Origin of the sequence: Pseudomaricurvus hydrocarbonicus, assembly GCF_011602365.1 — a bacterium.
In the GTDB taxonomy this organism is placed as follows: Bacteria; Pseudomonadota; Gammaproteobacteria; order Pseudomonadales; family Cellvibrionaceae; genus Pseudomaricurvus; species Pseudomaricurvus hydrocarbonicus.
This window is the reverse complement of record NZ_JAAONZ010000008.1, coordinates 115343-173013: the sequence shown is the minus strand read 5'-3', so window position 1 is coordinate 173013 and position 57671 is coordinate 115343. Positions and strand designations below refer to the sequence as shown.

The 57671-nt window shown below is 54.9% G+C and carries 21 protein-coding genes (2 of these 21 running past the window's edge); all 21 read right to left on the bottom strand.

Annotated features, from left to right (window positions below; all coding sequences use genetic code 11):
* On the bottom strand, positions 1-480 hold the 5' portion of the coding sequence (rplB, locus tag G8770_RS12330) for a 50S ribosomal protein L2 (protein ID WP_167186906.1). The gene continues 348 nt to the left of window position 1, outside the view; 480 of the gene's 828 nt are visible here — the first part of the coding sequence; it begins with the start codon at positions 478-480; its stop codon lies off the left edge, out of view.
* Positions 481-493: 13 nt separating this feature from the next.
* Entirely contained in the window at positions 494-790 is a 297-nt protein-coding gene (gene rplW, locus G8770_RS12325; RefSeq protein WP_167186904.1) for a 50S ribosomal protein L23, read from the bottom strand.
* Positions 787-1401: a 50S ribosomal protein L4 gene (rplD, locus tag G8770_RS12320; RefSeq protein WP_167186901.1), complete on the bottom strand. Its 615-nt coding sequence runs from the start codon at positions 1399-1401 to the stop codon at positions 787-789. Before rplD ends, rplW begins: the two co-directional genes overlap by 4 nt.
* A gap of 18 nt (positions 1402-1419) precedes the next feature.
* Entirely contained in the window at positions 1420-2061 is a 642-nt protein-coding gene (gene rplC / locus G8770_RS12315; RefSeq protein ID WP_167186898.1) for a 50S ribosomal protein L3, read from the bottom strand.
* A 133-nt stretch (positions 2062-2194) separates the two neighbouring features.
* The gene (gene rpsJ, locus G8770_RS12310; protein ID WP_167000055.1) at positions 2195-2506 is read right to left on the bottom strand and encodes a 30S ribosomal protein S10; all 312 of its coding nucleotides are present in this window, start codon (positions 2504-2506) and stop codon (positions 2195-2197) included.
* Positions 2507-2856: 350 nt separating this feature from the next.
* Entirely contained in the window at positions 2857-3618 is a 762-nt protein-coding gene (locus G8770_RS12305; protein WP_167186895.1) for an efflux RND transporter periplasmic adaptor subunit, read from the bottom strand.
* Positions 3619-3667: 49 nt separating this feature from the next.
* The gene (locus tag G8770_RS12300) at positions 3668-5725 is read right to left on the bottom strand and encodes a preprotein translocase subunit SecA (RefSeq protein WP_167186892.1); all 2058 of its coding nucleotides are present in this window, start codon (positions 5723-5725) and stop codon (positions 3668-3670) included.
* Entirely contained in the window at positions 5718-7856 is a 2139-nt protein-coding gene (locus G8770_RS12295; protein WP_167186889.1) for a site-2 protease family protein, read from the bottom strand. Before G8770_RS12295 ends, G8770_RS12300 begins: the two co-directional genes overlap by 8 nt.
* 41 nt (positions 7857-7897) lie before the next feature.
* Positions 7898-9778, bottom strand: coding sequence for an efflux RND transporter periplasmic adaptor subunit (locus G8770_RS24555; protein ID WP_167186886.1), 1881 nt, complete (start codon positions 9776-9778; stop codon positions 7898-7900).
* Positions 9779-9783: 5 nt separating this feature from the next.
* Positions 9784-10101 carry a DUF3467 domain-containing protein gene (locus G8770_RS12285; RefSeq protein WP_167186883.1) on the bottom strand — a complete coding sequence of 106 codons (318 nt, stop codon included), beginning with the start codon at positions 10099-10101 and terminating at the stop codon, positions 9784-9786.
* A gap of 59 nt (positions 10102-10160) precedes the next feature.
* A complete protein-coding gene (locus G8770_RS12280; protein WP_167186880.1) occupies positions 10161-38900 on the bottom strand; it encodes a DUF4347 domain-containing protein in 28740 nt (9579 codons plus the stop codon).
* Between the two features lie 133 nt (positions 38901-39033).
* Positions 39034-40365, bottom strand: a complete 1332-nt coding sequence (locus G8770_RS12275; protein ID WP_167186877.1) for a TolC family outer membrane protein — start codon at positions 40363-40365, stop codon at positions 39034-39036.
* Positions 40366-40945: 580 nt separating this feature from the next.
* The gene (locus G8770_RS12270; protein ID WP_167186874.1) at positions 40946-42265 is read right to left on the bottom strand and encodes a serine hydrolase domain-containing protein; all 1320 of its coding nucleotides are present in this window, start codon (positions 42263-42265) and stop codon (positions 40946-40948) included.
* Between the two features lie 214 nt (positions 42266-42479).
* Entirely contained in the window at positions 42480-44753 is a 2274-nt protein-coding gene (locus G8770_RS12265; protein ID WP_167186871.1) for a TonB-dependent receptor domain-containing protein, read from the bottom strand.
* Positions 44754-45107: 354 nt separating this feature from the next.
* A complete protein-coding gene (locus G8770_RS12260) occupies positions 45108-45806 on the bottom strand; it encodes a Crp/Fnr family transcriptional regulator (protein ID WP_167186868.1) in 699 nt (232 codons plus the stop codon).
* Between the two features lie 203 nt (positions 45807-46009).
* Positions 46010-47233, bottom strand: coding sequence for an elongation factor Tu (gene tuf / locus G8770_RS12255; RefSeq protein WP_167186866.1), 1224 nt, complete (start codon positions 47231-47233; stop codon positions 46010-46012).
* Between the two features lie 48 nt (positions 47234-47281).
* Positions 47282-49393: an elongation factor G gene (fusA, locus tag G8770_RS12250; RefSeq protein WP_167186865.1), complete on the bottom strand. Its 2112-nt coding sequence runs from the start codon at positions 49391-49393 to the stop codon at positions 47282-47284.
* A 135-nt stretch (positions 49394-49528) separates the two neighbouring features.
* Positions 49529-49999 carry a 30S ribosomal protein S7 gene (gene rpsG, locus G8770_RS12245; RefSeq protein ID WP_167186864.1) on the bottom strand — a complete coding sequence of 157 codons (471 nt, stop codon included), beginning with the start codon at positions 49997-49999 and terminating at the stop codon, positions 49529-49531.
* A 216-nt stretch (positions 50000-50215) separates the two neighbouring features.
* Positions 50216-50587, bottom strand: coding sequence for a 30S ribosomal protein S12 (gene rpsL, locus G8770_RS12240; protein WP_167186863.1), 372 nt, complete (start codon positions 50585-50587; stop codon positions 50216-50218).
* A gap of 334 nt (positions 50588-50921) precedes the next feature.
* Positions 50922-55148, bottom strand: coding sequence for a DNA-directed RNA polymerase subunit beta' (gene rpoC, locus G8770_RS12235; RefSeq protein ID WP_167186862.1), 4227 nt, complete (start codon positions 55146-55148; stop codon positions 50922-50924).
* A gap of 188 nt (positions 55149-55336) precedes the next feature.
* On the bottom strand, positions 55337-57671 hold the 3' portion of the coding sequence (gene rpoB, locus G8770_RS12230; protein WP_167186861.1) for a DNA-directed RNA polymerase subunit beta. The gene runs 1751 nt beyond the window's last position; the window shows 2335 of its 4086 coding nt (coding positions 1752-4086); its start codon lies beyond the right edge, outside the window; its stop codon occupies positions 55337-55339.

Sequence of the window (57671 nt, the reverse complement as noted above, 5' to 3'; positions counted from 1 at the left end):
AGTACCGGCGGAACGTGCTACTTGAGCACCTTTACCTGGCTTCAGTTCAATACAGTGAATCACACTACCCACAGGGATGTTGCGGATCGGCAGGGTGTTACCAGGCTTAATAGAAGCGGCTTCACCAGACTCGACCATATCACCAGCTTTTACACCTTTAGGTGCAATAATGTAGCGACGCTCACCGTCCAAGTAGCAAACCAGAGCAATGTTAGCGCTGCGGTTTGGATCGTATTCCAGACGCTCAACCTTTGCAGGAATACCGTCCTTATTACGTTTAAAATCGATTACTCGATAATGCTGCTTATGACCACCGCCAACGTGACGAGTGGTAATACGACCGTTGTTATTACGACCGCCGCTCTTGCTCTTCTTTTCCAGAAGAGGAGCGTAAGGAGCACCTTTATGAAGATCCGGATTGACAACACTTACAACGAAGCGGCGACCCGGAGATGTTGGTTTACGTTTTACAATAGGCATCGCAACTATCCCCTTATTCCGCTACGGCGAAGTCAATTTCTTGACCTTCGGCCAGACGTACGTACGCTTTTTTCCAGTCACTGCGCTTGCCCAAACCGTGTTTGGTGCGCTTGGTTTTACCCTTGACCAGAAGAGTACGAACCTCTTCAACTTTAACGTCAAACAGTTTTTCAACTGCGGCTTTTACTTCCTGCTTGGTGCCAGTGCGAAGTACTTTGAAAACTACCTGGTTGCTAGCATCGCCAGCATTTGCAGCTTTCTCAGAAATCACAGGACCCAGCAATACTTTGTAGAGGCGTTCTTGACTCATCCCAGGATCTCCTCAAACTTTTTCAGAGCTGAAACAGTCATAACAACCTTGTCAAAGCGAATCAGGCTAACCGGATCCACACCCTGAACATCGCGAACGTCAACCTTGTGCAGGTTGCGTGATGCCAGATACAGATTCTCGCTAACTTGTTCAGACACAATCAGTGCGTCTTTCAGGTCGTACTGAGCCAATTGCTGAACCAGAGACTTGGTCTTGGGAGCATCGATATCGAAAGACTCAACAACAACCAAACGCTCCTGGCGGTTCAACTCAGAAAGAATGCAGCGCAAAGCAGCGCGGTACATTTTCTTATTCAGCTTCTGAGCATGATCACGTGGCTGAGCAGCGAAAGTTACGCCACCAGAACGCCACAGTGGGCTACGGATAGTACCAGCACGTGCACGGCCAGTACCTTTCTGACGCCATGGCTTTTTGCCACCGCCAGATACCGCAGAACGGTTCTTCTGTGCCTTAGTTCCCTGACGGGCGCCTGCCAAGTAAGCAGTTACCGCCTGGTGAACCAGGTCTTGATTAAACTCTTTACCGAATGCAACTTCAGATACAGTTACTGTACCTTTGGCGCCTTCGGGAGTAGCAATATTCAAATCCATCGTCGAAACCCTCGGAACTTAGCCGTTGCGCTGCTTGACAGCCGGACGCACGATCACATCACCACCGGGAGCACCGGGGATCGCACCTTTAACCAGCAACAGATTACGTTCAGCGTCGACACGAACAATTTCAAGGTTTTGAACGGTTACGCGTTCAGCACCCATATGTCCGGCCATTTTCTTGCCTTTGAAAACACGACCTGGCGTTTGGCATTGGCCAATTGAACCAGGAGCACGGTGAGAAAGAGAGTTACCGTGAGTCGCGTCTTGCATATGGAAGTTCCAACGCTTAACGCCACCAGCAAAACCTTTACCTTTGGAGTTACCAGTAACATCTACAAGCTGACCAGCCTCGAATGCAGCAACAGTAATTTCACCACCAACTTCGAAAGCTTCGCCTTCGTCGTTGCGCAATTCAAAAACGCCGCGACCGGCTTCTTGAGATGCTTTGGCAAAATGACCTGCCTGAGACTTGGTCACACGGGAGGCACGACGAGACCCTAAGGTTACTTGTACAGCACTGTAACCGTCGGTATCTACGCTCTTAACCTGGGTGATGCGATTGGGATCAACCTCAATCACAGATACAGGAAGGGAAACACCTTCTTCGGTGAAAACGCGGGTCATACCGCTTTTACGACCGATTATTCCAATCGTCATTACATTAACCTCTCAGTGTACGGGGCTTTTACCCGCTATGGCCGCCCATTTCAGAGCGTTACACAACCTGACGGAATGTCAGGTATCGGCACAAATTGTATTTAAACTTGAGTTTTTCTTTTACCTACACAGATCAGCCTAAACTGATCTGAACCTCAACACCTGCAGCCAAATCCAGCTTCATCAGTGCATCAACGGTTTTTTCAGTTGGCTCTACGATATCAAGCAAACGCTTATGTGTGCGGATTTCGTACTGGTCACGCGCATCTTTGTTGACGTGCGGAGAAACCAGAACGGTGAAACGCTCTTTGCGAGTCGGCAGCGGAATTGGGCCGCGCACCTGGGCACCTGTACGCTTAGCGGTCTCAACGATCTCCTGGGTAGAAGTATCGATTAATTTGTGATCGAAAGCCTTAAGGCGAATCCGAATGCGTTGATTCTGCATGTGAACCAAACTCCAAAAATCTATAAAGAACAAGAACCGCGTTTGATGGCGATTCCACACACTTTCCTCTTTTAGACAGAGTCAAAAAAGGAAGCCGAATTCTATAGACGGGAGATTGGTGAGTCAACACCTATTTTGCATATATTTTGAGCATTGGCAGCCAACCGTTCTTTCTTCTTTATATATATGTTTCTTATGGCTGCCCCCCGGTAAGGACCCACTAAGGGTCCATAAGGATCTACCATGGATCTACTAAGAATCTACTAAGGATCTAAGACGAGAAGCCTGCCGCTGCCTGGCCGAACAGGCTACAGACTTTAGCCAGAATTAACCAGCCCTCCCCCCGACCATCAGCCTTTCCCGACCTTGCATTCGACCCCGGCCGGCAACCGGCGCCTGGGGTTATCAATCAGCGCTCGAATACGGTATGTGCCACTGGCGGCGTCAATGACCGGGTCAATCAACGTCACTGCGGCGCGGTATTCGCCGCCAACAGGCTCCACCGGAAACACGGTCAGTACATCTGTTGGCCCCACACTGCCCAGCGAACTGTAGGGCATCACCACCTCCACCTCCAGCGGGTCGAGGGTGGCCAAAGCCATGACCGGCTCGGTGGTGACAAACTCACCGGATTCAACAAAATAATCCACCACCACCCCATCGATGGTGCTGACCACGGAACGCAACCCGAGGATCGCCTCAGACTGCTGCAGCTCTTTCAGAGTGACCTGATAATCGGTCTGGAACTCATCGCGCTCGTGCACCGAGATCAACTCATCCTGATAAAGGTCGTCGTTGCGCTGATAGTGGCGCAGGGCAAATTCTGCCCGTATCCGAGCCAACTCGACCGAGGCTTTTTCCACGTCCGAGCGCAGGGAAAACAGCAACTGGCCTTTTTTCACGTCCTCACCCAGCTTGATCGGCCGCTGCTCCAGCACGCCCTCTACCGGGCTGGACACTTCAATCCGCACGCTGGGCTCGATAATACACCCCACGGAGGGCAGATAGGACGGTGTCTCGGCCGGTTCAGCGGCCATCACCGACATGGCCGACATGGCCAGCGTCAACGTCGCCGCGATCGACCGCGTCGCAAGTCTCTGTCGCCCTTTCATCCCTTCCCCTCAATTACTGTCACTGTCTTCAAAATCATTATCTCTGCTTCTATCCCCACTTGCCATCCCCCAGGAACGCCAGCGTTTTCTTTTCCTGCTCATCGTTTTTTTGGGTCATTCGGCGCTCACGGGCGTGCTTGCGCTCCAGCTGCCACTGGCAATACCGCTGCAGGCGTCGCCCACACCAGTGACCTATATAAGGCAGGAAGAACAGCGGCTGGAGCAAACGATACAGCTTGCGTCCATACACCTGCACCAGCGGGTCGTCGAAAGACAACAGGTACTCCACGCTGCCGGGGTCGCCCTGACGGGCTCCGCGACCTTCCAGTTGCCGGTCGATACGACTGGCATCCTGCAATTCGCAAATGATGACGTGCAGGCCACCGGCCTCGCGCGTTTGCGCTGTGAGCTTGATGTCCGTACCGCGCCCGGCCATGGAGGTGGCCAGGGTTACCCGTCCGCTCTGACCCGCCCGCGCCACCACGCCAGCCTCATCGGCATCCTGCTTGGCGGTGAGAAGCTCGAACTCAATCTCTGCCGCCTGCAGCTGCTGCGCCAGACGTTCTGACTGGTCCACGGTGGCGGTGCCGACCAGCACCGCCTGCCCGGCGGCAATTTTTTTCTGCACCGCAGCGATGATGGCCTGCTCCTTGGCCGCCATGGTGGGGTAGACCCGATAGCGCAGCAACCGGCGGCGGCTTTTGCGCAACAGCGGCACCTTGTACACCAGCAGCCCATAGACGCTGTAGAACTCGTCCTTGACCTCTCTGGCGGTACCGGTCATGCCGGACAGATAAAAGTATTTACGGAAAAATTGCTGATAACTGATTTTGGCCAGCGTTTTTTGCGGCTGGGTCAGCTCACAGTCTTCCTTAATTTCGATCAACTGGTGCAGCCCGCCCTCCCAGGAACGATCTGCCGCCAGGCGACCGGTATAGTCATCGACAATCATCACCTTGGCCGCAGACTCATCGTCGTCGGACCCGGGTTCGACGCCAACAATGTAGTGCTTGTCGCGTTGAAAGAGGTGCAACGCCGTTAAGGCCTGGACCAGCAGCTCCTCGCTGCGGGCACGCTGCAGCCAGCTCATCCCAGCCTCTGCGGATTCCGCCAGAGTCTCTATGCCTTGCCGACCGGCCGGCAACAGGATAATGCGCCGCTGCTGCCAGGCAATCTCGTACTGTCGTCCCTCTTCCAGGGTTTGCGCCAGCGACATAATCTGCCGCAGAAAATCCTCGCTATCGGCCTGCGGTAAATCCCCGCCGGAGATCACCAGCGGTGTACGCGACTCGTCAATGAACACACTGTCGGCTTCATCGACAATCGCAAACACCAACCCCTGATGCATCAGCTGTCCGGTAATCGAGGCCGCGCCGGTGGTCAGGCTGTCGCGATAGACATCCACGGTTTGCCGGCGCTCGCCAAGCACCAGCAGATCCTTAAGATAGTCAAACACCAATTCATTGTTGGCGCTGTAGAGGATATCGCTGTGATAAATTTTCTGCCGCTGTGGCAGCTCCGTGTCACTGTTGAGAGCTCCCGCCGACAGCCCCAGATAATGGAACAGCGGCAGCATTTCCTCACAGTCCCGTTCCGCCAGGTAATCGTTGGTGGTCACCACATGCACTTTAATGCCCGCCATTGCCGCGGTGCAGGACGCCAGGGTACAGGCGAGCGTCTTGCCTTCACCCGTGGCCATTTCCGCCACCATGCCGCGCAACATGATCAGCGACGCCCGAATCTGGGTATGGTGATGGCGCATCCCCAGGCTGCGGCCAGCGGCTTCACGCACCGCGGCAAAGGCCATCACCAGTGTCGACAACTGAATGCCCTCGCGCACCAGACGCTGCCGCACAGCCAGTAAATGCTGCTGAAATTCGGCCTCATCCAGAGGCTGTAAAACGTCAGAGGCGGTGATGATCTTTCGCGCCAGGCGCCCGGGAGAAAACCACAGCCGCGGCAGCGGCCACAAACATCGACTGTAGAGCGCACGCCAGTATCGATCCAGCCAGGACAGAGTGTAGTAATCGCGCTCAGGCCGAAGGGCAACCGAGACGGCATGACGTGCCGGCCATGGCGACCGGCCCGAACGGGAGGCGCTAGACATCGAACTCCTCGATAAACACCTGCCGCAGCTGGCGGTAAAGACGCTTGGCCAGCGGCTCTGACGGCAGGTCAAAACGCACATAGAAGCGCTCGAACACACGCGTCATGGGCAGGCCTGCGGCTTCCACCTCAATCAGGACATAATTTTCCAGAGACTGCAGGGCCTGGTCGCTGGAGGGGTCCAGAATAATCTCGCCTCCCCCTTGGGTCGACAGCACCGGACTGGGAATCTCTTTACTGACCCGCGGTACCACTGCGGCCAGTGTTGCCGGAATTTCCTCACTGCGATCCGAAGCCGGCCGTAAGCTCACCCCCTGAACCTGCCCCAGCACACGCTCAGCCGCGGTTTCCGCGACCGCCACCCGCACCGTCAGTGGACGCTCGGGATGCAACACATAACCGATGATTTCACCGCGCTTCAGATAGCGATGCGGCAGCGTTTGCGGGTCTTGTACTACCATGCGACCGTTGGTGCGGGCCTGTACCGAGGTTTGCAGCAAGGCCGATTCAATGTCCGCCAGTTCATCCTGAAAACGCGTGACTTCAGCCTGCCCCAGGCTAGAGCGAGCCCGATCCTGGTAGGCCGAACGCACCCGCGAGCGCGCCTCCTGCAACTGCGCCTTGACGGACGCCAGGCGGTCGAGCAGTTCGTAATTGGTGAGGATGATAAGCTCCTGACCCGCGAGCACCTGACCGTCGGCCGGCAGCTGTATGCGCTCGACAAACCCCGACTCGCCGGCGTAAAGCCGCTCGTGGGGTTCGGTCCAGGAGACACCGGCGGCGGTGTAACTGTAGGGCAGCGGCAATTTAAACAGCAGCCCCCAACACATCAGTGCCAACACCGCCATCACCCACTTCGGGTTGAGGCCCTGATAGGCAAATTGCGGCTCGGTAAACGGCTTGCTGACGGTTTTAACAAACGGGATAACCCAACTGCTGACCAGGGTCCAGATACCCAGCATAACCCCCACCACAAAGTACTGACTGCCGATAAACAAGATGATGGAGATGGAAATCACGACCCGGTACACGAAGGAAAACAGGTTGTAGAAAAACAGCCAGTAGCGCTCGCGAAGATCCTGGGCCGGATCCTCCAGTTCTCGAAAACGGAAAACGTAGCGTTTGACCAGATAGCCCCAATAACTGACCGATTTTTTCGCCAAATTGGGGATTTCCAGGTAGTCGGACAAGACATAGTAGGCGTCGAACTTGAGCAGCGGGTTGCCATTAAACAGCAGCGTCGACACACCCGCCATAAACGCCACGTTATAGAGCATGGATTTGACCATGCCCTCACTGGCCATGCTCCACAGAATCACCGCCACAGCGGCGATAAACAATTCCACAATTAACCCGGCTGCGGCCACCGTCATACGCTGGTACTTGCTGGAAAAGGCCGCCGACTCGGAGGCATTGACGTAGGGCATGGGGAAAAACACCAGGAACATCACCCCGACTTCATGCACCTGGCCACCGTATCGGCGTACGATAACGGCATGCCCCAGCTCGTGAATAATTTTCACCAGCGGGTAGAGGAACCACAGCAAGAACAAATTTTCTGCGGCCAGAATACGATCGGCCGCGTTTGCCGTCAGTGCCTCGAAATGCTGCGCCGCGACCACCAGTCCGGTCAGCGTCACCAGCAGGTACAAAGCCAGCAGCCACTTGCCCATCAATCGATCCACCAGCGGACAAAAGCGATCGAGGAAACGGGTCGGATCCCACAAAGGGATTTGAACAGACAGCGGCGAATAGAGTTTCTGCAGGCGCTTTTTCTCCTGCTTTTTGTCCCGACGCTGGAATAAATCCAACGCGTTACCAGGCGCGTCCAGATAGAGCATGTCCAACTGGTACAGTGAAGCCACCAGGGAAATAACATCTTGCTGAGTCGGCAGCGCATCCTGCAGGGAGTCGCCGGCCAGCAGCCAGATATCGTTCAGGCTGCGCTCGCCATTCATCAGCCCGACGACGGTGTAGGCTTGCTCGGTATAAAGCTGAATGGAGCCCGACACCGGATCGCGCAGGGCATAGGCCCGCTCGCCACGCTGCTGTTGAGGTGTAATTTCGACCTGGGGTTTTAAGCGCGGCTTGAGGCTTTCAACCAGATACCAGTTTTTGCTGAACAGTGACATTGCCCTGTGTTTCCCTGCCTAATTTCTGAAAAACCCGGGCATCAGCCCCAAAAAGACCAAAGCTTTAGCGCCAGCCACTTGCGCAGATCGAGTGTCCAGATATCTATCAGGTGACGCCGGCCGGCAGAGACCTTGGCGATTCCTACCAGCCCCGGCCGAAACAACGCATGAGTCGCGGACAAACGCGCTTCCACCCGAAAAACCGTGGAGCCATCCCGCACTTCCGTCACTGGCGTGAGCATCTTCACCTCGAAGTCGAAGCCTTTATCAGGCATGGACGACAACACCACACGTCCGCGTTGCCCCGAGAGCACATCGCCAACGCGATATTCGTTGACGTAGAGAATCAAACGATAATCGGTCATGGGAGAAAGTCGAAACAGCTCTTCGCCCTGAGACACAGAACCACCAATGCGCTGACTCAAATCACCACTGACCACCAACGCATCAAAAGCTGCCCTCAGCTCTGAGCGCTCCAGCTTGCGTTCCGCCGAAGCCAATTGCGCCTTGGCCTGATCCATTTGCGCAGCGTAAATCTGGGCCTGCGCCCGGTCGCGTCCGGCCAGAGCTTCGGTATACTGCTTGTTGTTCTGCGACAACAGACTGATGGACTTGATTTTTTCCAGCCGCAGCTCATTGTCTTCCATGGAGGCGAGCAATTGGCCCTTCTCTACCCGGTCGCCCGCCCGGAAGCCAGCAGACTTGAGGTAGCCGTTAAACGGCGCCGACACTACCCGAATCTGAAGCGGTTCCAACACCGCGTCAGCATTAATCTGATACTCGCCCCGAGCCAGTGAAAAAAACACCACCAGTGCGGTCAGGCCGATAAAGAACAACTTGCGCTTGACGTATCCCGGTGCCAGCAAGCGCTCCAATTGCAAACGGACATGACGTCGGCAGCCTCCCCAAAAGGACAGCTCGGCTTGCTGGCGGTGGTGAAACGCCACCCCGACGAGAGCCACATTGGCTTCGAGCCGATCAACGTCCAGCTGCGTAAACGGTGCTTTGGCCGGGCGTTCAAACGTCAACACCAGATCGATTTCATCCTGGTAATAGACCGGCACAGTCAGCACGGCGGCGTTGCGCTGCGCCAGCGACAGTTTTTCCGCTTGCAGGCGGATACCTCCGCCATCAATAGCCGTGTCTGCCTCATCAGTCTCGGCATCGGCTACTGGCCAGACGATGGCACGGCGCTGATCGCAGGCCTCTTGCATCGCCTGGGTAATTTGCTTGGCGGTGACGTTGTTGAGGGCAAAATCACTGCTGCCGGAAATCACATCCAGCGTTACCAGCCCTTGCTTGACCACGCCCATGGAGACACGATCGCAATCGAAGCCCCGCGCCAGTGAATCGACCCATTGCAGCGCCGCTTGCTTGATGGCCTTGCCCTTGCTCACGGCCACATAGCCATCAATAACGGCCTGCTGGCGCTGGAAGGCTTCCCGTTGCTGTTGATAGGCGTCGCGATGAAAACGGCTTTCGATCCAGAGACTGTGCTTCTCCACATCGGCCATGACCACGTCGGGGTCGTGCGTAGACAAAGACACATAACCGGCAAACACCGCCACCATAAAGCCATCCACAAACAGCGGATAGGCCAGGCCATACTCCTCACCGGTTGTCGGCGACAGAATCAAGGGCCTCTGCCGCTCACCGCAGGCATCCACCAGGTCGCCCAAGCGATCCAGCTGAGCCTGTTGCCGTGGCCACAGCGTGACCGGTTGCATCACACCCCGGTCCGTTTGCACCGCCAGTAAGGCGGCATTGAACGCCGGAATGTCCGCCATCAGATTGTGCAACCAGGCATCGTAACCCTGGCCACGCTCGGCAAACTGGTTCAGTTCATCCAGGGTCAAACGGGCCGGAGTATTATCTTGCTTTGCCAGCGCCTCTGGCGAAGGTATAGAGGTTTCAGCAGTCACCGGCGTTAGACATCACCGACCGCACCAAAGCGGGTCTCGTATTCTTCCACCACCTTGCCCAACAGGGCGCTCAAACGCTTGGCGGCGTGAGGGTTGAGGATGATGCGATCTGACAGGGTGATGGCCACTTCTTTTTGGCCGGTGTGCCAGGTGGAGTTGGTGCCAAACAGCAGCGTCACTTCTTCCCGGGTACTGGAAACGTTACAGACATTGGCGTAAGTACTGCGCATTTTACTGTCGTCCCATCTCAGTTTGGGCCCCCCAGCGGCGCCGGCGTTGTTAACGGCATTATTACTGGCTGTATTCTTTTCGTTGTCACTCATGTTTTTCCCCAATGGTCAGTAGTTATTACTTATGTTTCATTTTGTTGTGGCACCCGGACTTAATGTACCTTATCCGGGTCTTCGTTGTCCTGCTTGCCTTTTTCCCAGATCAACAATTTCGAAGCATCCAGGGATCGTCGCTGGCGCTGCTGCCAGGCGGACTGATCCTCGTGCCCTTTAGCGGTACCGAAATGCCAACCACGCCGTTGCACGGCAGCCAACAGGGCGACGTTGACCAGTGCAGGCGAAATCACCGCACTGCCCTGCTCATCGGACAGCGGCGATTCTGGTTGAGTCCGCGATTCTGGATAAGTCGGCTGGCCGGCGTCAGGTTGAGTCGATGACGGCAGCGCTTGGTCGCCCTCGATTTCCGCGGGACAATCTTGCGGTTGAGCCGATCCGGTTTGACAATCCGCGTGGCTCGGAACGGGCAGACTTTGCAGGAACTGCTGCAGCTGCTCGTCACTCAACTTGGCCAGTTCTTCGGCGTTGTGGGAAACCGGTACCAGCGTCAAAGCGGTATCGGACTTGATGTTACTGGTATTCTCCAGATACACCAGCAGCAACGAATCCCAGGAGAACTCAGGCTCCAGCTGTTCACCGTTGTACAAACCCGCCTGCTTGCCACCAATCAAATCGAGCTGACCCGGCAGCCCTGAAACCCGAGCCCCGTTGAGCTCCGAATCCAGCGTGATGCGGCCGTAGTTGCCCAGAATCAGGTCCGTGGTAAACAGCCCCTCAAACACATCCCGGCCGGCACCGCCCAACATCCAGTCATAGTCATCGCCGCCATTCAGCAGGTCATTACCGCCCATGCCCAGATGCGAGGTATCGACAAAGAACTTGCCCGCATTGTTGTAGCCCATGTCGGCGAAGTCACCCACCAGAATATCGTTGCCAGACTCACCGTAAAGGCGGTCGTCGCCACCACCACCAAAGACGCGGTCATCACCGCTGCCCAGCCACACGGTATCATTGCCGCCCAGCGGTTCGGACATGGTGGTGGCTGACAGGAAGGCATTGTTGAAAAACTCAAAGATGCCCTGATCCGCCATCACCCAATCATCACCGGCACCGCTGTCGACCTGGTCCTGGCCGAAACCCGCCATCACCCGATCATTGCCAGCGCCGGAAAGGATGGTGTCATTACCCGCGGTCGAGGCGTCCACATCGGTGGTCTGCATCAGCACCAGGTTGCCGTTGCTGTCGTAATCGATCTGGCCATTGTCACCAATGATATCGTCGTTACCAGCGGCGGTTTGTATCTGATCGTCGCCTTGACCGGCCAGTACGGTGTTGTCACCCCCAGTCATGGTGACCCGGTCAGCACCACCTAACGCGGCCTCGGTGGTGCGCACCTGCAACAGGGTGCCGTCGGCGCGCCAGAGAATTTCACCGCTGTCGGTCAGCAGGATCTTGTCGCCATCCCCTCCCGTGATTTGGTCATCTCCGTCTCCGGCAATCACCGCCGCCGGACCATTGCCAAGTGCAATCTGATCGCTATCACCCTGTCCCGGCTGGCGGGAAGAGAGACGCACCAGTACGCCGTCGAGGTACTCAAGCTCTCCATTATCGCCCAGTACCTGGGCGGAGCCGTTGCCGGAGCTGAGATTATCGGCACCCAGACCACCCAACAGACGGTTGCTGCCATCACCCGCGCTGAGCTGGTCGTTGCCAGCCGTGCCGCTGCCCGTATCCGTGCTCTGCAGCAGGCTCACCAGGCCATTGCTGTCGTAATCGATCTGACCGTTGTCGCCAATGATGTCGTCGTCACCAATGCCGGTGGTCACCACATCGTTGCCCTTGCCTGCCAGCACCGTGTTGTTGCCGTCGGCCAAAGCAATCTGATCGTCGCCGCCCAACTCAGGCTGAGTCGTGCGAATTTGCTGCAACACGCCTGCGGTGGTCCACAGGATGTCACCATTATCACCGAGCACCTGCTTGTCGCCAGAGCCGGCCTGCAGCTGGTCATCTCCGTCACCCAGCAAGACCACCGCATTACCATCCCCCAGACTAACGCGGTCGTTATCACCGGCACCCGGGATGGTACTGGAGGCACGCACCAGGACCGAGTCCAGATACAACAGCTCACCGTTATCCCCGAGGATATGAGCGATGCCATCGCCAGTTGCAACCGCATCCTGACCCAGACCGGCGAGCACACGGTTGAAGCCGTCGTCGGCATCCAGGGTGTCGTTGCCGGCGGTCGATGCGTCCACGTCGGTGGCCTGCATCAGACTGACGTTGCCGTTGCTGTCGTAATCGATCTGGCCGTTGTCGCCAATGATGTCGTCGTCACCAATGCCGGTGGTCACCACATCGTTGCCGTAGCCGGCCAGCACCGTGTTGTTGCCCAACAGGCCGGTGCGGATCGTGTCGTCACCGCCCTGATCCAGCGCCGTGGTGCGCACCTGTACCGGCACACCCGCCAGCGTCCAAAGCAGCTCGCCGTTGTCGCCCAGGATCCAGTGGTTGCCGTCACCGGTGGTGACCGTGTCGGCCCCCTGACCCGCCAAAACCACGCCATCGTTACCGCTGTCAGTGATCTGATCGTCGCCCCCTGCGGCGGTGACCGTGGAGGTCGCTCGCACCAGGACGTTGTCGACGTACACCAGCTCACCACTGTCGCCGAAGATATGATCGACACCGCTGCCGGTGCTGACCGCATCCTGACCCAAACCAGCGAGCACACGGTTGAAGCCGTCGTCGGCATCCAGGGTGTCGTTGCCGGCGGTCGATGCGTCCACGTCGGTGGTCTGCATCAGACTGACGTTGCCGCTGCTGTCGTAATCAATCTGGCCGTTGTCGCCAATGATGTCGTCGTCACCAATGCCGGTGGTCACCACATCGTTGCCGTAGCCGGCCAGAATCGTGTGATTGCCATCGGCAAAGTTAATGTCATCGTCGGCGCCGAGCGACGAGTCTGTTGTTCGGATTCGTTGCAGTGTGCCGCTGCTGCGCCACAGAATTTCACCGGCATCCGCCAGCAGGTAGCTGGAACCGCCACTGCCGCTGATGCTATCGGCACCCAGGCCCGCCACCACATAAGTCTGCGAGTTCATCAGTTGCAAGCTATCATTGCCACCACTGGTGAAACCGCTGGCCATCATATGGCTCACTTGCTGCAGAGTGACGTTGATTTCACCGCTATCAGCCAGCACATAGGCTTCGGCGTCCGTGACACTGACAGAATCATCGCCCAGACCGGCAATGATTCTGCTACGACCGCCCGTTTGCGTAATCACATCATCGGCAATACCCGCGACAACGGGCGTCAGGTTGTTCCCCTGCAGCCGTGTCACGGAACCGTCTTCGGCAAATTCGATAAAACCATTATCGGCAATCAGGTTAACCTCACCCATCAACGTCAACTGATCGCTGCCATAACCGGCGATGATGCTGTTGATGCCGTCACCGGCCAGGGTAATCTGATCGTCACCACCATCGCTGTCCGCGGTGGACTCAAAACGAGTCAACAAATTCCCCGCGTAGTAGATCACACCATGGTCAGCGACGATCAGGTTATCGCCCAGGGCTTCACTGATGACGTCATCACCGGCGCCCGCTAACAAGCGATCATCACCGTCATTGCCGTCGATAACATCATTACCGGCATCGGCGGATTCGGTGGTTTCGATTTTCGCCATCAACGACAGTTGTGCGGCCAGTAAGGAGTTGTTGGCAGCGTCGAGCACCTGGCCGTCATCGCCAAAGATAACATCGTCACCCAAACCACCCTGCAGGCTATCGTTGCCGCCGTTGCCCAGAATCAGGTCATTGCCTTGGTCGCCGACAATGGTGTCGTCGCCCGCTTCACCACGGAGGGTGTCGGAGCCGTCACCGCCCTCGACCCAGTCATCCCCGGCGCCGGCCAGAACCTGGTCGTTACCGTCACCCCCAGCAATAATATCGGCGTAGGCTGAGCCCTGGATTTGATCATTGCCAGCGCCACCTTCAGCGGTAATACCGAACGCCGCATTGCCCGCATCAATCACATCGTCATCGACTTGACCATCCAACAACAGAGACGCGGCGGTGTGAGGACCAAAGCCATTCACGACCATGTGATCCTCACCGTTGCCGGCAAAAATACGCGTATCGGTATTGGCAATCAGGTCATTGACGGTGACCTGGTCGTCGCCACTGCCCAATTGCAGATCGAGGCTATTGGCCCCATCGGCCACGGCAAACAGGATATCTCCCGTCGTGACACCACGGACACGCTCGTAGCGTTTGCCATCCACATCCACGGCATCAATGGTCACCATATCGGCAGCAAGGCTACCGGAGTCATCAATCAGCAGATGATTATCACCAGCATCGCCATCCACAATCAGCGAAGCCACGATACCCGCGGTATCCCCAAATTCATTACCCGCTGTAATGTCATCGTTACCGGAACCGGCATTAATGATCACACTGGCATCAACCTGACCCAGGGTCGCAGCCACATCCACTTGATCGGCGCCACTGCCCAGGTTGACGGTGAGGCTTTCCAAATCGTCGTAACCGACGTGAATGTTGAGACCATTCGACCAGTTCAAAGAGGTAACCTGCTCTGAGGTTACGTTGGTTCTGGCCACCACCACGGAACGTGATGAGGCTCCCGGCAAGAACTCATTGGTGGATGAGTCAAGTGTTTCGCTGTCGAGCACCTCGTAGGTTTCCATGAAGCTGGTGAGGTTAGTGGTCATGCCATTACCCTCGACAAAGCTGGCCGCCGCCTGATCGCCACGACTGTCAACCAACACCTCGACGGTAAAACCACCCAGCGCTTTCAGCACATAGAACTTGGCATTAATCACGGCGGAAAGTTCATCGTACTCACTTTTTGCGGCGGCAATCACAGCACCGGCATCGCTGGCCACCTGGCTGTAGGTTTGCTTCAACTGATTTAGCAGGTCCTGATCTATGGATGCCGCATTCACATAAGCCTGCGCCTGGTTCCATTTCTGCTTGAGGGTATTTTTCAGAGTTAATGCCTGCACATAACGCGAGTCATTGGTGTAGTCCAGCTGGACAGTCTCTGTATACCACCAGTAGCCAACCGCTTTTGTGTACTCTGCCTTTAACGCAGGTATGAGCGCATTGAAGTCCGCCACTGCCTTGTTGTAGGCGTCCTCGAACAACCCTTCCTGAATCACATTGATGATCAGCGGTGTAGCGATATCGATGCCATCCTGCTGCAGCGATTTCACCATGGCGGTGAAACGTTGCTCCACCGTCAGGGAGTCGATGTATTCAGGATTGTTGTCCACAAAGGTGGCTAACTCATTTTGTGCACTGACAAAGTCGGCACTGAACGCCTCCAGGTCAAAGCCCCCTTCAATGGCATCGACAAAGGCCCCAAAACGATCAGCGCTGCGGGTCACCTGGTTAACCTCTGTCATGGTGGACTGGGTTGACTCGGAGACACCACCGGACAGATAACGCTCACTGTACTGGGTGAAATCCTCAGTAACGGTCTTGGCGGATTTGTAGGTTTCCAGGGCCTGTTGATAGGCCGTGTCCTGATACTGGGTTTTCAAGTCCTGATAGGAATCCAGATCAGTACTGATGCTTCCCATCACCGTTGAGGTGCTGTTGATATCCTGCATCAGGTCTTGCAACTCGACCAACAGGGACGACAAACCGTTTTGCGTGGCGGCAGCCAGCTCAGCATAGACCGGCGATTTCACAAACGCGGCCTCGGCCCCCAGGCTGTTGTCCTCGGCCGAGGCTCGCTCCGGATCCAGAGCCTGAATCAAACCCTCCAGTCGATTAATGACACCACTCAGCTCAGCGATGGTGACACCATCGCTGAGGGCGTCACTGACTTCCGTCAGGGTGCCAGCAATCAGGCTTTCATAGTGAGCCGCGAAACTACCGTTCAAGGTATTCAACTTGCTCTCGATACCGGATGACAGATGCGCCTCCGGATCGATACCGGCCTCCGACATATCAATAGAGAAGGCCGAGACCGACTCAATCAGTTTGTCGGCAGTATGATTGGTGGCACTAAAATCAAAGCCCAGGATGTGCGAATCATTGCGATATTTCTCATAGAGCTCTTTCCTCATATCTCCATCGATGCCACGATCCTCGAGCAGAGTCTCAAACACCGATCGCGCACCGGTATAATCCGCCTTGGCTTCATCATACAACTTACCCAAAGCCAGGATATTGTTGTATTTGGAGCTGCTGGCCTCATTCACCAGGTACAACTCAATTTTATCTTCCGCGGTCAGTTTGCCGCCGTTGATGTACTGGCGTTTGTTGACAAAGGAGTCTCTCACCAGCTCATACAGTGAGCCATCAATAAAGTCTTCAATGCCATCGGCCACCTGTTGCAGCTCAGAGCCACTGGGGGTAATGCCAAAGAAAGCCAGGAATGACTGCAGGCCATCGTTGGTCCCTTCGCCCACATTATTGATGTTGTTGTTGTACCAGCTGCTCCAGGTACTGGTGTTGTTAAAAAAGTTACGAACCTGGGTAATACCGTCAACCAGGCTGTAGATTTTGTCCCCCTGATTACTGGTGGCATTATCCACCATGACTTCGTAATTGGGGATCCAGACAGTCACTACATCAAACACGGCACCCCAGAAACTGCTCCAGCCGGTAACTTTACGAACCTTTTTGCTTTCATAGGTGAGCAGCACATCGTACTCAGTGTAATCCTGCTCCGACTTAAGCCCCAGCTCACTCAATTCGGTAAGAATACGGTCACCAATCGACATCGGATTATCGAGCCCTTCCCCGGTTTCATACAAATGGGTACGCACGTATAGCTTAATCTGGTTTTCCAACAGCTCTTTGTCGCGCTCTTTCAACAACGCTTCAGTATCTGCAATGGATTGTTCCAGCGTGTCGTCGAGACCGGACACCACCGTTTGCAAACGTCCCAGCAGGCTGTTGGCCATTTCCGCGGCGACGTTGTTAAGGCTGTCAAGATTCATGTTCATGGCAGCCTGACCTACGCCCACCGAGCTCACTTCCAGCTTTTCACTCAGCGCATCGTTCTCTGCATCGGTAATCCCGGTCAGCGACAGGATATTGGACAAGCTGTTGAGCTGTTCAAAGCTGGTGGTGTGCTGTAGCCAGTTCTGATCGATGGTGAGCTGCTGGTCAGTGGCATTGGCCGAGTCATCGACAATGATCTGATCGTTGCCTTCTTCACCGAACAGATACAGGGAGGCACCGATCTGCTCCAGCAGTTGGGCGCTGCCGACATTGATGGTGTCATCGCCGGCACCGGCATGAACGACAGTTTCAGCCGCGATGCGTTCGATATTAATCACGTCATCGGCAGCTCCGCCTTCGACATTCAACAGCCCGGTAAAGTTGTCATTGTCCAGGGTAACTTCCTGTCCATCGGCCGCACTGAGCTTTAAAGTAGCCTTATCCATGCCTGTAAAGTGCAACTGGCCGTTCTGCCCTTCGCGGTGTACAGCGCTCATCGCGTCTTCACGCAACAGGTTTACCTGCTCAACCGCATTGGCGGATACGGTGATGGCGATATCCGCTGCGGTTTCAAAAGAAATAGCCAGCAGATCCCGGACAAACTGCTTGGAGTTGTCGGCGGCAATATAGGCAATTTCATTGTGCTGCGCATCAAAGCGAATATCACGCCCACCACTGTCTTTCACCGACAAGAGTTCATACAGGTATTCACCGTTGGCAGCGCGGGACGGATCCGGGTGCAGGACCTCTTTCCATTGCAGGGTCAGTCCCACCTGGCTGGCAAATTCAATCAGTTGATCCCTGGCACTGGAAACGGAATCGTCGGCATTGAGTTTCTTCTGAATGGAGTGATAACTGATGCCATTGCCCATGGTCAGGGTTTTGGTGGCCGAACCGGTTAAGGCGGACAATTCAGTGAACAGCTCATTGTCATAATAACGATCGACAAACCGCAGGTAGCTGTGAACCTCCGCATCCAGAGTCTCCTTCATTGTCTGCGCCTGGACCGAGGAACTGCTCAGTATCCAGCTGACCAGATCACCCGTGCCCTGGCTGTCGAGGGCAATGGCGTCCGAGTTAAAGGTCACTTCTTTCTTGGTCAGAGTGGCGTTGGCAAACTGCAGGGCACCTCCAGCCATGGTGTCGTTGACAATGATTTCGTCGTGCACACCCTCACCGCCATCAATCACCACTGGAGAGACAAAGGCGGACAGATCGTAAGACGCTTTCATGGTCACCGCCACAGTTTTGGCAGGCTCTTCGACCACAAACGGTACGATACGATCAGTGCTCTCTACCCCGTAAAATGGCAATCCATCCACTTCGCTCACGGCCACATAGTCGCCATTCGCGTCACGCCGGACATAGAAGCCTTCCACATAGGAATAGTACTGGTTGCGACTGGCGGGGTAACTCAGGTTGAAGGTTTGCTCATCGCCCCCCACATACACCTTGTCACTGCCAGTGCCGGTTTTGATAACCATATCGCCGATCGTACCCAGGTCCACCCCGTACAGATAGATGGTGTCATCGCCACCACCCGACAGGATCTGCAGCCGCTCAATATTGAGTAATTTCTGCAGTTTGACACCAGCCCCGTAAATGCGCTGCTGTGTATCGCCGTTATCATCAATTTCTGTATAAACGTAGAAGGTATCGCTGAGTACGGTACCGACCAGGGACACGGCATCGAAGCCAGCGCCGCCATCGATATTAATATTGGCATTTTGCACATAGACCAGGGAGTCTATGTCCACTTCGCGAGTATCTTCTGTGTCTTTCGATTCTTTCGGGTTCAGTACTGCACTGACATTGGCGGTGCTGGATTCAACCTCGGCGATTTCGCCTTCTTCATCCAGCGTCAACAGTGCCTTCACAAAGAAGGTATCGTCGCCGTTATCGCCAAACAGATTGATTTCGGCCACATTGTGGTTGACCTCGAAATAGTCGTCACCTTCACCGCCAAAGAAATTGGTGTTGTTGAACAGGGCACCATCGGTGATTTCCGTCACCACTGTGACGATCTGGCCATCCACCAGTACCTCTTCGGTTTCCAGCACGGAACCAACAAAGATCTGATCGTCACCGTCACCGGCAAACACATCGATCTGGGCGGAGGTACTGTCGGAAATGATGGTGTCGTTACCATCGCCGGCCAGTAACACGACCTGCTCGACTGAGCCGTAGTTGACCACCTGGAAATTTTGGCCGACCTGCAAGGTGGATTCATTCACCTCCAACAGTGCGTCTTCGTTCTCGGTATCGGTTGCGCCGTAGCTGCTTTCCGAATCGAAGTGACCAATGATCAAACCATCGCCCAGCTTGAGATCCGGGTTGTAGTTGCCGTACTCCAGCCAGCGGTCCTCTTTGAACTTCTTCTCCGGGTCCAGGCTGGCGTCATAGACGGTATCCAGCTGAATGGTGTCATTACCTTCGCTGCCTTTGAATGTCAGTGTGTCGATACCACTGGCACCCGTGTCATTGATGTTGAGGAATTGCTGTCCCTGACTGGTGGCGGCCAGTTCCATGACGTAGGTATCGCCGCCTTTGCCGCCGTCAACCACCCCGCTGTCAGACCAGTTGGTGATCTCAAAGCGGTTGGCGGAATCGAACGCCCGCAACTCGACATCTTCAAAGATGTCGGCAAAGGTTTCCTGCTCAGGGCCATACTGGTTGGACAAATTGGAATCATCAATCAGCAGGGAGGTGTTGGTTAACACGAAATCTGCATCGCGCGATTCGACCAGGGTATCTTTATCACCCTCAAGGTTTTCATCACTGCCGATTGCCACTTCGTAAAACTGGTCTATCCCGGCATTACCCGAAATGCGATCCGAGCCGGCGCCACCAACAATGATTTCGCCATACAGGGTACCTTCAATGACATCATCGCCGTCATTACCCAGCAGGCGAAGATCTTTCACAACTTGATCAGCGTTACCGTCACCCGGTTCTCTGCCAATCGATGAAGCCAGAATTTCGTCATTGCCTCCCAGCCCTTGCAGGGTGAAACGATCGTAGTTCAATTCCAGGCCGGCGAACGACATTTCCATAGCAACACTGTCGTCGGCAGCAAGACGCTGGGTACGCAGCAGTTGGGTCGTTTCTGTCTGACCGTCATCAATGGGTGAGACCAAGGGCGAACGCAGGGACGTCAGCTGATAGCGATCATCTTCCTCGCGGCCATAGACATTGACGATGTCCAGCAAGTTATCGTCCAGTTCACGTAGGTTTTCACCCAGTTTATTGGTGACGGTAACCGTGTTGCGATCGATCCAGGTCTCGGTGTCCGTGTCTTCAGGTACCCCTTCATCCGACGTGTTCAGAGTAATGGTCTGTACACCGTCTTCCGCGGTCACTGGCTCACCGTCGATGGCCACCAGGGTGAAGGTGTCATGCTCTTCGGTAATGGTTAACTGACTGCGGTCAGCGCTCCAGACTTCTCCTTCGGCATCCAGTACAGTGCCATCCGGCTGAATCACAATGGCATCAAGATCACGGTGAATTTTCGTCGGTGATCCGCTAACGGGCTCGCCATTAACACTGACCAACTGGAAAACACTGTCGTCTGTAGCGGAGAAAGACTGCTTGTCCGCACTCCAGACTTCGTCAGCACGACCACTGACGACACCGCCAGAGCCAACCGTGAAGGCGGACACATTAATCGCTTGGGTCTGCTTCTCGTCGGGCGCCTCACCATCAACACTGACCAGAGTGAACAAACTGAGTTCTTCTGTCAGGATCATCTGCTCACGGTCGCCACTCCAGACCTCACCCGGGCTTCCATCCACCGTGCCATCGTCATTAATGACCAGGGTTGAGACATCCCGCTCTATAGTAACGGCTGGCTCACTGGCATCGACCGGTTGACCATCGACGGAAACCAGCACATAGGTATTGGTTTCCCCATCACGTTCCCAAGTGGATGTGCGCTGTTCAATTTCAGCCTGGGTGAAAGTAATGGTATTGAGATCGGCACTCCAAACTTCATCGTCGCTGCCAGCCGGTTTACCCGTGGTCGCATCGATATTGAGCCCACTGGCGTCACGCACCATGGACGACACCGGCGAACCTGCAGGCAGCTGCTCGCCATTGACGCTGACCAGAACAAAGGTATTTTCCACCTCAGCGGTGAGATCCCGCTCCCAGACGGTGGTATTAACCAGTTGTTGCCATTCGCTCACTTCCGGCTGGTTTTGCCAGACGCTGGTATCAATGTTGCGCTGCCACTCACTGGTGGTGATGATGTCTTCATAGAAATAATCGCGGCTGACATTGGTGTTGATGGTACGCAAGGCCGTGGTCGCCACATCGTAAATGTCCACCAGATCCGCGCCACCGGCGGTATCTATATTCAGGCCTTCAACCTCAAACAGACTGAAGCCCCATTCATCACTGCCACGAACCCAGCTCAAATCCGCAATACTGCTGTCGCTGTCACTCACAGCCAGATTGACAATGTCATCCTCGCTGGCATTGGCGATGCGCATGAAGCTGATTTCACCTTCCTCTTCCGCTTCTTCACGCTCGTAGTTGAAGCCATTGACGTTGGCCTGATCCTCACCAGTACCCCCATCCCAGACGCCGTCCTGGTCATCACCAATCAACCACTGGAACAGGTCGTTGCCCGCTTCACCATACAGCGTATCGGAGCCGGTATCGCCTTTGATGCTGTCATCACCGGCACCGGCGTAGATGGTATCGTCGCCTTCATTACCGCTGATCAAGTCGGCAAAATCCGAGCCGTAAATTGTATCGTTATCCATACCACCGACAATACTGTCGTAGAAGCCCTCTTTGGCATCCAGCCCGGCACTGTCCTCACCGGCGCCAGCATCGTCGTAGTACTCTTCCGGCAGGTCCGCGAAAACTTCCGCGGTCGCTGGGTCTTTGCTGTAACCGTAAATCTCATCGCTGCCGGCCATACCGTACAAGCCATCGCGCCCGGCGCCACCTTCGATCAGGTCGCCGCCGGCGCCGCCAGCGATACGGTCATCGCCAGCACCGCCCAACAGATGCGCTGACAGGTATTGAGGCTGACGTCCTTCTTCACTGACGATGGAGATGGAGTCATTACCCTCATTCCCTTCCACGACGATATGCTGATAGGCATCGTCATGCACCAGGATGGTATCGTCATCGTTGCCACCGCGAATGGTGGCCACGGCACCGGACAGTACCAGACCGCTTTTGCCGCTCACAATGATCCGGTCTGCACCCAGTCCAGTGTCGACATACAGGGTCTTATCGCCAACCCCCATAAACTGGAAGTCATCGACAGCATCAGTACCCTGAACATCAATCTTGTCGATCTCGCTAGCCAGGTACACCGCCACCATGCCCTTGGCCTGGACAATAATGAAGTCTTCTTCGTCATCCAGTTTGGTCAGGTCGCGGCCGTTGGAGTCCGAAATCAACAGACCCACACTGCCCTGGTTGGCCAGGCCATCCTTGTATTCATCCAGGACTTTGCCCGAGGCATCTGTGCTGTATTGCAGCACCTCGGTATCGGTCATTTCCAGTAATTGTTCGCGATTGAGGTTAGTCACACGACTGACTTTGTAATTGCCGCCGGCATCAAACGTCAGGGTCGGGGTACTATCTGTATGTTCCAGATGCGCAATGGTATCTGAAGGCGTGTGATCACATGTCCACTCAAAGGTAGCGATCACTTCGTTGACCAGTCGCTGGCTCCAGTCAAAGACCACCAGATCCCCAACACCGATGGTCAGAAAAGCCTCCAGGAAAACCTTTAAAGCACCGGATACATCGAACAAACACTCGGGGCCATGCCCCAGACGGCCGAGCAGCTCATCGCCGTAAAACTTACCATCGCCGATAAAATAACCACTGCTGGTGACGCGTTCATAATCGTTGAGGTCAAAGTTAATGGTCGCATCCAGGCCACCTTTCACACCAAACTTGGCCGCGCCGAGATTCACCCGGGCACCGGCGCCAACCTCAGCCGTTAAAATCATTTCCGGGTAATCGTATTTGGGATCGGTTCTGTCCGAGACGTTTTCGTAGCCGTGATCATCCAGGTAAAAGCCCTGGAAAATTTTCCAGCTGTCTTCCGCCAGGAAATCGCTGTCTTTCCAGTTGTTGAAACCGCGGGTATCAAAACCAAAGTCAAAGTTGGTGATAGCCCCGATTTCACCGTAGAGGAAACCTTCCAGAGGTCCCACAATCGGGAATGCCAGTTCGGCCAGGAACTTCAGGTTCAGGTCGGGCAGGTTGTAGTAGAACAAATCCACATTGCGACCGGTGAGGAAGCCCAGCATCGACATGGGATCTTCCAGTAGCGGAATACTGAAGGCTTTGCCTTGTGTCGTCGGGCTGGCGCCCGCCGGACCGGTGCCGGTCGGATTGCTGGTGGTATTGGCCGGGCCACCCAGCAGATTCGTCAATGCCGTGCTGGCATTGACCGTGTTAGCGGGGTTGGTTTTAGCCGTTGCCACATCGGCAGCACCTACCGCACCACCAGACACAGTACCGGAAGTCAGATTGAAGGTACCGAACTCAATCACACCGCCGTTTTCAAACTGTTCCAGCGCAACAATAAACTCAAGGGTTGAATCGAGTGCAGCCAGTACCTTCTTGGCCGTGTCCACAACATCACTAGGCAGGCGAATGCGAGCCAAATCCAACAATGTGAATTGAGCGACACCGGTGTCAATCGAAAAGGTTAACAAATCCACCACTGGCTTCAGCGGCGTGACGATATCTGTAATCACGGACAGGGCATCGGACAGGAACGAATCCATCACCGAGCCTACATCCAGGGTAACATCTTCGAAGATAACTTCGGGATCACCAATGGAGAACTTGGAGCCGGAAGTAAGTGAATAGCTACCGGAAATGGTTTGATCGTAACGAATATTGGTGGCGACCGACGGCAACACTTCGCCCGCTGTGGTCGATACCGATGCCTCTAGATAGGTATTCGCGGACGCGGACGCGTTTAAAATCACGTCCAGTTTTTCACCTTGAGTGACCATCAGGCGACCATCGCCATTGGCATCTTTCAGGTCCACGCCGAAATGACCGAACAGGCCACTGCCATTGGTGGCCAGGTCGACAAAGTTCATCTGCAGGAAGCCCAGGGTGCCTTTCAACTCCGAGCCTTGAGCCAGACCGGCCTGAATATCCAGGACAATTTCTTCACCTTTTGTATTCACACCTTTGGTGTCGAGGAAAATACCCATTTCCGGTGCGGCAGCATTCGGTAGGGCAACGTTACCGATCCCCAGTCCAATGCCCATCAGGTAGTCGATCTTGGCCTTCAGTTGAGCGTCTACTTCCAGACCGACACCGGGCATGGTGCCGGCGAAGTCGAGGTCTTGCATCACCTCAATGATATTACCGGTGCGTGCACCGGTAATCGGGTCTTTCTCATAGCTGCCCAACAGCAGACCACCAAACTTAATATTGAAAGTAAGCAGCCCATTGGGGGAGAGCACCAGTTCGATATCATCGGCCGAGGCGGGGAATTTGGTTTTCAGTTTGCCCGCACTGTCGTACTGCAATGCACCATCGGCATCCTTGATCGGCACCACAAAGCCAAACAGGTCGGCATAGGAACCCTCGTTGAGCGGACTGAGACCATCGAACAGAGCTTGGCGCACCTTGTCCAGCAGCACCTCAAATACTTTTTCATCTTTCTGCGCCTGCTCCTGCAGCCAGGCACCCAGGCTGCCACTTTCAGTGTAGTCGGAGCCCACCTTCTCACCCAATACTTCTGCCTGAATGGAGCGCAGACTGTCAGCCAGATCGTCAAACGCCTCACCCCCAATCAAGGGCAGTTCAATCGCATCAATGCCATCGGCGACGCCATTTACCGCCGAGAAAAAGCCTTCCAAACCGGAGAGCATGGAATTGGGGTCATTCAACAACCCCAGCAGTGCCACGGCCGCATCGAAGTTGAGATCAAACTTGGGCAGGCTGTAATCCAGCTGATGCTGCAGTTTTGCGGTCTGATCGACCGAAAAGGCAGCTTTCGCGTGCAGCACGTTATCGGCAATGCCATCGGCATTACGATCTTTGGTTGTCCCCCCCAAGGGCAGGGCCTCGATAGGGAAATACAGAGGAATATCCGCCAGTGCAGAGCCATAGGCTTTGGCCTGGAAGGCGTTACTCAGCTCATTGAATTCCAGATAACCATCACCATCGACATCGGCAATGGGGTTGCCCAAATTCGCATAGAAGCCCAGGTCAATGCTGGCGCTGCCGTCCTTGGCCAACAGCCCAAGGGTACTGCCGCCAACATCAAAGCCCAGCTCAAAATCGATATCGCTGGCATCACCGGACACCGAGGCACTGATACCAGTTTCCTGATCCACGTAGAAAATCGGCTCGCGAATGTCACTCATGTCGAAACCAAAACCCAGATCCAGGCCCGCTTGAGCCGTCAGTTCAATCTGCGCATCGGTGCTTAAATTGAGCAGCGCATCAGGATCAAACCCCAACCACTGCTGCAAGTTCAAGTCTTCCAGGTCGAGATTCAGAGCAAAGTTATCCTGGACGATAAAATCAAGGTCCAGATCAAAATCCAGCGCCGAGTTGGAATAGGACAAGTTGACCGGCTTCAGCTCGGGACCGTAACCGAAACCATCCAATAACTTGTGCAGCTCCTCATTCAACATGGTGTCGAGCTGCTGCACATTTTTCGCCGCGTCGCGCACAAACGACACCGCCTCACTCAGACCCTGCGCAAAACTCACCGCACCGTTGCCCAGAATATCGGCAATGCTTTTACCCACCAGCGGAATGTCTTCGTACAGTGAGCCTTCCCGCAGGTTGTAGCGAGTGAGGGTTTTACCGCCGCCATTGACGACCAGTGTCTCGCCCAGATCCGTCAACAGCACGTCACTGGCTTTGTAGGTGTCTTCCACGGCCCAGGATGACAGCGTGTAGGTCAGCAGCACTTTTTGACCATTCACATAGCTCTCTTTGCCCCACAGGACATTGGTCTCGGGATCAGCATTGCTGTTGTCGATCCAGCGACTGAGAGTAATGCCCTTGCCGTCTTCCTGCACTTCGTAACGGCTGCTGGGTTCAGTCGGGTCTGCCGAGTAATCTCCCTCTGTAAAGGTCGTGGCTTGCGCCCAGCGTTCACCGTAGATCAGCACATTGCCGTCGGCATCGGTTTCACCCCAGAAATCGCGATCGGTACCGACTACATCCTTGATCAGCATATCGACGCCACCAATGATCATGTCCAGCGACAGGCCATTGAACTTGAAAAACTGATCCAGATTGGTGAACTGCAACGAGCTGGGAATGCTGGAGAAGAATTGCCCCAGCGACGCATCTTCCGGCAGATACGCGCTGCTGGCCGATATATAACCCTCTTCGTTGCTGAAACCATCCAGTGCACCGGAAAGAGAGACCGGCAGAATCACTTCGTAGTACGCATCGCCGCCTAATGACGGTGTGCTGATCAGAGAGCCGGAACTGTCGGACTTGAGTAGATCGTAGTCCAGCGTCCCATCAAAACCGAAACCCACCGACGCACCGAGAGAGATAACGGCATTCTCGGCTTTCAGCCCCACAGGGCCGATATTGAGGTCGAAATCGACGGTCTTGATGATCGCGCCCGAGACCTCCTCACCTGCGGGAATACCGTAGAGCACGTCATCTTCGACGGTGATAATGGTGTTGGTGCCATCGAAGGTGACATCTTTAACCGTGTAAAGGGTATCGGCGTTGCCAGACCCCACCAGATGGAACTGATCCCCTTTGACAAACTTGCCTACGTTAGGCGCACCCACCACCCCTTCGTGATCACCGGCAATGGTGAAACTGGCGGGATTATCGTTGTCACCGGCATCCCGGTTGAGCAGATCCAGATACTGTTCGCCAAAATTAAAGCTCGCCTCGAGGCCGGGATTGCGAACGTAGAAGACGCCGTCGCTATCGATACCGAAGCTGAATGCCAGATCCACCCCGCCGTTGATGCTGAGCGGACTGGACTGGTCGATACCAATACCCAGATCAAACTCCAGATCGCCCAGATCAATCTCCAGGCCATCAAAGTTGAGATCCACCAGCTGATCGAATGTGGTCAGCGACATGGAGACCTCAAACTCTTTGATGTTGCTAGAGTCCGCCGCTGATATGTCCAGGCCTTTTATGCCCTGTAGGCTATCCAGCAATCCCGAGGTGGAGGCGTCGTCTCCAATGTCACGGATGTAGCCATCCACCAGCGTATTAAAACCACTAATGCGTTCGGAGATCTCCAGCGAAAACTGGTCCACATCGAGGTCGATAAAATCGGTCAGAGAGACACCGGTGAAAGGAATTTCAGTAGCCGAGTCCAGGTAGACGTTAATGCGATCACCCAGGTTTGCGGCCCACTGTGAAAACTGGTTCAGCCCCAGGCTCAGCTTGGATTGATCCGACAGCAGATTGAAATATCCGGCGTCGGGGAGGATGCGAGTGTTTGCACCCAGAGTATCATCCAGCAACGTAAAGTCGCCGTTATCACTGTGCTCCATGCCCAGCTGATGTCCCATCTCATGCAGCAGAGTGGTGAGCAGATCGATACCGACAATGGTGTCATCCAAGCTCGCCAGGTCGGTATCCAGATACCAACCGATTCCGGCCGCATCCAGATCCACTGTGATCTGTAACTTGTCGTTGACCACTTCGGATGCGGCCAGCACACCGTCCTCAAGGTTACCGGGCACAATGGTGGCGTCCTGAATCAACTGGATCAGTTCATGGGGGGTGCCGTTCTCCTCTGGCAGCGCCAGCGCCTCTTCCCACAGCGCCGCAGCCTTAGCCGCCATGTCATCCAACAGCGCCTGGGAGCTGCCATCAGCCAGCAGGTCGTCTCCGATCTGACTGCTGCCGGCGGTGGTATCGGCGTTGAGCGCGCCGGTAAAGCCCTGCGCTCCCAGAAATGAGGAGAAAATCGCCTCCCCAACACTCTGACCGCCAGTCTCCAGCCCTTTTACCTCAAAATTGCCGTAGGCGGAGACAGTGTGAGATAGATCGTCAAAGCCGAAGAGGGTGTAGGTCTCGCCCTGGCTGTCGACCTGCTGCCCCAGGTTTTTGACGCCCTTAACCGCGGTAAAGTCGAGCACATCGCCACCACCGGCAGCCCTCACCTCATCGTGGCCAAATTCGCTGTTGAAAAAGAAGGTGGTCTTGGAGGTGGTCACCAGGAAGCTCTCGATGGCTTTATTAGCCGGCGAGCTAAAGAGTACGTTAAAGGTAGAACCGCTCACGCTCACCGCCGCCGTTACCTGCCCGTCGCCAGTCACCAGACCGTCGAACTTGGCAATGGCGTCCTGAATATTCTGGCGCGTCTCGTCAGCGGTGGCTCCAACCTCCACGTCGACACTGAAGCTGGCGGGGTTGGTCAGGACTGTCTCGGCCCCCGAGGTGCCACCAACGCCCCAGGTGACCTTCAACGCCTCGCCGCTGATCGGGTCTTTGAAATTGGGGCTAAAGTAGGGGTTGGCAAACGAGATCTGAAATAGATCGCCGTCGTTCAACGTGCTCGGCAGCTCAAATTCAAATTCGGCATTGTGGCTGTCGTCCCCTGCCTGCACCGTGGTCACGGCAATATCCGCACCGTCGTCGAGCAGAATATCGTCCCCTTTACCACTTTCAATGTCCTGAATATTGTTCAGCGTGGCGACCCTGACCGGGGCGTTGGGATCAGAGAGATCCCAGGCTTCGCCCGCCCCCAAATCGACCTTAAAACCGACACTGCCGGGGGAGGAGAAAGAGATGTTGTCATTCACCGTGTCATAAAAGCTAACGGTATTAGTACCCTTGAAGCCATCGACGTTATCTTCGCCGCCCTGGCCCAACACAAAAATATTGTTTTTCTCGTTGCCCTTAAGGGTATCGTCGCCGTCGGAGCCATAGACTTTCACAAAGCCGGCCACGGCGTTGCTCTCCAGCGGTGACCCCGCGAAGAAATCCAGCCCTTCAGTGAGACCGCTGTAACGATTACCTTCGACACCAGTAGCACTGCCGTAGTTAACGGTGGGAATAATATTCACCTTGCCCCACACCGGAAGCTCGATATAGACCGGCTTAGCAGGGTAGGAGAGACCAACGCTACCATCGACGGTAATACCGGAGATGCCCGCCGCACCGTTGTCGTAACCGGCGTAGTTGAGAGTGATATCACCGGCAGCCGAGAGCACACCATTAAGCTTGGCGTTGCCGTGGAAGGTGAAGATATTCTCACCGCCACCGCCGACAAGATTCTCGATCCCCATGGCCACCACCATATTGCCGCCACGGTAGGTGAGATCGGTACCGGGGATGGTCCAGTTATCCGTCAGATCACCGAGATAGCCACCAACAGTTTCATCCTGGGCAATCACAAAGGTCTGCCCGATGCTCACCGCGGTGGGAATATTGCGACTGTCGAACCAGTTGCCCCATGACGCAATGTTATCGGTGGTCACCTCGAAGATATCGAAGTAGATCGTGTTCTTAACCTGGCGCTCTTCTACCTGCCCCTTCTTGCCCTGGCCGGCACCGGAGAGATCGAGAGTATCGAGGAAACCGGGAGAGACTCCCATCACTTCCACATTAGGCCCTTCGGCCACCACACCGATACCCCATGAACCACTGAACTTGTAGGTATCGGCTCCGAAACCGCCGGCCAGTAAATGCACGCCGGGCGCAAAGGTGGAGCTTGAAGTGAGGCTTGCCTTGCCCTGTGTGGTCAGCGCGTTGGCGCCAGCAGAGACCAAAGTGGCGCCGATTTTGCCCGCCAGTCCCTTGCCGCCAAGTAGACTGTTGAGGTCGTCGGTCAGCAGGTTGCCGCCCACCTCAAAGGTGTTAGCCCCCAGCGTCGCTTCAAACTCGGTGCGTGGATTCCAGCTCAGATCGGTAATCAGATTGAGCCCGGCACCGTACTTGACGTTGTGGATGTGTTGCAGGCTGCCGGTAAAACCGTACTTGCCGCCCCATCCGCGCAAAATGCTTTGGGTGTAGGCGTCTTTATCAAAGGCTGACATCAGCGACTGGTCAGTCGCCGCCAGCGCAGTATCAGTGATACTAAGTGGCGTGGTGTCGATGAACTCCACAAACCAGGTGTTGGCCTGCGTCCCCTTCTCCACGTTCACCTTGCCGGCGCCCAGCAGGCGATTAATGGCATTGGCGATATTAAAGGCGGTGGTATCGGCGCCGCTGCCGGTCAGAATGTCGCGGGTCTGCACACCGTTCACATTGAGGCGGAAGGAGGTCAGCGTGGCGGTGTCTTTAACACGAATTAGCTGGCGTTCGTTGAGCGCCACCGTCACCGGCGCATTGAGTTTCACCGCCACCGCGTTGGGTGCCTGAGCCGTGTTGTTCGGATCGATTACCTGCAGGGCGCTGCCATCCACCACAAAGGTCTGCTCCGCAGCACCCACCGGCAGTATCAGCTCAATGGACAACTGGCGCGGCGCCGATGCTGTGGCCGCTATTTCAGTAACCCGCGCGTCCACCACATTGGTCAACCCTTTCAAGGCCGTCTGGATCTCCGCCACTGGAGCGGTGTGGTTGAGCGCTACTGTTTTCAGTCCGCCGTAGGAGAGGACAATCTGACCGCTGGTGTCCGAGGGAATAGCAAACTTGTAGACCGGGTTACCGAGCACCGAGGCGTCCACAGAGACGCCCGTGGCGTCGCGTTCCATCAGCACCGGCAGATCGCCCACAAAGATAGGGGTAGAGTTGCCGCTGGCGGGTGCAATGGATTGATAGACCCCAAAGCTGTCGAGTCGCGCCGCAGTCAACTGCAGAGAGCTCAAGGCTGGCGCCGTGTAGACAAGCTCCAGCACCTGACTGGCACCGGTACCGGTCACCGTGGCCACCACCGAGCCCTTGCCGCCCGCCGCTGTCAGTGCTGCGTTAAGCGCCTCTTCGGCCACCTGCTTGAGGGTTTTGACTCCAGCCACCACCTTGTCCAGATCGATGACAGCACTGACCGTCTGTGCCACTGCGGTGGTGATATCAGTGATGTCATAGTGCACCACCAGAGCCCCCTGATCAGCACCGTTAAGGGCAATCTCCTGGGTACTGGCCGCGGTGGTACCGTTGGTCAGCAACATCAGCTGAGTTACGCTAGGCACCGGGTTAGCCGCGCTGGCTTTGACCTCCACATCCACCGACTTGGGCGTACCGTTGGTAAACGACAAACTCTTGCCGCTGATGGTCACTGTGTAGTTGAGCGTGGCTGTTTTGGCGATCAAGGCTTTCACCGCCGCCAGCACCTCCTCACTGGTGGCGCCAGCCGACAGATCGGCGGTGCGGTAGAGGCCATCGAGCTTGATGTTGTAGGTTGAATTCTGTACCGGTATGGATTCGAACACGGTGGGAGTATCAGTACCGGTGGTGTTTAGCACCGGGGTAACACGCTCCCCTTTCAGCGAGATCCCCTGTACCGTCAGCAACTTATTGGTGACGGCGATGTTGGCGGTGGCATCTTCCACAAAGGTGATGTCCCACTGACCGCCACCCAGGCTTGCCACATTCACCAGGTTGTCACCGAAAGCAGCGCCCAGCGCGGCGTTCAACGCCGAGCGAATAGAGATCGCAATCTCCGCTTCCGTTTTAGGCTGATTGACCGCCGTATAGAGCGCCGCATTGGCGGCCAGAGTGCCAGTGCTGCCCAGCGACAGGGGCACCGCGTACTGCGCATCGAGGAAAGTGATGCGGTAGCCGATGCCAGCCTCTTTGGTAACGCTCACCACATTAGTGGTGATACCCAATTCACTCTTGAACAGAGTATTGAGGGCGTTGGCGATCGCCTGGGCGCCGCCACTGGGGGTAATCTGAATAGTGGCGGTGGTCGCGAATTGCGGTGCGGTACCACCGGATTTCTGATACTGCAGCGTCAAGTTACCGCTGCTGTTTTCCACATCGGCGATGTAGAGCACCTGCTGCATGGCGGCACTGAGCTGAACCGGTGCCGTTGGGGTGCCATCCAGATCCAGGTAGACACTGCCCTCTTTGGCTTGCGGAATAGAGAGACGGTAGCGGTCGCCCACGCCGTGACCATCGTTGATGGTACTGACGGTGACGGTATCGTTAATGGCCGAAGGAGCCAGCGACGCTTTAACCGGCTGCACAAAGTCCTTGAAGCCACCCCCAGTCACATCCACAGTGTTGATCACCGCCAGTGACGTGGGTGTTATCTGGGTGAAATCCACATTGCTGAGCACGGTAGAGGTACTGATATGAGCCGACAACGGCTTTAGGCCGGTACCACCGATAATGGTGCCCTGGAATGTGGTCTTGCCGTTGATGGAGAAGGTATTCTCATTAATACCGCCGCGCACGATGGTATTGGCGCCCACATCGGTGAAGGTGTAGGTCTCGATCACCGCACCACCGGCAAGGAAGGTTTTGAACAGATTAGCCACTTCTGTGCCGGTGCCAGCCAGGAAACCCAACTGGCTGTCGGCCACCTTCTCCACCGTCAGATTGGTCTGTCCGCGATTGCCCTGCACACTCTTGGTGGTGTTGGTTTTCACATCACTGGCGGTCAGCTTGTTAGCCACCGGAGTGGTCGCAACAGTATCCAGGTTGGCCGATGAGGTAAGACTCAGGGTGACATCACCCGGAGTATTAAACGTGATATTGACAGTTTTTGAGCCCGCCGTAGCAGTGCCGGAAAAGAGCGGCGATTTGACACTCACTTCGCCCTTACCCAACAGCGAATTGAGGGCGAACTCTATCTTCGCCATCTTATCGACCTTGGTATCCGTTGCATCAAAAGTAATAGGCTGGGTCACCAGCTTGCGGCCATTCTGCAGGGTCACTACCGAGGCATCGGTCGCCCCCAACACTTCCATCTGCAGGAAGTCGTGTGGGTTGGCCGTCGTGGTGGTGTACGCGGCCGTGGCTGGAGCACTGAAGGTAATATCCCAGCTGTAGGGCTTGTAGGCGACCCCGGTAATCAGCTGCCCACTCTTATCGCGCACTTGAGCACCGTTTACCCCAACCGGATCGACACTCACTGTCACTCCACCGGTCAACTTGGCGCGAATGGCGTTCTCGATATTAAGACGTGTGGTCGCGGCATCGTACTGGCCCGCGTTGGCATGAGTCGCGGGGTAGGTGGCTATGGTGATAGCCGCCGTGTTCACCAGACTGTTGCCATTGGGCACCTTGAGGGTAAAGCTGGCGGGCTTGATTGCACCATTGAAACTGAGGCGCTGCTGTTCTTTTTCCAGATAGTCAAAGGCAAAGGTACCGACCGCGCTACTGTCGATATCAAATGCTGCCACCTCTTTTTTGGCATTCTGCTGTACAAATTTGAAATTCAGCTTATTGGAGACATGGCTGAAATCAATATCCAGCGCGTGGCCATTGGCCACCAAGGTACTGGTATCAATGGTGGTGCTGGGGACCTTACGCAGGATATCCGGCAATGCCACGGCCTTGAGGATATCTGCGACCGAGGTGCTGCCAAAGATAAAACGAGAGTCCGCATTGGGGGCGATTATCGTCTCGATGGCATTGAGAGAGCTCTTCTTGATCCCCTCGTCCAGAGTTTTGGTGGTGACGCTGGCCTCCACCGAGCCGTTGATGGCGGTCAGGCTTTTTTCGGTCACAATCAGATCGGGCACATTGCCGGTGGCGGGTTTGGTAAAGACAATCTCAAACGCCTGCTGTCCTGAAACGGTGGTGGTGAGCGCCTTGACCTCAACACCGTATTTGCCAAAATTGAAAAAGCCGTCACGCGACAGCGCATCCAACGCCGCCTTGATACTGACGACAGTGTCCGTGGCTGTGGCTCCGACGGTGATCAAGTTACTGAGCTTACCCCCCTTAATGGACTCTACCCCAAACTCGTCGGTCACCACTAAGCCGCCAGCATTTAACTTAAAGGTACTGCCCACCTTCACATTGCTCAAGGTCAGCTGTTTTACTTCCTGCAACGAGTTACCGTTCTGCACGGTCCACAGCTCTGGAGTGTATTTCTGCTGGCTGACCGAGAGGCTGGCCGAGGAGATGGTCGCACCAGTTAAGCGCGATTCATACTCGCCTGTGGTACTGTTCAAAACCTGGTATTCAGAAACCTCAATGCGATAACTGTTGCCGGCACCACTCTGGCTCACCATAAAGGCGATATCACTGTTGGCGTTGCTGTTGAGCCCGGTCTGAATCGCGCGCGCCACGTCGTCGGCAGTCAAGGCGGTGGCAGGAATGGTGATACTGCGGCTGACCGGCACGCTGTTACCCAGGTTATCCTTAAAGGTAAAGCTGAGTGCCAGTTTACCGCTGCTCAACCAGCCCAGATCGATGTTCATCGCCGGCCGGTTGCCATTGGCGATGGTACCACTGACCACGGTGGGCTGAGCAATATCGGGGTATTGGAGACTGGTAGAAACCAGAGTCATCTCTGGCACATTGGTGTATTTCGGGTAGCGAAACTCAATATCGAAGGTACTCTCTACCTTGCTGAAAGTACTGCCGGTACGAGTCACCTTAACAAACTCGGTCCCTGCCGGCGCTACACTGCTGAATTTGTTCTGCAGTGCCAAATTCAGGGCTGTCTGTATGTTGGTTGCGGTGGCCGCATCGGTGGCGCCAACGTTGATGGGGCCCACATTAAACGGGCCTGACAGGGTGCCATCACTGAGCGGAAACTTATCCAGTTTTAGGGTAAAGGTGGAGCCACCCTTGGCGCCGGCCAGAAACAGGCGCTGAATTTCATAGGTATTGCCTTCGTCACTCACCAACACGGTGTTGGCAGAGGCGGAGAAACGACCAGAGACACCGCCAAAGCCGGTGATACGCTGTGCCAGTGACTCTTTCAGCGTAAACTGACCGGTACCCGCCTGCAGCTGATTGGAGTTGAACAGGAAGGTCATGGTCTCTTCGACCGTGGCGAAATCGAGCGTGTCTTTGATCGCTTTCAGCAGCTCGTCGTTGGTGCGACCATCACTGCCACTGGTGCTCTCAAAAACCTGATCCTGCCCCCAGGCACCACTGAAGACGTAGCGATCGTAACCACTCCCACCCACCAGAGTATCGTTGCCCAGATCTCCGTAGAGAACATCGTGACCGGTGCCCCCCAGCAGGGAGTCATTGCCGGTACCACCGCTGAGGATGTCATTGCCGGCATTGCCCTGTAGAGAGTCGTTGCCATCACCGCCACTGAGACGATCATTACCCGCGCCACCACGCAGCGCATCATCCCCCTGAAAACCGCCCACCACGTCGTCGCCAACGCCAGCCAGAATGTTATCGTCACCCGAGGTGCCGGCAAAGAAACCATCGAGACCGTTGTGCATCTGGATATTGGTAGTGGCGGCGTTGCCAAACTGCCCAAGCACGACCATCAGTTTGCCGCCAATGGTGGCTCCGGTGCCATCTACAGGGATCACTTCGTCAATGTAATCGATGGCCTTTTTGTGCAGACTGCTCACCCCTTTCTGGAATTCGACCAGTGCCGTGGAAGACCAGGTGGTGGTGGAGACCGAGGTCACCTTGTCAAACTTGTTCGCGTCGGTCAGCGAGACACGATAGGTCACCGACGTAGTGGTGGTGGTGATCACCGTCTTCGTCAGAGTCGCCGTACCTGGCGCTGGCTGAGTTCCGGCGATGGAAGACATGCTCCAGTTGCCCGTAGTGTCGTTATAGGTGTAGGTGCGCGTCACCGTGTTGCCATTGCTGTAGGTGAGCACTTCTGTCCGGGCACGGGTAACCGAGTCCTGAGGGCGCTGACTCACCAAGTCTACTTTGGGCGCCTTGTCTGCGACCTTCTCCTCCACCAGCTGCAGCTCGGGAAAATCGAGTGGTGTCAGGAAGGTGATCTTAAAACCGTTGTTGCTGGCATCGCCACCTTCGGTGGTCACCGTGAAAAATTTATTGGTAGCACCGGTACCGGTGGTGGTGGGCTGCTGGAAAAACTTGTTGAGCGTGTTCTCAATGGCAACGCGCAGGGTCTCGACCTGGGTTGGGGTGTTGGAGATGACCTCCGTCTCCACCCCACCCAGTGACAATTTAAAAGAAGCCAATCCCTTCTTGGCCGGGGTGATGCCGGTGGCTGCGGTGCTGGTGGTGGACTTGGGAACCAGCAGTTGCTGCACCTCTTTTTGCACTCCAGTCACAGCTGGGTTGGCCGTGCCGTCGGGATTGACGCTCAACAGGACACCCGATGCGAGAAATTCATCGAGATTGGTGCTGTTGTTATGGGTCTTCTCCACAACCGCACCACTACCATCACGGTCTTCAAACTGGGAGTAGTCAAAGATATTGATGCCGCGTTTGGTGTTGTCGTCAACCCGCTTGGGTGTGGTGATGGTACCCTGCAGCGCCCCATCATCCTTAATGATGTAGGTATTGGTACCTTGGCCGCCAATAATGTGAGCAATGTCTTCCGCCACCAGATTGTAGGTGTAGGTGACAACTTGAGTGACACCACCCGTCCCGACATTCACATCTGACACCGCTTTAACCGTCACTCGTGACGCGGTGGAGTTGACGTTGGTGCTTTCCAGAATAAAAATCAGGTCGTGGGTAACGGCGGAGAAGTCGAGCGTGCCGTTTTTGTTGCCGGAGGCAGAGTCATCGATTTTGAAGTTAACGGTCTTGGAGGAGGGGGTGGAAGTGCCCAGCTTGGAGAGATCCACCATGCCCCAGTTGTCCTCAAAGGCATAAGTGTTCTTGCCTTTACCACCGGCCACCTCTTCCACATTCACTACGTTCTTCAAGGTGTTGGCGGTGTCCAGAGTGGTCCCGGTTTTCTGTGATACAGTCACACCGTACTTATTCTGCGTGGTGGCAGCGTGCAGATCGATGGGGTTGCCATTCACCAGAGGCAACTTGCCCACATAAGTACCGCTGGTCTCCACTGAAGGCCGGAAGGTGACCTGCAGATCCTTGGTAACCGCTCCGACACCGGAGCCTGGCTCACCGCTGAAATCGAGACGGTCGCCATCGCCCCCCTTAATCAGTTTGCCATCCTTGTAGTCTGCCAGTTCGGTGATAATATCCTTGCCCCAGTTATCGCTGAAGCGATAGGTGTCGGAACCGGCACCACCGATCAACTCCTGGTTGCCCTGACCACCCACCAACAGATCGCTGCCGCGACCGGTGTCCAACACCACCCCACCCTGATTGCCGGTCACCAGTTTTTGCTGACCGAAATCCGAAGTCACTGCAATAACATCGGTTTTATCAAAGCCACTGAAGGTCAAGCCCGCCACCACAGGCGCGGGGGTCGAGGTGTTATCCAACCAGGTTTCCAGCTGAGTATTATCGCCGTCTCGCTGGTAAGTAATATCCAGCTTGCCGGTGTAGCTGGCTCCCTGCTTCAACTCCAGCGTTTGGCCCTTGGCATCCAAGTGCAAATGGGTAGTAGCGGCACTGCTACTCATACCCGCCGTCAGGGAGAGCAATCGCCCCTGTTTGCTGGTCACCACCGCCAGGCTCGATTTGATCGCCTCATTGGCCGCCAGACTCGCCGCATTGGTGTCAGCAATCCACTTGTTGGCGTTGTTCTTGTCGCTGAAAATAAACGAGCCGTAACTGAGCGCACTGTAGGCAATGTTGACTTCATCGGCGGTCGTCTTGGCCAGATTACTCGCATCCAAACTCTTCAGTTCCGCCAGTAACTCCACCTGATACTGATAATTACCGGTAGCGTTGGTTGCACCAATTTTCAGGCTGTCAATTTTTTTGCTGGTACCGGCATCCGCTTCAAATTGAAACTTGGTAACCTTACCTTCCTCTACCCCACTCAGGCTCAACTTTTGGGCGGTCAGTGAACGGCCATCCTCTGCCAGCACCAGTTTCAAGCCCGACTGCACCGCACTGAAGTCCAGTAGATCTATGGAGCCTTTAAGATTCACCACATCCTGCACACCCACATAGGAAGCATTCACTGCCGAAGTGGTTTGCAGGATTGGGGTGGCCAATACGCCTTCATAACGCGGATCATTTTGGGAAAAGGCACTGGCCACTTCCACCACGCCAAATTCGGTTTCCAAAATCCAGTCGCCACCAATGCGGCTGTTACCGGTCAGGTTGTCCGAGGCAGCAATATCCGCCGCAGTGACACCAGCCAGACGCTCGATAAATTCAAAACCCACCTCCCCTGCGGAAAGGTTACAGCCGTAGAAAAGAATGTCGCCATTGTCTGTCAGAGACTCGCCCCAACCGCGCAAGGCTGCATCATAAGTTTCAAGGTTGTCATTGTTGAGCAAGGCATTGCCCAACTGCAATTCGCCGGTTTGAGCGTGACTGAGCACATGCAGGGCCGAGACGTCCTGATAATTTGATAGCAGATCGCTGATCAGCTCAATGGAATCGCGTTTGCTGTCTTTCTCCAGCAACACCACGGAAACGCGAGTCTCCCCTTCTTGCCATTCTGCCAGCTGGGCATCGCCGTCCTGAATGGATTCAAACTCCAGCGCTTGGGCCGCAGGCCCCATGAACCGGTCCAGCAGCAACTGATAATCATCAACCGCGGTATCCACCAGTACGACCTGATGACCATTCAATTGTTGAACGTAATAAATACCTTCGTCATCAGGGGCGACATAACCACCTTGCTGAGAGCCATCCTCATCAGCATCATTGCTCGCTGCAAAAAAGTCGGGCAAAACTTCACGCTGCAAACGGGGTTTTTCATTATTCAGGTCGGCTTCAAAGTGGCCATTTTCAATCACCTGCCGGATCACCTGCTGATGATCGATTTGTTCGCGCAGCGCCTGGTCACCGGCAAACGGAGCCAGATCTGCTGACAGCAGATAGCGGGCCTCCATTTGTTCCGCCAGATAACGGTTTTTTCGTTTGGCTTTCACCGACTGAGTGTTCCAAAAGAACTTTCTCAGTTCTGTGCCACGAATGTATTTGGATTGCAGTAACCGCGCGAAGATATATTTCATAGCCCTAGCCCTTGAGCTGAATAGTTATTGCCACAACACTGTGGCCTTCCCTGTAACAATGTTTGATCGTGAAATGGCACCGGAATCGATGCCATGGTTCCCGGAGGAAACTGTAACGTTCATGCTACCGGCGCTAGCGCAGCCAGTTGTTGATCGCCACCAGATCGCCTTCCACCAGTACGCCCGCCGCCCGCTTTAACTTCAAGCTGTTGATGGCGTAGTCGTAGCGCGCTTCAATATAATTCTTTTGGGCGTCCGCCAGATCGCGTTGCGCATCGAGAACCACCAGCATGGTGTAGAGACCCGCTTGCAGCCCCTTCTCTTTGTTGCGCAGCACTTCCCGCTGTGAACTCACCGTTTTTTGCAACGCTTTTACCTGGGCGATATTGGCCATCACCCCCTGAAACGCGGAATTGACATCGGTTTTGACTTCACGCAACACCCGCGTCAAATCTTCCTGACTCTTGTGCATGCGCTCTATAGCTTCACGACGGCGGGAAGAGACAGCGCCCCCCTGATAGATCGGGACCTCCAGCTGCAGGGCGATTTCATCGCCTTCTATGCGACTGGTGCCGCCAAACAGAGAGCCGCCCTGGTCCTCATCAAAATTGCGGTAAACCAAACTTAAGGTGGGATAGTGACCGGCGGTCTGCGCCTTGACCTCCATACGCGCCTCTTGCAGGGTGAACTGCTGGGACAAGATGTCGGGATTGCCTGTCACCCCACGCTCAATCCAGGGTTGCGGCATGGCCGGATCCGGCAGTTCCAACGGCAGTTTTTCCTGCATCGGGCGCAACTCTTCATGCAACTGACCGGTCAGTTGCATCAGCGAAAAGAGAGCATCGTCCAGCCCCTTGCTGAACTGGGCCTCTTCCGCTAACGCGGTGTAGTAGCGGGCTTCGGCATCCACCACTTCCGCTCGCCGGCCCAGACCCGCGTTGCGACTTTTGCTGGCGTATTCCACATGGCGCTGCAGCGCCTCCTTTTCGGCACTGATGGCACTCAACTGTTCTTCGGTTTTCAGCACCGTGAAATAGCGCTCGGCCACGTTGATCAGAAGATCCTGGCGCGCCCTGTCAAACTCGACATCCGCGCGATCGCGGACCACCTTGGACTGGCTGTAGCGCACCCAGTATTCGTGGTTATAAATGGATTGATTGAGCGTCAGGGCGTAGGTGGTGGTCTCGTAATCGGCAGAGGAGGCGTTCGCCACCTGGTTTTCCGATTCGACAATGGCATCGCTGTTGTCGGTCCGCTCGGCGTTGAACGACAGCGACGGCAACAGGCGGGCTCGCGCCTGTTTGACAGCCTCTTGCTCGGCAGCCCGTTCAAAGGCGGCTCCGCGAAAGCTGGGATCCGCGGTTTTCGCCTGACTGAGAATATCCAGCAAGCCTTCGCTGGCGAGTGACGGCACGCTCGCGAGCCACAATAAGGCTACACCGGCCCCGGTTATATAATTTTTCATTAACACCCATTCCTTGAGATCCCCAATCCTGCGACCACAGCCCCTGCCAAAGGGCACACAGCCAACGACCGTTCTAATCTGGTTGTCAGTCGTTGTTATGAGATTATTCTGTTAGCCACCCCTAGCCGACACAGATAAAATTCACCAAATAAAATCATCCATGATGAGAAAGAGTGGAATTTAGCGCCAGTTATCATAACAACCTCGCATTGCTAATCATACGTTTTGCCAAAGCAATCACACTATTGACGCTTTTTTTAAAAATTTCAGGTTATAAGGGATAAGGCGACTAATTCTCAAAAGTTAACTGGTTAATGGGTTTAATTTCTCTAGAAGTGGACCACAATCGGGCATTAAACCTTGAAACTGCGCCTCAAGCACCAACACAGGGATGATGCTGACGAAAATTCGTCCTCAAGCGACAACCACAAATAACTAAATGTTCTAAAAAAGATACCCATATAAATCATAAAAATAAAAAAAGCCGGAGGATGTCAGCCCCCAGCTTCTTATAATGTCCCGACGTTGGCGTCTAAATACCCTTATTTGGTGATCACAGTCACAACTTCATCCGCGAGCGTCACAAAGTAGGCCGAGTCAACGCAACGGTGCGGGCCAAGCGCTCCATCGGCACCTCAGCAAAGCCGGTACCAAACCAGGCCACCACCAGATCCTTATCCGGCGACACATACAGCCCCTGCCCGTTCATGCCTCCCTTATACATATCCCCATCCGCAAAAATGGCATCCCACTGATAGGCGTTGGATACCGGGCGCTCACCAAACAGGCGCGCCAGTCTTGGCCCCATCTCGCCCTGATAATAGGCTGCGGGGTTGCCCGCTGTGCGAATTTTCTCCAGGCTCGCGGCCGACACCAGACGCTGCTCTGACACCTTGTGCCAACTGGGTGTGTACAACATGGCAAACCTGGCCATGTCGACCAGTCGCGATGAAATCAAGCCGTGAATGATGCCGTTGCCCTGAGGACTCAGCGCCAGTTGCGCATCGCCTTCTGCCCCAATGGGGCGCCACACACGTTCCGAGATGACATCCGCCAACCGCTGCCCGGTGATCGACTCAATGATCAGACCCAGCAGCTGGGTATTCGCCGACGAGTATTCAAATTTCTGCCCCGGCTCGCCCAGGTAGCCGACCGACAGCAGCGCCTCATTGTGCGTCAGTACCTCACCCTCCCGATTGGGGTAACCCACTTCCGCCACCATAAAACGGCTAAAGCCGGACATCGGGTTGGCCCGCGCGGCCGCATTTTCCACCAGATCCAACCCGGTCTGCATGTTGAGGACATCAATCACCTTGATGTTTTCCCAGTGGGTGCCCGCCGCCGCTGGCAGGTAACGCACCACCGGCTGTTCAACATCCAGCCGCCCTTCGCCCTCCAGCTGGGCGATAAGATAACTGGCCACCGGCTTGGCATTTGACATCCACACGTGATTATCAAAAGGCCGCATGCCGGGATACTGTTCATAGACCACTTTGCCACGGTGCATGACTATCACTCCCTGCAGGGGTGACTGCGGCGACAGGATCACCTCGTCCAGCGTTTGCTGCTTACCCTGCCATTCGACCGGCAATTGACCCAGCCGGGGATCGAGCTCTGACACCAGCGGCACCACCGGTCCCTGACGATAGATGGTGGCGTGGGGCAACTGCGTCGCCAGATGCAGATAGGAGTATGCCCCCTCCGGCGTTACCGTCAGAAATCGAGGCAGCGTCCAGTTTTCCTGCAGCTGATATGCCGCTTCCGCGCTGTAGCCCCCGGCCGCATCCCGCAAAAAGCCATTCGCGGGTTTAGATAAAGAACCATTTGCGGACTCGGCCCCCGCACCCAGCGACCCAACCATCAAACACAACGCCAAACCGGCGCTTGCCCAACTTTTCATACACACCCTCCCGTGCCACATCATCCACAACCTCCTCACGCCCACCCTAGCGGTCTGCGTTTAACGTCATTCGGGCGAAAACAGGCTCTCTGAATTCACCCCGGTTTAACCCAAAAAGGCTGCTGACCGACACATTGCGTCTTTCAGCAGCCTCATCACCAGTGCGCCCAGAACCGACTTTACAGTCGCGATCTGAGCGTAACCGCTGTCCGGATCAAAAGCGGTACTTGCCCTCGATGCCATAGGTTCTGGGCATCGCATAGCCAGCCACGTAAGTCCCCAGGAAATCCCGGAAGCTGTAGTTCATGTGGTCGCTGTCGGCCAAGTTGCGGCCCCACAGGTACACCTCCCAATGCTCGGCATCGTCAATAAGGCCCAGGCGGGCGTTGACCAGGTCGTAGCTTTCCAGGCGGTCGTAAGCCACATCCACCAGCCCATTACTGAAGCCGTCGTTATTGCTCGGCGTGAGGTAACGCTCCGAGGTGTAACTGTAGTCCGCACGCAACAGCAGTGTTGCCGCCAGCGAAGGCATGGGCACATAGTACTGCACGCCCAGTGACGCGGTGGTATCCGGTGCGTAAGGCAGGTCATTGCCTGAGGCATCCGCACCGCCATCGCCGCCACCGGGGAAACTCTTGAAAGTGGTGTCCAGCAAACCCAGCGCGGCTGTGATCTGCAGGTTGTCGGTGGGGACATAGGTCGCTTCCAGCTCCACCCCTTTACTGACCACTTCGGCGGCATTGGTGATGGTCAGTGCGGTGCCACCACCACCCAGTTCAATGTACTGATTGACCTGATAGTCGTCATACTTGGAATAGAAGACGGCGCTGCTGAGTCGCAACCGGCGATCCAGCAATTCGGCCTTGTAACCCAACTCGTGGCTGATCACGGATTCGGTATCAAACTCGATATCCTCCGGGCTGCCGGTAAACTGGTCGGCATTGACAAAGTCCAGGTTGTAACCACCGCTCTTAACCCCGGTAGAGGTGCGCGCGTAGACAAAGCTGTTGTCAGTCAGAGCGAAATTTACGCTCAATGTCGGCGACAAGTCACGATCGGTGCGCGAATCTTTTACCGAACCGGTAGCGATATTAAAGCCGCCAGAATTGCTGCCATCGATGGTCCAGTCCACGTCCTTGGTCTCTTCCGAGTAACGAAAACCAAACCCCAAACTGAGGCGGTCGGTAATGTCGTAGTTACCATTGGCGTAGATGGAGAAGCTTTCCGTATCCACCGTGCCGCCATAGGCTACGGCGGTGGAGTTTGGCGCAATACCAAACGGGAACAGACCAATATGCTCTCCCGCCAGTGCGAAGCGTTCCGTTTCGCTGTCCTGAGCGTAGTAGTACAAACCAAGCACATAGGATAACGCCGAATCGGCCGGCGAGGTCAGCTGGAATTCCTGCGTCATTTGCTTGTAGCTATCTTCATAGGCGGTGTTCACCAGATCCAGCTCGGTGAAGTCCACATCGGTGCCATAGATCATCTCGGTATAGCGATAGGAGGTGATCGACTTGAAGGAAAAACCGTTGTCCATGTCGTAGTCAACGGTGGCGGACGTGCCCCAGATTTCCTTGTCTTCGGGTACGGTGCGGTTCTGGTTCATCTCATACTTATCGTTGCCCGCAGTGGGGTAACCGCTGGCAAAGATGGAGGTCAGAGGCTCACCGTTGAAACCCCAGCGGTCCTGGCTCATGTAGTCACCGGCAAGGCTCAACGTCAGATTGTCGGCCAGATCCGAACGCAGCATGACCCGCCCGGAAGTCGAATCGCGACCGTTCACCTTATCGCCGTTGTAGAGATTCTTAATGTAGCCATCGCGCTCGGTCTGGTTGAGACTCACGGACATGGCGGTCGTGTCGGTCAACGGTAAATTGCCCCGCAGCTGGTATTCGCGGCTGTTGTAGTTACCCACATTGACGCCCAATTCCAGTTCAACCTCATCGCCGGGCTTGCGAGAAATCAGGTTGACGGCTCCGGCTACCGTATTCTTGCCAAACAGGGTGCCCTGCGGGCCGCGCAGCACTTCCACCCGCTCCAGGTCGACCAGCCCCTGGTTAACCGCCGGGGACTGCCCCAGGTAGACCCCGTCCAGATAGACGCCCACACGGGTATCGAAACCAATGTTACGGCTGTTGGCACCGACGCCACGAATGGTCACCCGGGAACTGAAATCACTGTCCTGGCTCATTTGCACGTTAGGTGCCATCTCGCCAAGGTCTTTCACTTCCTTGATGCCGCTTTGCTCCAGGGCTTCCGCTCCCAGAGCCGCCATGGAAATGGGCACTTCCAGCGCGCGCTCTTCGCGCTTCTGGGCGGTTACGACCACCTCTTCCAGGGAAAAAGTCTGCGCGGCAAAACCGGCAGTAGCTGACAGCAGCGTCGAACCGCCGATGGCCAGAGCCAGCAAATTCGGCAGCACTTGGGTTTTTTTTCGGGTGTCCTTCACTGGGTGAACGGTGTGTTTAGAAGTTATTCTTGAACTCACAAGCCAATCCTCTTTTTTTATAGTTAGATCCGCGTTATCAAACTCGTCTCTCTAGCGGGAAGGCAAAATACTATACCGGCGGGCACACGCAGGACTGTCCGGTTTAAGACATTGCGCAATGCCGCCTCAAAAGCACGGCGTAAAGACGCCCAGTTAGCGGCACTGTCTTAAACCGTGATTAAAGGCACCGTTGCGGGGGCATGAAACAAGAGGAGGGAGTTAAGACAAGGCCTGCAAGAATCAGGCAGCAAGGAGAGTGTGGACACAAATGCAGCGATCTATGACGCAGCAGGCACATCGCTGCTGCCCGGGAACCAAGCTCATGAGGGTTCAAGGCGAAGGGGAATTGCCGTTTCAGATCAACGTCAACAGGCCTTCCAGCGCTGCACGGTCGAGAATAGTTACATACCCATAACTCACCTCAATCCAACCGTGTTTTTCCCAGCTTTTGAGTTCCTGATTGATCCGCTGGCGGGTGGTGCCCGCCATCAGGCTCAATTCTTCCTGAGACACTTTCACCGAAGCAGGCTTGCCATCCTGGCAGGAAAAATCATACCTGGCAGTCAGGTCCAGCAACCGCAACGCCAGTCGTTCCGTCACCGAGCGCATCATACTGGCCTCCACCAAGCGACTGGCCTGCCGGTAATGTTCACACAAAATACCAATAAAATACTTGTAGAGTTGCGGCCTCTCATCCAACAACTGCTGAAATTTGACCCTGGGAATAAACAGTATTTTGGTCTCGCCCTTGGCAATGGCATCACTCACCCGTGGGCGCCGATCGAACATCGACGCTTCCCCGACCCAACTGCCAGGCTCCAGAACCGCATACACCGCTCGCTTGCCATTTTCGGAACAGCCACCCGCCACGATGGCCCCGGCCAACACCGCGTAGATGCCGTCAGCCTCTTCATTTTTAGCGTATAGGTAAGCACCATCGGCCAGAGTCTTAATACTGGCCATGGCAACCAGCCGGTCCAGCATGTCTTCAGGCATACCCTGAAACCAGACATTCTCGCGAATTGCGGTTGAGATGAGAGTTTTATCCACCATGACCCTGCCGATTAGGTTTTCACTTCCAAATTTAATATCTTATCCAAGGGCATGCAACAACCGTTGGCTGTCACGGTTCTGCCGAGCAGAACAAGACAAGAAGCACTGTAAGCTCCCGGTATGGTAACAGGGAGCAGGGCTTACCGCAGGCAAAAAAAAGGCCGCATAATGCGGCCTTTTCGGTATCTAAAATCTGCTATCGATTACTCGATGATTTTAGCTACAACACCAGCACCAACGGTACGGCCACCTTCGCGGATAGCGAAACGCAGACCTTCGTCCATGGCGATTGGGTGAATCAGGGTAACAGTCATCTGAATGTTATCACCTGGCATTACCATTTCAACGCCTTCTGGCAGCTCACAAGCACCAGTTACGTCAGTGGTACGGAAGTAAAACTGTGGACGGTAACCTTTGAAGAATGGAGTGTGACGACCACCTTCATCTTTACCCAGCACGTAAACTTCACCTTCGAACTTGGTGTGTGGAGTGATTGAACCCGGCTTGGCCAGTACCTGACCACGCTGAACTTCTTCACGCTTGGTACCACGCAGCAGAACACCACAGTTCTCGCCCGCACGACCTTCGTCCAGCAGCTTGCGGAACATCTCTACACCCGTACAAACGGTCTTGGTGGTGTCTTTGATGCCCACGATTTCAATTTCTTCGCCGACTTTGATGATACCGCGCTCAACACGACCGGTAACAACAGTACCACGACCCTGGATGGAGAAAACGTCTTCGATTGGCATAATGAAAGCACCATCGATCGCACGCTCAGGCTCAGGAATGTAAGAATCCAGAGTCTCAACCAAAGTTTTAACCGCAGTGGTACCCAGACCGTCGGTGTCTTCACCGTTCAGAGCCATCAGGGCAGAACCGGCGATGATTGGAGTGTCGTCACCTGGGAATTCGTACTGGTCCAGCAGCTCACGCAGCTCCATTTCTACCAGCTCCAGCATTTCGTTGTACTCTTCAGTACCGAAACCGCCACAGTCTTCAGCCAGCAGGTCAGCCTTGTTCAGGAAAACTACGATGTAAGGTACACCAACCTGACGAGACAGCAGGATGTGCTCACGAGTCTGAGGCATTGGGCCGTCAGTCGCACCACAAACCAGGATAGCGCCGTCCATTTGAGCAGCACCGGTGATCATGTTCTTAACGTAATCGGCGTGTCCCGGGCAATCTACGTGCGCGTAGTGACGATCCGGAGAATCGTACTCAACGTGAGACGTTGCGATGGTGATACCGCGCTCACGTTCTTCAGGAGCGTTATCGATACCGTCAAAAGCAACGGCTGAACCGCCCCATACTTCCGCACATACGCGAGTCAGAGCTGCAGTCAGAGTAGTTTTACCGTGGTCAACGTGACCGATGGTACCAACGTTTACGTGCGGTTTTGACCGCTCAAATGCTTCTTTTGCCACTGTGTTATTCCTCTAAAAATATTCAGTAACGAATGATAAAACGACGAGTTATTCGCCGCCCTTGTTTTTGACTATCACCTCATCAGCGATATTTTTTGGAGCTTCTGCGTAATGCTTAAACTCCATGGTAAAGGTCGCACGACCCTGAGTTGCCGAACGCAGGTCAGTGGCGTAACCGAACATTTCGGCCAGCGGCACCTCAGCGTTAACAACCTTACCAGACGGACTTTCATCCATGCCCTGAATCAAGCCACGGCGACGGTTCAAATCACCGACCACGTCACCCATGTTCTCTTCAGGGGTTACCACCTCAACTTTCATCATTGGTTCTAACAGGACTGCTCCGCCTTCCTGAGCCAATTTCTTGGTGGCCATTGAGGCTGCAATCTTAAACGCCATCTCGTTAGAGTCAACATCGTGGAAAGAGCCATCAAACAGCGTTGCCTTCAACCCCAACAGCGGGAAGCCGGCTAACACGCCATTTTTCATCTGGTCTGCAATGCCTTTTTCAATCGCCGGGATGTATTCACGCGGAACAGTCCCCCCGACAATTTCATTCACAAATTCCAGACCTTCAGCGTTTGTATCTTCGGCAGGTTCAAACTTAACCCACACGTGACCGTACTGACCGCGACCGCCGGATTGACGCACAAATTTGCCTTCAATCTCGGAAGTTCGGGTAATACGCTCGCGGTATGCCACTTGCGGCTTACCAATGTTGGCCTCAACACTGAACTCGCGACGCATACGGTCGACGATGATGTCCAGGTGCAGCTCACCCATACCGGAAATGATCGTCTGCCCGGTTTCTTCGTCGGTCTTAACCCGGAAAGACGGATCTTCCTGAGCCAGTTTGCCCAGAGCGATACCCATTTTCTCCTGATCCGCTTGAGTTCTGGGCTCTACCGCCACAGAAATCACCGGCTCGGGGAACTCCATGCGCTCAAGAACAATTTTAGCGCTTTCGGAGCAAAGCGTATCGCCCGTGGTGGTATCTTTCAGGCCGATGGCGGCGGCAATGTCGCCGGCCAACACTTCTTTGATTTCTTCACGGGAATTGGAGTGCATCTGCACCATCCGCCCGACACGCTCTTTCTTCATTTTCACCGAGTTGTACACTGCGGTGCCGCTCTCGAGCTTACCGGAGTAGACCCGGAAGAAAGTTAACGTCCCCACGAAGGGGTCAGTAGCAATTTTAAACGCCAGGGCCGCAAACGGCGCCTCATCGTTGGCCTCGCGGGTATCCACGGTTTCCCCGTCTTCCAGCGTGCCTTCGATGGCCTTGACTTCTTCGGGCGATGGCAGGTATTCCACCACCGCATCCAGCATCGCCTGTACGCCCTTGTTTTTAAAGGCCGAACCGCCAATTACCGGAATAATTTCGTTGGCCAGCGTACGCTTGCGCAGAGCAGCCTTGATTTCCTCTTCCGACAGCTCTTCGCCCTCGAGGTAGCGTTCCATCAATTCGTCAGATGCTTCAGCCGCGGCCTCGATCAGGTATTCGCGCATGCTTTCGCATTTTTCCAGCATGTCTTCAGGTACGTCGCCGTACTCAAAGGTCATGCCCATATCCCCTTCGTTCCACAAGATGGCTTTCATCTTGAGAAGGTCAACGACACCCTTGAAGTTCTCCTCAGAACCAATGGTCATTTGCAGAGGAACCGGATTCGCATTGAGGCGGGTTTTCAGCTGTTTGACCACCATCTCGAAGTCAGCGCCGGCACGGTCCATCTTGTTGACGAACACCATGCGGGGTACTTCGTATTTGTTGGCCTGACGCCAGACCGTTTCTGTCTGGGGCTGGACACCGGAGGAACCACACAGGACCACAACGGCACCATCCAATACGCGCAGGGAGCGCTCCACCTCAATGGTAAAGTCAACGTGTCCCGGGGTATCAATGATGTTGATGCGATGCTTGTCGAATTGCTGCTGCATACCCGACCAAAAACAGGTGGTAGCTGCAGAGGTGATGGTAATACCACGCTCCTGCTCCTGCTCCATCCAGTCCATGGTGGCAGCACCGTCATGAACCTCACCAATTTTGTGAGACAAGCCGGTATAGAAAAGCACACGCTCAGTCGTCGTGGTTTTTCCAGCATCTACGTGCGCACAGATACCAATGTTACGGTAACGCGCGATAGGAGTACTTCGTGCCACAGAAACAATCTCCAATAATCGTTTCGTTCAAACGCCAAAAGGCAGCGATGATAGCTGCCTTTTATTGCGCCTTTATTGCGTTTGGGCCTTACGGCCCAGCCTTTCAGCCACGCTACACACAGACTAAGAACAAACTTAGAAGCGGTAGTGCGAGAACGCTTTGTTGGCTTCAGCCATGCGGTGAACGTCTTCACGCTTCTTGACTGCACCACCTTTGCTTTGGGATGCGTCCATCAGCTCGCCCGCAAGACGTTGAGCCATAGACTTCTCACCGCGCTTGCGGGAAAACTCTACCAACCAACGCATAGCCAGCGCTTGACGACGTGCAGGGCGAACTTCAACCGGCACTTGGTAGGTTGCACCACCAACACGACGAGATTTAACCTCGACCAGCGGTGCAATTTTTTCCAGGGCATCATCAAATACTTCAATGCAGTCCTGGCTGGTTTTTTCAGTAACGATATCCAGTGCACCGTAAACGATGCGCTCTGCAACGGCTTTCTTACCGCTGACCATTACCATATTCATAAATTTCGCTAAGGTGATATTCCCGTACTTAGGATCGGGTAATACTTCACGTTTAGCGACAACGCGTCTTCTTGGCATTTTACTTCGCCTTCTCTTCAGGGTTTGTCTAAGACAACGCTCTCACAACTTATTCCACATTCACAACACTGTCGGCTTTTGCTGACCTTACTGCTTCTGCTGATCTAACTATGAGCGCGCTTAGCCTTACTCGGTTCAACCGAAAACGTTAAACAGTACACGACTGACAATGACCGAGGCTAACAGCCCCATCAAACGTTCAGTCTCAAGCATCTATTACTTAGGACGCTTGGCACCGTATTTAGAACGACCTTGTCTACGGTCACTCACGCCAGAGGTGTCGAGGCTACCGCGAACAGTGTGATAACGAACACCTGGCAGATCTTTTACACGACCGCCACGAATCAGTACCACGCTGTGTTCTTGCAAGTTGTGACCTTCACCACCGATGTAAGAAGTGACTTCAAAGCCACTGGTCAGGCGCACACGGCAAACCTTACGCAGAGCTGAGTTTGGCTTCTTAGGAGTAGTGGTGTAAACGCGGGTGCAAACACCACGACGTTGAGGACAAGCTTGCAGAGCAGGAACGTCGCTCTTCTGAACTTTACGTTTTCTAGGCTTACGAACCAATTGGTTAATCGTTGCCATGAAAAATAACTCCAAAAACATTAATGCCTTACGGATAAGGCCAGTTAAAAATTAATAAGTGCGCCTTCAAACAACACACCCACCCCAATTTCTAGGGGTCGCGCATTGTACGGGGCTTGAGGAATCTGGTCAACCCGCAGACTATGGATTCCTCTGAATCCCGACACATTTCCCTGTAGCTGACGCCAAATTCGACAGGCCAGGGCAAAATAGCACACCCGGGCTGGCCAATATCCACGCCAGACATACGAAAAAGCCTCCACAAGCGGAGGCTTTTTCAGACCAAACCATCTGAAGGACACGGCCCGCAGGGCCGCCCCTTCACAGCAGCCGATTAGCTGGCGCTGGACTTCAATGCTTCGGTCAGAGCGGCTTCAACTTCAGCTGCGGTAGGACCATCAGACTCAATGGCTCTGTCAGCACTGCGTTGACGACGTCGCTCGGTGTGGTAAGCCAAACCAGTACCCGCCGGAATCAGACGACCCACGACGACGTTCTCTTTCAGCCCGCGCAGGTTATCAACCTTACCGGTAACCGCCGCTTCGGTCAGAACCCGTGTGGTCTCCTGGAAGGAGGCCGCTGAAATGAACGACTCGGTCGCCAGAGATGCCTTGGTAATACCCAGCAGCTGACGCTCGTAAGTTGCGGGCTGACGATCGTCGGCACGCAGCTTCTCGTTTTCTTCCAGTACACGGTTGTACTCAGCTTGCTCACCTTTAACGAAGCTGGAATCACCCATGGAGTAAATTTCAACTTTGCGCAGCATCTGGCGAATGATCACCTCAATGTGCTTATCGTTAATTTTTACACCCTGCAGACGGTAAACGTCCTGGATTTCGTTGGTGATGTAACGCGCCAGTGCTTCTACACCCTGCAGACGCAGGATATCGTGCGGATTGCTCGGACCGTCGGAAACAACTTCACCCTTCTCAACCTTCTCACCTTCGAACACGGTCATTACGCGATGCTTGGGAATCAGCACTTCGTAGTGAGTCGAGCCATCCGGCAGCGGCTGGCCATCGTTCGGGGTAATCACCAGACGACGCTTGCCTTTGGTTTCCTTACCGAAGGAGATGGTGCCGGAAATTTCCGCCAGGATAGACGGCTCTTTCGGACGACGCGCTTCAAACAAGTCAGCAACACGCGGCAGACCACCGGTAATATCGCGGGTTTTCGAGCTCTCTTGCGGAATACGCGCAATGATGTCACCCACGTTGATCTGATCACCATTGGAGATGCTCAAGATCGCTTTTGCAGGCAGCATGTAGTGCGCCGGTACGTTGGTGTTGGCCAGGCACAATTCAGTGCCAGTCTCATCCACCAGAGTCACGGCAGGCTTCAGGTCTTTACCCGCAGCGGGACGCTCGGTCGGGTCCAGAACCTCGATGGAGCTCAAGCCAGTGAGGTCATCCGTCTGACGGCGAATCGACAGACCATCTTCCATACCGGCAAACACAACCTTACCCGCAACTTCTGTCACGATGGGGTGTGTGTGTGGATCCCACTTGGCGATAAACTGACCACCTTCCACGGACTCACCGTCTTTCACGGTAATCTCGGCGCCGTAAGGCACCTTGTAGCGCTCGCGCTCACGACCGTTGGCATCGGCTACGGCCAACTCACCGGAACGCGATACCGCCACCAGGTTACCAGCAACGTTTTCGACCACTTTGACGTTGATCAGGCGAACCACACCATCCTGCTTGATCTGTACGCTATCTACCGCAGAAGCACGAGAAGCCGCACCACCAATGTGGAACGTACGCATGGTCAGCTGGGTACCCGGCTCACCAATGGACTGAGCGGCAATAACACCCACGGCTTCACCGGCGTTGGCACGATGCCCACGAGCCAGATCGCGACCGTAACACTGGGCACAGATACCGTGACGGGTTTCACAGGAGATCGGCGAGCGAACCTGTACTTCGTCAATGCCCATCTCTTCGATGCGCTCAACCCACTTCTCGTCAATCATGGTACCGGCAGGCACCAGAATTTCATCGCTGTCGGTACGAATCACGTCGCGAGCAACAACCCGGCCCAGAATACGATCACCCAGTGATTCAATGATGTCACCACCTTCGATCACCGGCGCCATGGTCAGGCCATTATCGGTTCCACAGTCGGTTTCAGTCACAACCACGTCCTGCGCCACGTCAACCAGACGACGGGTCAGATAACCGGAGTTAGCGGTTTTCAGTGCGGTATCGGCCAAACCTTTACGAGCACCGTGCGTCGAGATGAAGTACTGACCTACGTTCAGACCTTCACGGAAGTTCGCCGTAATGGGCGTTTCGATGATGGAGCCATCCGGCTTCGCCATCAGACCACGCATACCGGCCAACTGACGGATCTGAGCGGGGGAACCCCGTGCACCGGAGTCCGCGTACATAAACACCGAGTTGAAAGAATCCTGTTCTTCCTCTTCGCCGTCGCGGTTGGTGACGAATTCCTTACTGATACCTTCCATCATCGACTTGGCAACCAGGTCGTTGGCACGGGACCAGATGTCGATCACTTTGTTGTACTTCTCACCCTGGGTAACCAGACCGGAAGCGTACTGTGCTTCAATTTCTTTCACTTCCTGGTCCGCTGCAGCCACCAATTTGTGCTTGGCTTCAGGGATTTCGAAATCGTTCACACCAATGGAGGAACCCGATTTGGTGGAATACTCATACCCCATGTACATCAGCTGATCAGCGAAGATAACCGTCGCCTTCAAGCCCACAATACGGTAGCAGTAGTTAATCACGCCGGAGATGGCTTTCTTCACCATCGGACGGTTCACCTGCTCGAACGGCATACCTTTAGGCACAATCTCCCACAACAGAACACGACCAACGGTGGTGTCCATGATGGCGGTATTGGTTTCCAGCTCACCGTCTTCACGAGTGATGGTTTCGGTAATACGAACCTTAATACGAGCCTGCAGACCGACCTGCTTGGAGTGGTAAGCGCGTGATACTTCCTGAGTATCCGCAAACACCATGCCTTCGCCCGGTGCATTGATACGCTCACGGGTCATCCAGTACAAGCCCAACACCACGTCCTGGGACGGTACGATGATCGGCTCACCGGAAGCGGGGGACAGAATGTTGTTGGTGGACATCATCAGTGCACGGGCTTCGAGCTGGGCTTCCAGCGTCAAAGGTACGTGTACTGCCATCTGGTCACCATCGAAGTCAGCGTTATAGGCCGCACACACCAATGGGTGCAACTGAATGGCTTTACCTTCAATCAGAACCGGTTCAAACGCCTGGATACCCAAACGGTGAAGGGTTGGTGCACGGTTGAGCATGACCGGGTGCTCGCGAATCACTTCATCGAGGATATCCCAGACCACGGCTTCTTCGCGCTCAACCATTTTCTTGGCCGCTTTGATGGTGGTCGCCAGACCACGCAATTCCAGCTTGCTGAAAATGAATGGCTTGAACAATTCCAACGCCATCTTCTTCGGCAGACCACACTGATGCAGACGCAGGGTTGGGCCCACCACGATCACCGAACGACCGGAGTAGTCAACACGCTTACCGAGCAGGTTCTGACGGAAGCGACCCTGCTTACCTTTGATCATGTCAGCCAAAGATTTCAGCGGGCGCTTGTTGGAACCGGTAATGGCACGGCCACGACGACCGTTATCCAGCAACGCATCCACAGATTCCTGCAGCATACGCTTTTCGTTGCGCACGATGATGTCCGGTGCGTTCAGATCCAGCAGACGCTTCAGACGGTTGTTACGGTTGATCACACGACGATATAAATCGTTCAGATCCGAGGTCGCAAAACGACCACCGTCCAGAGGAACCAAAGGACGCAGGTCCGGTGGCAGTACTGGCAAGACTTCCATTACCATCCACTCAGGCTTGTTGCCAGAGTTAAAGAAGGCTTCCAGCAGCTTCAGGCGCTTGGACAGCTTCTTGATTTTGGTTTCGGAATTGGTATTCGGAATCTCTTCACGCAGAGACTGAATTTCTGCTTCCAGGTCGATGTCACGCATCAACTCCTGAATCGCTTCAGCGCCCATCTTGGCTTCGAATTCGTCACCAAATTCTTCCATCGCCTCAAAGTACTGCTCATCGGTCAGCAACTGAGCTCTTTCCAGTGTAGTCATACCGGGATCGGTCACTACGTAGGATTCAAAGTACAGTACGCGCTCGATGTTACGCAGCGTCATATCCAGCAACAGACCCATGCGGCTTGGCAGGGACTTCAGGAACCAGATGTGAGCCGTCGGACAGGCCAGCTCAATATGACCCATGCGCTCACGGCGGACCTTGGACAAGGTGACTTCTACGCCACACTTCTCACAAATAATACCGCGGTGCTTCATGCGCTTGTATTTACCACACAAGCACTCGTAATCTTTGACCGGACCAAAAATTTTGGCACAGAACAAACCTTCACGCTCAGGCTTGAAGGTACGATAGTTGATGGTTTCCGGCTTCTTTACTTCACCGAAAGACCACGAACGAATCATTTCTGGCGACGCCAGTGCAATACGGATCGCATCAAACTCTTCAGTTTGACCTTGGGACTTCAGCAGATTAAGTAAGTCTTTCAAGGGACTGTCTCCAGTTGTCTCGAAAATGAGCTTCACCACTTGGGGTAAAGCCCTTGTTATCTACAGTTCCTGTTTCTAACTCAGGGCGCGGGTTCGATCTGTTTCTACAAACATCTGTTACCCAGCACCCGGTCACCACAGGAGGTTCCGGCACAAATGGGGGGCAAGCCCCCATCAGTAGCTGACGCTTAACTGTTGTCAGCTTCCAACTCGATATTGATACCGAGGGAGCGAATCTCTTTAACCAGTACGTTAAAGGACTCTGGCATGCCAGGCTCCATGCGGTGATCGCCGTCAACGATGTTTTTATACATCTTGGTCCGACCAGCCACGTCATCCGACTTCACAGTCAGCATTTCCTGCAAGGTGTAAGCGGCACCGTATGCTTCCAGTGCCCACACTTCCATCTCACCGAAACGCTGTCCACCGAACTGCGCTTTACCACCCAGCGGCTGCTGAGTAACCAAGCTGTAAGAGCCGGTAGAACGGGCGTGCATCTTGTCGTCGACCAGGTGGTTCAGTTTGAGCATGTACATGTAACCGACCGTGGTCTCACGCTGGAATTCATCACCAGTACGGCCGTCGTACAACTGCACCTGACCGGTATCAGACAGGTCCGCCAGACGCAGCAGATCTTTGATTTCGCTTTCTTTCGCGCCATCAAAAACCGCTGTTGCCATAGGCACACCTTCACGCAGGTTCGCAGCCATTTCCAGGATTTCTGCGTCAGAGAAGGAGTTCAAATCCTCCTTGTTGGCAGCTTCACCGGTCTTGTTGTACACGTCTTCCAGGAAGCTGCGTACTTCAGCAACGGCTTTCTGTTCGCGAATCATGTTGTCAATCTTCACGCCCAGGCCTTTAGCCGCCATACCCAGGTGCATTTCCAGCACCTGCCCCACGTTCATCCGGGACGGAACACCCAGCGGGTTGAGAACAATGTCCACCGGCTCGCCATTGGCGTCGTGTGGCATATCTTCAACCGGCATAATGACCGAGATAACACCCTTGTTACCGTGACGTCCAGCCATCTTATCGCCAGGCTGGATACGACGTTTAATCGCCAGATAAACCTTAACAATCTTCAGCACGCCAGGCGCCAGGTCATCACCGGTTTCCAGCTTGCGTTTCTTATCTTCAAAACGCTCGTCCAGAATCTTGCGACGCTCAATCAGTTGCTCTTCTGCACGGTCAAGCTGCTCGTTGAGAGCGTCTTCGGCCATGCGGATCTTGAACCACTGTTCCTGCTCCAGGGCGTCCAGCGTTTCATCCGTAACCACCTCACCTTTTTTGACGCCTTTACCACTGGCTGCCTTCTGGCCAACCAGAGCACTGCGCAGACGCTCAAAAGTCGCGGTTTGTACGATACGGAACTCTTCGTTGAGGTCCTTGCGAATGTCGTTCAGCTGAGACTTTTCGATCTCCAGCGAACGATGGTCTTTTTCCAAACCGTCGCGGGTAAAGACCTGTACGTCGATCACGGTGCCTTTGGTGCTGGTAGGAACACGCAGAGACGTATCTTTTACGTCTGAGGCCTTCTCACCAAAGATCGCACGCAGCAGCTTTTCTTCCGGTGTTAACTGAGTTTCGCCTTTCGGCGTCACCTTACCCACCAGAATGTCGCCCGGGCCAACTTCGGCACCGATGTAGACAATTCCGGACTCATCCAGCTTCGACAGTGCGCCTTCACCGACATTGGGAATGTCCGCAGAGATCTCTTCACTGCCCAACTTGGTGTCGCGGGCAATACAAGTCAGTTCCTGAATGTGGATGGTGGTAAAACGGTCTTCCTGCACAACCCGCTCGGAAACCAAAATGGAATCCTCAAAGTTGTAACCATTCCAGGGCATGAATGCGATACGCATGTTCTGCCCCAGTGCCAACTCACCCAGGTCCACAGATGGACCATCGGCCAGGATATCCCCGCGTGAAACGGTATCACCGGTTCTAACAATCGGACGCTGGTTAATACAGGTGTTCTGGTTTGAACGGGTGTACTTGGTCAGGTTGTAGATATCCACACCTGCGTCACCGGATTCAGTTTCGTCATCGTGCGCTTTGACCACGATACGAGCTGCATCAACGCGCTCAATCACACCGCCACGTTTGGCAACCACACACACGCCGGAGTCAGAGGCAACGTTGCGCTCCATACCGGTACCAACCAGAGGCTTTTGAGCCCTCAGGGTCGGAACTGCCTGACGCTGCATGTTCGATCCCATCAAGGCCCGGTTTGCATCATCGTGTTCCAGGAATGGAATCAGGGAAGCTGCCACAGAGACCACCTGACGCGGTGATACATCCATGTACTCAACTTCGGCCGCAGGCTTCAGGGTAAAGTCACCCATGTGACGCACAGAAACCAGCTCTTCAGTCAGCTTGTTATCGCTGTCCAGCGGGGAAGATGCCTGAGCAATAACATAACCGGCTTCGTTAATCGCCGACAGGTACTCAATTTCATCGGTGGCGACACCATTATTGACCTTGCGGTAAGGTGCTTCCAGAAACCCGTAGCTGTTAGTACGC

Coding starts and splice junctions, on each gene's coding strand:
- rplW (WP_167186904.1), bottom strand. CDS start 790: ATGAGTCAAGAACGCCTCTACAAAGTATTGCTGGGTCCTGTGATTTCT.
- rplD (WP_167186901.1), bottom strand. CDS start 1,401: ATGGATTTGAATATTGCTACTCCCGAAGGCGCCAAAGGTACAGTAACT.
- rplC (WP_167186898.1), bottom strand. CDS start 2,061: ATGACGATTGGAATAATCGGTCGTAAAAGCGGTATGACCCGCGTTTTC.
- rpsJ (WP_167000055.1), bottom strand. CDS start 2,506: ATGCAGAATCAACGCATTCGGATTCGCCTTAAGGCTTTCGATCACAAA.
- G8770_RS12305 (WP_167186895.1), bottom strand. CDS start 3,618: ATGAAAGGGCGACAGAGACTTGCGACGCGGTCGATCGCGGCGACGTTG.
- G8770_RS12300 (WP_167186892.1), bottom strand. CDS start 5,725: ATGTCTAGCGCCTCCCGTTCGGGCCGGTCGCCATGGCCGGCACGTCAT.
- G8770_RS12295 (WP_167186889.1), bottom strand. CDS start 7,856: ATGTCACTGTTCAGCAAAAACTGGTATCTGGTTGAAAGCCTCAAGCCG.
- G8770_RS12285 (WP_167186883.1), bottom strand. CDS start 10,101: ATGAGTGACAACGAAAAGAATACAGCCAGTAATAATGCCGTTAACAAC.
- G8770_RS12280 (WP_167186880.1), bottom strand. CDS start 38,900: ATGAAATATATCTTCGCGCGGTTACTGCAATCCAAATACATTCGTGGC.
- G8770_RS12275 (WP_167186877.1), bottom strand. CDS start 40,365: ATGAAAAATTATATAACCGGGGCCGGTGTAGCCTTATTGTGGCTCGCG.
- G8770_RS12270 (WP_167186874.1), bottom strand. CDS start 42,265: ATGAAAAGTTGGGCAAGCGCCGGTTTGGCGTTGTGTTTGATGGTTGGG.
- G8770_RS12260 (WP_167186868.1), bottom strand. CDS start 45,806: ATGGTGGATAAAACTCTCATCTCAACCGCAATTCGCGAGAATGTCTGG.
- rpsG (WP_167186864.1), bottom strand. CDS start 49,999: ATGCCAAGAAGACGCGTTGTCGCTAAACGTGAAGTATTACCCGATCCT.
- rpsL (WP_167186863.1), bottom strand. CDS start 50,587: ATGGCAACGATTAACCAATTGGTTCGTAAGCCTAGAAAACGTAAAGTT.